This is a genomic window from Streptomyces sp. NPDC001843, assembly GCF_042891955.1.
Classification (GTDB): Bacteria; Actinomycetota; Actinomycetes; order Streptomycetales; family Streptomycetaceae; genus Streptomyces.
The window spans coordinates 1-55,719 of the sequence record NZ_JBIATQ010000001.1; the positions used below are offsets into that span (position 1 = coordinate 1).

52 protein-coding genes (1 of these 52 only partly in view) are annotated in these 55,719 nt (G+C 70.6%); 14 read left to right on the top strand and 38 right to left on the bottom strand.

Translation table 11 applies throughout. The features are described 5' to 3' along the window. Positions 1-92: 92 nt before the first annotated feature. Entirely contained in the window at positions 93-1,247 is a 1,155-nt protein-coding gene (locus tag ACFYZQ_RS00005) for a right-handed parallel beta-helix repeat-containing protein (RefSeq protein WP_389139790.1), read from the bottom strand. A gap of 199 nt (positions 1,248-1,446) precedes the next feature. Between ACFYZQ_RS00005 and ACFYZQ_RS00010 the strand changes: the two genes are divergently transcribed. Continuing rightward, the gene (locus ACFYZQ_RS00010; protein ID WP_389139793.1) at positions 1,447-3,654 is read left to right on the top strand and encodes a family 43 glycosylhydrolase; all 2,208 of its coding nucleotides are present in this window, start codon (positions 1,447-1,449) and stop codon (positions 3,652-3,654) included. Between the two features lie 6 nt (positions 3,655-3,660). Here the strand turns inward: ACFYZQ_RS00010 and ACFYZQ_RS00015 are convergent, their stop codons facing one another. From ACFYZQ_RS00015 to ACFYZQ_RS00090, 16 genes are all read right to left on the bottom strand, one after another. Then, on the bottom strand, positions 3,661-4,458 hold the full coding sequence (locus ACFYZQ_RS00015) for an HAD family acid phosphatase (RefSeq protein ID WP_389139796.1): 798 nt from the start codon (positions 4,456-4,458) through the stop codon (positions 3,661-3,663). 226 nt (positions 4,459-4,684) lie between these two features. Next, positions 4,685-5,704 (bottom strand): pectinesterase family protein, encoded by a 1,020-nt coding sequence (locus tag ACFYZQ_RS00020; protein ID WP_389139799.1) that lies wholly within the window; start codon positions 5,702-5,704, stop codon positions 4,685-4,687. Between the two features lie 4 nt (positions 5,705-5,708). Then, a complete protein-coding gene (locus tag ACFYZQ_RS00025) occupies positions 5,709-6,842 on the bottom strand; it encodes a pectinesterase family protein (protein ID WP_389139802.1) in 1,134 nt (377 codons plus the stop codon). A gap of 76 nt (positions 6,843-6,918) precedes the next feature. Beyond that, the gene (locus ACFYZQ_RS00030; protein ID WP_389139805.1) at positions 6,919-8,232 is read right to left on the bottom strand and encodes a polysaccharide lyase family 1 protein; all 1,314 of its coding nucleotides are present in this window, start codon (positions 8,230-8,232) and stop codon (positions 6,919-6,921) included. A 13-nt stretch (positions 8,233-8,245) separates the two neighbouring features. Further along, positions 8,246-9,037, bottom strand: coding sequence for a rhamnogalacturonan acetylesterase (locus ACFYZQ_RS00035; protein WP_389139808.1), 792 nt, complete (start codon positions 9,035-9,037; stop codon positions 8,246-8,248). Positions 9,038-9,170: 133 nt separating this feature from the next. Continuing rightward, on the bottom strand, positions 9,171-10,508 hold the full coding sequence (locus ACFYZQ_RS00040) for an ABC transporter substrate-binding protein (protein ID WP_389139811.1): 1,338 nt from the start codon (positions 10,506-10,508) through the stop codon (positions 9,171-9,173). Between the two features lie 112 nt (positions 10,509-10,620). Then, positions 10,621-12,129: a family 43 glycosylhydrolase gene (locus ACFYZQ_RS00045; protein WP_389139814.1), complete on the bottom strand. Its 1,509-nt coding sequence runs from the start codon at positions 12,127-12,129 to the stop codon at positions 10,621-10,623. After that, positions 12,126-12,971, bottom strand: a complete 846-nt coding sequence (locus ACFYZQ_RS00050) for a PmoA family protein (RefSeq protein ID WP_389139817.1) — start codon at positions 12,969-12,971, stop codon at positions 12,126-12,128. The genes ACFYZQ_RS00045 and ACFYZQ_RS00050 overlap by 4 nt, the downstream gene beginning before the upstream one ends. Next, positions 12,971-14,116: a Gfo/Idh/MocA family protein gene (locus ACFYZQ_RS00055; protein ID WP_389139820.1), complete on the bottom strand. Its 1,146-nt coding sequence runs from the start codon at positions 14,114-14,116 to the stop codon at positions 12,971-12,973. Before ACFYZQ_RS00055 ends, ACFYZQ_RS00050 begins: the two co-directional genes overlap by 1 nt. Positions 14,117-14,162: 46 nt before the next feature. Then, positions 14,163-15,047 (bottom strand): carbohydrate ABC transporter permease, encoded by an 885-nt coding sequence (locus ACFYZQ_RS00060; protein WP_389139822.1) that lies wholly within the window; start codon positions 15,045-15,047, stop codon positions 14,163-14,165. Further along, on the bottom strand, positions 15,044-15,979 hold the full coding sequence (locus ACFYZQ_RS00065; protein ID WP_389139825.1) for a carbohydrate ABC transporter permease: 936 nt from the start codon (positions 15,977-15,979) through the stop codon (positions 15,044-15,046). Before ACFYZQ_RS00065 ends, ACFYZQ_RS00060 begins: the two co-directional genes overlap by 4 nt. Positions 15,980-16,086: 107 nt before the next feature. Further along, positions 16,087-17,823, bottom strand: a complete 1,737-nt coding sequence (gene araD, locus ACFYZQ_RS00070) for an L-arabinonate dehydratase (RefSeq protein ID WP_389139827.1) — start codon at positions 17,821-17,823, stop codon at positions 16,087-16,089. Further along, the gene (locus ACFYZQ_RS00075) at positions 17,820-18,728 is read right to left on the bottom strand and encodes a dihydrodipicolinate synthase family protein (RefSeq protein ID WP_389139830.1); all 909 of its coding nucleotides are present in this window, start codon (positions 18,726-18,728) and stop codon (positions 17,820-17,822) included. Before ACFYZQ_RS00075 ends, araD begins: the two co-directional genes overlap by 4 nt. Beyond that, positions 18,725-19,381, bottom strand: coding sequence for a GntR family transcriptional regulator (locus ACFYZQ_RS00080; RefSeq protein WP_389139833.1), 657 nt, complete (start codon positions 19,379-19,381; stop codon positions 18,725-18,727). Before ACFYZQ_RS00080 ends, ACFYZQ_RS00075 begins: the two co-directional genes overlap by 4 nt. A 144-nt stretch (positions 19,382-19,525) precedes the next feature. Continuing rightward, positions 19,526-20,278, bottom strand: coding sequence for an MBL fold metallo-hydrolase (locus tag ACFYZQ_RS00085; RefSeq protein WP_389139835.1), 753 nt, complete (start codon positions 20,276-20,278; stop codon positions 19,526-19,528). Positions 20,279-20,426: 148 nt separating this feature from the next. Further along, positions 20,427-21,011, bottom strand: a complete 585-nt coding sequence (locus tag ACFYZQ_RS00090) for a TIGR03086 family metal-binding protein (RefSeq protein ID WP_389139838.1) — start codon at positions 21,009-21,011, stop codon at positions 20,427-20,429. Positions 21,012-21,148: 137 nt separating this feature from the next. Here ACFYZQ_RS00090 and ACFYZQ_RS00095 point away from each other — a divergent pair, with 137 nt between their 5' ends. Beyond that, positions 21,149-22,375: an MFS transporter gene (locus ACFYZQ_RS00095; RefSeq protein ID WP_389139841.1), complete on the top strand. Its 1,227-nt coding sequence runs from the start codon at positions 21,149-21,151 to the stop codon at positions 22,373-22,375. Here the strand turns inward: ACFYZQ_RS00095 and ACFYZQ_RS00100 are convergent. Beyond that, entirely contained in the window at positions 22,318-23,475 is a 1,158-nt protein-coding gene (locus ACFYZQ_RS00100) for a hypothetical protein (protein ID WP_389139844.1), read from the bottom strand. The two genes, ACFYZQ_RS00095 and ACFYZQ_RS00100, sit on opposite strands and share 58 nt — an antisense overlap. Next, positions 23,472-24,413 (bottom strand): 5-dehydro-4-deoxyglucarate dehydratase, encoded by a 942-nt coding sequence (locus ACFYZQ_RS00105; protein ID WP_389139846.1) that lies wholly within the window; start codon positions 24,411-24,413, stop codon positions 23,472-23,474. The genes ACFYZQ_RS00100 and ACFYZQ_RS00105 overlap by 4 nt, the downstream gene beginning before the upstream one ends. A gap of 235 nt (positions 24,414-24,648) precedes the next feature. On the opposite strand from ACFYZQ_RS00105, the gene ACFYZQ_RS00110 reads away from it, so the two are divergent. The 7 genes from ACFYZQ_RS00110 to ACFYZQ_RS00140 all read left to right on the top strand — a co-directional run bounded on the left by ACFYZQ_RS00110 (position 24,649) and on the right by ACFYZQ_RS00140 (position 32,074). After that, entirely contained in the window at positions 24,649-25,458 is an 810-nt protein-coding gene (locus ACFYZQ_RS00110) for an NAD-dependent epimerase/dehydratase family protein (RefSeq protein ID WP_389139849.1), read from the top strand. Positions 25,459-25,719: 261 nt separating this feature from the next. Continuing rightward, positions 25,720-26,490, top strand: a complete 771-nt coding sequence (locus ACFYZQ_RS00115) for a DeoR/GlpR family DNA-binding transcription regulator (RefSeq protein WP_389139852.1) — start codon at positions 25,720-25,722, stop codon at positions 26,488-26,490. Positions 26,491-26,569: 79 nt separating this feature from the next. Further along, positions 26,570-27,943 (top strand): ABC transporter substrate-binding protein, encoded by a 1,374-nt coding sequence (locus ACFYZQ_RS00120; RefSeq protein WP_389139854.1) that lies wholly within the window; start codon positions 26,570-26,572, stop codon positions 27,941-27,943. Next, on the top strand, positions 27,940-28,878 hold the full coding sequence (locus ACFYZQ_RS00125) for a carbohydrate ABC transporter permease (RefSeq protein WP_389139857.1): 939 nt from the start codon (positions 27,940-27,942) through the stop codon (positions 28,876-28,878). Before ACFYZQ_RS00120 ends, ACFYZQ_RS00125 begins: the two co-directional genes overlap by 4 nt. Next, positions 28,875-29,699, top strand: coding sequence for a carbohydrate ABC transporter permease (locus tag ACFYZQ_RS00130; RefSeq protein ID WP_389139859.1), 825 nt, complete (start codon positions 28,875-28,877; stop codon positions 29,697-29,699). Before ACFYZQ_RS00125 ends, ACFYZQ_RS00130 begins: the two co-directional genes overlap by 4 nt. Further along, positions 29,696-30,685, top strand: a complete 990-nt coding sequence (locus ACFYZQ_RS00135; RefSeq protein ID WP_389139862.1) for a zinc-dependent alcohol dehydrogenase family protein — start codon at positions 29,696-29,698, stop codon at positions 30,683-30,685. The genes ACFYZQ_RS00130 and ACFYZQ_RS00135 overlap by 4 nt, the downstream gene beginning before the upstream one ends. Before the next feature lie 207 nt (positions 30,686-30,892). Next, positions 30,893-32,074, top strand: a complete 1,182-nt coding sequence (locus ACFYZQ_RS00140; RefSeq protein WP_389139864.1) for a TerD family protein — start codon at positions 30,893-30,895, stop codon at positions 32,072-32,074. 63 nt (positions 32,075-32,137) lie between these two features. On the opposite strand, the gene ACFYZQ_RS00145 is transcribed toward ACFYZQ_RS00140, so the two are convergent. After that, on the bottom strand, positions 32,138-32,704 hold the full coding sequence (locus ACFYZQ_RS00145; protein ID WP_389139867.1) for a TetR/AcrR family transcriptional regulator: 567 nt from the start codon (positions 32,702-32,704) through the stop codon (positions 32,138-32,140). A gap of 144 nt (positions 32,705-32,848) precedes the next feature. Between ACFYZQ_RS00145 and ACFYZQ_RS00150 the strand changes: the two genes are divergently transcribed. After that, a complete protein-coding gene (locus ACFYZQ_RS00150; protein WP_389139870.1) occupies positions 32,849-34,291 on the top strand; it encodes an MFS transporter in 1,443 nt (480 codons plus the stop codon). A 54-nt stretch (positions 34,292-34,345) separates the two neighbouring features. On the opposite strand, the gene ACFYZQ_RS00155 is transcribed toward ACFYZQ_RS00150, so the two are convergent. The 3 genes from ACFYZQ_RS00155 to ACFYZQ_RS00165 all read right to left on the bottom strand — a co-directional run bounded on the left by ACFYZQ_RS00155 (position 34,346) and on the right by ACFYZQ_RS00165 (position 39,871). Further along, complete coding sequence (locus tag ACFYZQ_RS00155; protein WP_389139873.1) at positions 34,346-35,926, bottom strand: TROVE domain-containing protein; 1,581 nt, start codon at positions 35,924-35,926, stop codon at positions 34,346-34,348. A 517-nt stretch (positions 35,927-36,443) separates the two neighbouring features. After that, positions 36,444-37,886, bottom strand: a complete 1,443-nt coding sequence (locus ACFYZQ_RS00160) for an alkaline phosphatase PhoX (RefSeq protein ID WP_389139876.1) — start codon at positions 37,884-37,886, stop codon at positions 36,444-36,446. A gap of 515 nt (positions 37,887-38,401) precedes the next feature. Beyond that, the gene (locus tag ACFYZQ_RS00165) at positions 38,402-39,871 is read right to left on the bottom strand and encodes a hypothetical protein (RefSeq protein ID WP_389139879.1); all 1,470 of its coding nucleotides are present in this window, start codon (positions 39,869-39,871) and stop codon (positions 38,402-38,404) included. Between the two features lie 259 nt (positions 39,872-40,130). On the opposite strand from ACFYZQ_RS00165, the gene ACFYZQ_RS00170 reads away from it, so the two are divergent. Then, positions 40,131-41,957 carry an endonuclease/exonuclease/phosphatase family protein gene (locus tag ACFYZQ_RS00170; protein ID WP_389139881.1) on the top strand — a complete coding sequence of 609 codons (1,827 nt, stop codon included), beginning with the start codon at positions 40,131-40,133 and terminating at the stop codon, positions 41,955-41,957. A gap of 81 nt (positions 41,958-42,038) precedes the next feature. On the opposite strand, the gene ACFYZQ_RS00175 is transcribed toward ACFYZQ_RS00170, so the two are convergent. From ACFYZQ_RS00175 to ACFYZQ_RS00190, 4 genes are all read right to left on the bottom strand, one after another. Next, on the bottom strand, positions 42,039-42,533 hold the full coding sequence (locus tag ACFYZQ_RS00175; protein ID WP_389139884.1) for a DUF3618 domain-containing protein: 495 nt from the start codon (positions 42,531-42,533) through the stop codon (positions 42,039-42,041). After that, positions 42,530-42,949: a phage holin family protein gene (locus tag ACFYZQ_RS00180; protein ID WP_388789086.1), complete on the bottom strand. Its 420-nt coding sequence runs from the start codon at positions 42,947-42,949 to the stop codon at positions 42,530-42,532. Before ACFYZQ_RS00180 ends, ACFYZQ_RS00175 begins: the two co-directional genes overlap by 4 nt. Before the next feature lie 65 nt (positions 42,950-43,014). After that, on the bottom strand, positions 43,015-43,728 hold the full coding sequence (locus tag ACFYZQ_RS00185) for a hypothetical protein (RefSeq protein WP_389139887.1): 714 nt from the start codon (positions 43,726-43,728) through the stop codon (positions 43,015-43,017). Next, positions 43,725-43,883, bottom strand: a complete 159-nt coding sequence (locus ACFYZQ_RS00190) for a hypothetical protein (RefSeq protein ID WP_389139890.1) — start codon at positions 43,881-43,883, stop codon at positions 43,725-43,727. Before ACFYZQ_RS00190 ends, ACFYZQ_RS00185 begins: the two co-directional genes overlap by 4 nt. A gap of 169 nt (positions 43,884-44,052) precedes the next feature. Between ACFYZQ_RS00190 and dapA the strand changes: the two genes are divergently transcribed. Beyond that, on the top strand, positions 44,053-44,970 hold the full coding sequence (gene dapA, locus ACFYZQ_RS00195; protein ID WP_389139893.1) for a 4-hydroxy-tetrahydrodipicolinate synthase: 918 nt from the start codon (positions 44,053-44,055) through the stop codon (positions 44,968-44,970). Here the strand turns inward: dapA and ACFYZQ_RS00200 are convergent, their stop codons facing one another. Both ACFYZQ_RS00200 and ACFYZQ_RS00205 read right to left on the bottom strand, forming a co-directional pair. Then, complete coding sequence (locus ACFYZQ_RS00200) at positions 44,971-46,209, bottom strand: WD40 repeat domain-containing protein (protein WP_389139896.1); 1,239 nt, start codon at positions 46,207-46,209, stop codon at positions 44,971-44,973. Beyond that, positions 46,206-46,766, bottom strand: a complete 561-nt coding sequence (locus ACFYZQ_RS00205; protein WP_389139898.1) for a SigE family RNA polymerase sigma factor — start codon at positions 46,764-46,766, stop codon at positions 46,206-46,208. Before ACFYZQ_RS00205 ends, ACFYZQ_RS00200 begins: the two co-directional genes overlap by 4 nt. A gap of 141 nt (positions 46,767-46,907) precedes the next feature. On the opposite strand from ACFYZQ_RS00205, the gene ACFYZQ_RS00210 reads away from it, so the two are divergent. Further along, positions 46,908-47,411, top strand: a complete 504-nt coding sequence (locus ACFYZQ_RS00210) for a hypothetical protein (RefSeq protein WP_389139900.1) — start codon at positions 46,908-46,910, stop codon at positions 47,409-47,411. 158 nt (positions 47,412-47,569) lie between these two features. Here the strand turns inward: ACFYZQ_RS00210 and ACFYZQ_RS00215 are convergent, their stop codons facing one another. Next, positions 47,570-48,235 carry a pentapeptide repeat-containing protein gene (locus ACFYZQ_RS00215; protein WP_389139903.1) on the bottom strand — a complete coding sequence of 222 codons (666 nt, stop codon included), beginning with the start codon at positions 48,233-48,235 and terminating at the stop codon, positions 47,570-47,572. 253 nt (positions 48,236-48,488) lie between these two features. Beyond that, a complete protein-coding gene (dapD, locus tag ACFYZQ_RS00220) occupies positions 48,489-49,475 on the bottom strand; it encodes a 2,3,4,5-tetrahydropyridine-2,6-dicarboxylate N-succinyltransferase (RefSeq protein WP_389139906.1) in 987 nt (328 codons plus the stop codon). 629 nt (positions 49,476-50,104) lie between these two features. Between dapD and ACFYZQ_RS00225 the strand changes: the two genes are divergently transcribed. After that, positions 50,105-50,977 carry an AbfB domain-containing protein gene (locus tag ACFYZQ_RS00225; RefSeq protein ID WP_389139910.1) on the top strand — a complete coding sequence of 291 codons (873 nt, stop codon included), beginning with the start codon at positions 50,105-50,107 and terminating at the stop codon, positions 50,975-50,977. 73 nt (positions 50,978-51,050) lie between these two features. On the opposite strand, the gene ACFYZQ_RS00230 is transcribed toward ACFYZQ_RS00225, so the two are convergent. The 7 genes in view from ACFYZQ_RS00230 to sufB are tightly spaced (at most 59 nt apart) and all read right to left on the bottom strand, a layout consistent with a single transcriptional unit that may run on beyond the window. Further along, positions 51,051-51,383 (bottom strand): metal-sulfur cluster assembly factor, encoded by a 333-nt coding sequence (locus tag ACFYZQ_RS00230; RefSeq protein ID WP_389139912.1) that lies wholly within the window; start codon positions 51,381-51,383, stop codon positions 51,051-51,053. After that, the gene (sufU, locus tag ACFYZQ_RS00235) at positions 51,380-51,850 is read right to left on the bottom strand and encodes a Fe-S cluster assembly sulfur transfer protein SufU (protein ID WP_388789067.1); all 471 of its coding nucleotides are present in this window, start codon (positions 51,848-51,850) and stop codon (positions 51,380-51,382) included. The genes ACFYZQ_RS00230 and sufU overlap by 4 nt, the downstream gene beginning before the upstream one ends. Positions 51,851-51,866: 16 nt before the next feature. Then, entirely contained in the window at positions 51,867-53,123 is a 1,257-nt protein-coding gene (locus ACFYZQ_RS00240; RefSeq protein ID WP_389139915.1) for a cysteine desulfurase, read from the bottom strand. Continuing rightward, positions 53,120-53,884, bottom strand: coding sequence for a Fe-S cluster assembly ATPase SufC (gene sufC, locus ACFYZQ_RS00245; protein ID WP_389139918.1), 765 nt, complete (start codon positions 53,882-53,884; stop codon positions 53,120-53,122). The genes ACFYZQ_RS00240 and sufC overlap by 4 nt, the downstream gene beginning before the upstream one ends. 7 nt (positions 53,885-53,891) lie before the next feature. Further along, positions 53,892-54,212, bottom strand: coding sequence for a non-heme iron oxygenase ferredoxin subunit (locus ACFYZQ_RS00250; protein WP_389139921.1), 321 nt, complete (start codon positions 54,210-54,212; stop codon positions 53,892-53,894). After that, the gene (gene sufD / locus ACFYZQ_RS00255; RefSeq protein WP_389139924.1) at positions 54,209-55,393 is read right to left on the bottom strand and encodes a Fe-S cluster assembly protein SufD; all 1,185 of its coding nucleotides are present in this window, start codon (positions 55,391-55,393) and stop codon (positions 54,209-54,211) included. Before sufD ends, ACFYZQ_RS00250 begins: the two co-directional genes overlap by 4 nt. A gap of 59 nt (positions 55,394-55,452) precedes the next feature. Beyond that, on the bottom strand, positions 55,453-55,719 hold the final stretch of the coding sequence (gene sufB, locus ACFYZQ_RS00260; RefSeq protein ID WP_389139927.1) for a Fe-S cluster assembly protein SufB. It continues 1,155 nt past the right edge of the window; only the last 267 of its 1,422 coding nucleotides appear in the window; the start codon falls outside the window, past its right edge — the gene reads right to left on this strand; it ends in the stop codon at positions 55,453-55,455.

A 55,719-nucleotide genomic window follows, 5' to 3' on the forward strand; every position in this document is an offset into this window, starting at 1 on the left:
CCAGCGGTGCACCTCGTCAATCGTGACGTCCCCACCCATGCACAGTCCAACGAGAGTCCGGACCGCCGGTCACGGCAACTGCGGCTGCAGTACTAGTTCATCGGCGAGCCGATGGCGGTCGAGCCCGTGGTGAGGAAGGCCGTCGCGGGCAGTGAGCCGTCCGGCTTCCGGGCGCCGTACGCCGTGGTCGCGTCGGTCGACTTGAAGGCGGGGGTGCTGACACCGCTGTCCCAGTTGTTGGCGGCGGAGACCGTGGCGGGCCCCAGCTTGTCCGGGCCGCCCCTGTTGCTCACGGCGAGGTTGCGGGCGAGATGGGCCTTGCCGGTGGCGAAGTAGAAGCCGGCCTCGGTGTTGGCGTACGCGGTGTTGCGGTTCAGCACGATCGCCCCGGTGTTGGAGTTCTCGGTGAAGCCGTTGAGGGAGTTGTCCCAGGCCGCGTCGTTGTTGACGACGTGCGCGACCGCGACGCCCCCGCCGCCCAGCTTGAAGCCGTTGCCGTTGCCCTCGAAGGCCGAGTCTTTCCAGCGGTTCTTGCCGTTGCCGAAGGCCCAGGAGTGCTCGATGGTGACCGGCGAGGAGAACTGCCAGAGGTCGAGGCCGTCGTCCGAGTTGTTGTACAGGCGTGCGCCGGTGACCTTGTTGCCGGTGCCGGAGCCGAACTTGATGGCGATGCCGTCGGCGTTCTGGCCGTGCCCGGCGGCGTCGTAGTTGCCGTGACTGTCCAGGTTCTGCACGAGGTTGTTCACGGTGTTGTCGCCGCGCAGGGTGAGGCCGGAGTCGCCGTTGTCCGCGGTGACCAGGTTCTTGAAGACACCGCCGGTGGAGGAGGTGACGACGAAGCCCTGTGCCGGGGAGTTCTGGAAGGTGAGGTTCTGGACGGTCCAGTAGCTCCCGTAGATCCCGGCGAGCCAGGAGCCGGCGGGCAGCTTCGAGCCGTCGATCTTCACCTTCTCGCCGCCGTAGGCCTGGAGGATGATCCGCTGGGAACCGGTGCCGCTCGCCGTGGACTTCAGGGTGGCCCTCGGGTAGTACGTGCCCCCGCGCACCTGGATGACGGTACCGGCCGCCGCGTTCTTCACGGCCGACTCCAGCTGCGCGGTGCTGGACACGGTGACCGTGGTGGTGGCGGCCTGGGCGCCGCCGTTCGACAGGCCGAGGCAGACGCCGCCGGCCCCCGCGGCGACAGCCACCGTCGCGGCGATCGAGAGGGTGCGCGTCCTGCGGTGGCGTCCGGTGCTCTGGCGCACTGGGGTGTTCCTTTCCTAGGGGGAGGCTACGGACACCAGTCGCCGCGGTGGGCGGAAGAGGTTGCCGGGCCGAGCGAAAGCGAGCGAAAGTTTCGGCGGTTCTCATCTCCCTCTCATCGATTGACGCGTCGATCCCCACTGGCAACACTCCGAGGGCGCAACAACCAACAGAAACCCCCACGCTCAGACAGGATTGCCCATGCGTCTCAGAGCCGCACTCCTCACCTGTCTCGCCCTCCTCCTCACCCTGTTCGCCGCCCCACCCGGCACCGCGCACTCAGGAGCCCCGCCCGTGAAACACCCCAAGTACGCCGGTTACCTCTTCGCCTACTTCACCGGCGAGGGCACCGCCGACGGCGAGCAGATCCGCTACGCCCTCAGCCGGGGCAACGACCCGCTGCACTGGCGGGAGCTGAACGCGGGCCAGCCGGTCCTGACGTCCACCATCGGCGAGAAGGGCCTGCGCGACCCATTCGTCATCCGCTCCCCGAAGGGCGACAAGTTCTACCTGATCGCCACCGACCTCAGGATGTACAACAACAGCAGCGGCAGCTGGGACTACGTCCAGCGACACGGCAGCAAGTCGATCATGATCTGGGAGTCCACCGACCTGGTGCACTGGACGGACCAGCGCCTGGTGAAGGTCGCCCCCGACAACGCGGGCAACACCTGGGCGCCGGAGGCCTACTGGGACGACTCGCTCGGTGAGTACGTCGTCTTCTGGGCGTCCAAGCTGTACGCCGACGACGACCCCGACCACACCGGATCGACGTACAACAAGATGATGTACGCGACGACGAAGGACTTCCGCACCTTCAGCGCGCCGAAGGTCTGGGACGACCCCGGCTACTCCGTCATCGACTCCACGGTGGTCAAGTACAAGGACTCGTACTACCGCTACACCAAGGACGAGCGGGACCCCTCCTCCAGCTCGCCCTGCTCGAAGTTCATCACCGGGGAGAAGTCGACCAGTCTGACGAGCACCAAGTACGACTTCGTCTCGGACTGCATCGGCAGCGGCTCCATCGAGCGCGGTGAGGGCCCGACGGTCTTCAAGTCGAACACCGAGAAGAAGTGGTACCTGTTCATCGACGAGTACGGGCTGCGCGGCTACGTGCCCTTCGAGACCACCGACCTCGACTCGGGCAAGTGGACGATGTCCAAGGACTACCAGCTCCCGGCGAGCCCCCGGCACGGCACGGTGATGCCGGTGACGCAGGCGGAGTACGATCGGCTGCTGGCCGCCTACCCGAGCACGTCCACCTCCGTGGTGGACGCCACGGCGAAGGACCAGAAGGGGTACGCGATCGTCACCGAGTCGGCGTCGAAGGTCGTGCTCCCGATGGAGCCGGACGCCGATCTGTCCCGCCTGGCACCGAAGTTGTGGGTGGGTGAGGGTGCCGGCATCAGCCCGAAGTCCGGCAGGCATCGCGACTTCCGCAAGCCGCAGACGTACACGGTGACGGCGGCGGACGGCACGACCCGCACCTGGACGGTGGAGGCGGTCCGCACCCGCAGCCCGATCCTGCCCGGCCTGAACGCCGACCCGGACGTCCACTACCTCGACGGCCAGTACTGGATCTACCCGACGACCGACGGCTTCCAGGGCTGGAGCGGCACCAGGTTCAAGGCGTACTCCTCGAAGGATCTGGTCCACTGGAAGGACCACGGCGTGATCCTGGACCTCGGGCCCGACGTCTCCTGGGCCGACAAGAACGCCTGGGCGCCCGCGATCGCCGAGCGGAACGGCAAGTACTACTTCTACTTCTGCGCGGAGCAGCAGATAGGCGTGGCGGTGGCCGACTCCCCCGTCGGCCCGTTCAAGGACGCGCTGGGCAAACCGCTGGTGGCCAAGGGGAAGCTGGCGGGCCAGATGATCGACCCGGCCGTCTTCACGGACGACGACGGGCAGTCGTACCTCTACTGGGGCAACGGGCACGGGTACGTGGTGCCGCTGAACGACGACATGACGTCGTACGACCCCGCGAAGGTGAAGGACATCACCACGGACAACTTCCGTGAGGGTTCCTTCGTGATCAAGCGGAACGGCACGTACTACTTCATGTGGTCCGAGGACGACACGCGCAGCGAGAACTACCACGTGGCCTACGCGACGGGACCGTCCCCGCTCGGCCCGTGGACCAAGCGGGGGACGATCCTGTCGAAGCGTCCCGAGTACGGCATCCTCGCCACCGGCCACCACTCCGTGGTGAACGTGCCCGGCACCGACGACTGGTACATCGTCTACCACCGGTTCGCACTGAACGGCCCCGGCAAGGCGGGCGGTGACGGTATGCACCGCGAGACGACGGTCGACCGTATGCGGTTCGCCGCCGACGGCACGATCGAACCGGTTGTCCCGACCCTGGAGTCCATCAGACCGGTCAAGTCCAGTGAGGACCGGTGAGGACCGCTAGCTGACGAAGTACGTCGGGTTCGGGATCTTGTACGTGCGGTCGGCGTGGCCGCCGTCGAGGTCCGAGTACTGGTCGCCGAAGTTGGCGATGATCTCGTACCCGAGGTCGTCCTCGATGTGCTTGCGTGTACCGGACTTGTACTGGACCGTGGTGCAGTTCCAGGTGCCCGGCGTGGCGCAGGCGCTCAGGTAGGCCGGCGGGTTCGCCTTGTCCTTGAGGAACATGTGGTCGGCGTCGAGGTTCACATCGGCGCCGACCTTCTTCAGGTTCTCGACGGCGGCGGAGCGCTGCGCCTCGCTCAGGCCCGAGTTGTAGAAGACCTCGACGCCCTGGGACTCGGCGTACCGGACCAGCTCGGGGCTGCCGAAGACGGCCGGCCGGTCGGCCTTGTTCACGTAGTCGGCCCACGTGGTGCCGTTGTACGTGTAGTTGTAACGCTTCTCGTAGTCGAGGCTGAGCAGCAGCGTGTCGTCGATGTCGAAGACGACGGCGGGCTTCTCGTGCCGGTGGTGCGCCTTGCGCGCCGCCTTGTCGATGTACTTCCTCGCCGCCGCGTCGAGGCGCGCCAGGTCCTTGGCGTACGGGCTGTCAGGCGACGCCTGGTACACGCCGCCCGCGTCCGCCGTGGTGCCGTAGTAGGTGTCGATGTCCTTCACCAGGAGCCCGATGTTGTAGGGCTCGTGGGTGGAGTTCGCCGTGGACTGACCGGCGGTGGCCGCGCCGGCGCCGTAGAGGGCGCCACCGGCGAGGGCGCAGGCGGCGGTGACCGCCGCGATCCGCAGTGATTTATGCATGACAGGTTTCTACGCGCGTCACCCCACCGGGCGCGACACCCGTTGCCCGATCGATACCTTCTGGGTCGGTGCAACGGGTGCCTGGGCCTGGGTGGGGAGTGCGGCCGGTGCGGCGCCGAACGCCATGGCCGCGCCCAGGGTGAGAGCGGTACGACGAGACATAGGAATGCGGTCCTTTCCTCGTGCTGGGTGGACACTTCCCGGGGTTCGGGCCGGGGTTCGGGGGTCAAGGACGCCAGTCGCCGAGGTAGGCCGCCGGGGTGTGCGACGCGGCCTCGGAGGCGGTGAGCTGGGGGCGGTTGCCGGGGACAGTGATCACCGCACCCGGCCCCGAGTCGCGGTACTCGTGGAAGCGCATGGACTGCCACGGGTAGGCGTCGCGCATGTTGGTGTAGGGGGCGGCCGGGTCGATGCCGGGACCGATCCAGGTGTCCCGGACGACGAGCGACGGCCAGGCGGTGGTCTCGTACGACGGCACCCACGGGCGGGCCAGCTTGTAGGCCCCGTCCTCCGCGGCGGAGGTGATGCGGCAGCGGACCGCGAGGATGCCGTGCGGGTTGGCGCGGGCCGTGGACGGGGCGAACACCATGCCCTTGGGGGTGAAGGAGACGTCCCGCTGGAGCGTGCGGAAGTGGCAGCGGTCGAAGACGGCGGTGGCCCGGCCGAAGACGAAGTCGACGTCGCCCTCGATGTGACAGCGGTGGAAGTACTGCCGGTCGAAGGTGTCGAGCGCGGATGTGTCGGCGAAGAGGGTGTCCTGGTGGGCGAGCAGCCGGACATTGTCGAAGCGGGTGCGGTCGCCGTAGGTGTAGGCGGCCACCGCCTGGGTGCCGGTGATGTCGGGGTGGTCGGCGCGCAGCCAGTCGTTGGCGATCGTCAGGTCGCGGACCGTCAGACCGGGTGCGGCCGAGGTGAAGGTGGCCGAGCCCGCCGTGCCGTAGGTGCCCGAGCCGTCCGGCTTCCGGGTTCCGTTCGCGTTGTCGTAGACGATGACGGCGTCACGGGGGTCGCGCGTGGCGCCCCGTAGGGTCAGGTGTTCCTTGTCCGCGGGGACGTCGACGACCTCGCGGTACGTCCCCGGGTGCACGACGATCGTCCACCCGGGCCCGGCCACCGCGTCCACGGCCGCCTGGACGGAGTCACCGGGGCGGACGTGCAGGGTGCGGTGGCCGCGGGCGAGGGCCGGCGTGGTGCCGGCGGCCACCAGGCCAGCGGTGATGCCGGTGAGCAGGGTGCGTCTGCGCATGCCGTCAGCACTCCTTCCACGGCGTCCAGTCGCCGAGGTAGGTCTCCCGGGTCGCCGACCGGGCCTGCTCGGCCGTGAGTTGGGGGCGGTTGTCCGGGAGGGTGATCTCCGCGCCCGGGCCGGTGTCGCGGTACTCGGCGAAGCGCTGGCTCTGCCAGGGGTAGGCGGCCGACATGTCGGTGTACGGCGCGACCGCGTCGATGCCGGGACCGAGCCGGGTGTCGCGCACGGTCAGCATCGGGCGGGCGGTGGGGTCGGAGCCCGGGACCCAGGGACGGGCCAGCTTGTAGTAGCCGTCGGGGGCCTCGCTGCTGACGCGGCTGCGTGTCACCAGGTAGCCGCGGGGGTTGGCGCGGGCCGTGGAAGGCGCGAAGACGAAGCCGTAGGGGGCGGCGATGAGGTCGGTGCGGTTCAGGGTGCGGAAGTGGCAGTGCTCGTACACGGCCGTCGCCCGGCCGAAGACGAAGTCGACGTCGCCCTCGATGTAGCAGTGGGCGTAGTACTGCCGGGCGAAGGCGGCGAGCGCCGTCGAGTCGGCGTACAGGGTGTCCTGATGGCCGAGGAACCGGCAGTGGATGAAGGCGCTGCGGTCGCCCTGCACCTTGATGGCGACCGCCTGGGTGCCGGTGACGTCGGGGTGGTCGGCGCGCAGCCAGTCGTTGGCGAAGGTGATCCAGCGGGCGGTGAAGCCGTCGGCCTGGACGGTGGTGGTGGCCGAGCCGGTGGTGCCGTAGGTGCCGGAGCCGTCCGGCTTCGGTGTTCCGCCCGCGTTGTCGTAGACGATCACGACGTCGCGGGGGTCCTCCGAGGCACCGATCCAGGTCGCCTCGGTGCGGGTGGTGTCCAGGGCGACGGTCTCCCGGTAGGTGCCCGGGGCGAGGACCAGGGTCCGGCCGGTGCCGGTCGCGGCGGTCACGGCGGCCTGGACGCCTGTGAAGTCGCCGCGGCCGTGCGGGTCGACGTACAGGGTGTTCGGTGTGAGGCGGCGGGCCGGTGATCCGTACCGGCCGAAGGGGCGCCGGCCGCCGGTGGCGTCCGCGTGCGCGGGGACGGCGGTCGCGAGGCCGAGCGCGGCGGCGGCGCTCGCCGCGAGGAAGCCCCTTCTGGACAGGGGTGGTCGGTGATGGGGCGAGGGCATGCGGATGCTCCTTCGCAGGGCTCATGGGGAGGGGTGGGCCGGGGCGAGCGCCCCGGCCCGTGGTGCGCGGGGCGCGTCAGCGCAGTCGGCCGGCGCCGGCGCAGTGGTCGACGATGCCGGGCACCCGCATCGCCGGGTCGACCTTCGTCCGCAGGGTCGGCGTCCAGCCCGCGCCGGACTGCAGGACCTCGCCCGGGACCTCGGCGTTGTGCACGGCGATCAGGTCGGTCAGGGTGCCGTTGACGTAGTTGTCGTCGGCGGTGACCGGTGCCTCCTTCCACTTCTTCAGCACGTGCCCCGCGCCGGTCCCCGCGGGCAGCGTGAACGCGTTGTGTTCGGCGACCAGTTGCGACTCCATGCCGATGCCGTAGCTGTAGGAGTAGCCGTCGCCCGCCACGAAGTGGTTGTTGTACGAGTCGACCTGCCCGAAGCGGACGCGCGGGGCGCGCTCCACCAGGTTCGAGAACAGGTTGTGGTGGAAGGTGACCTTGAGGTGGCCGCGGTCGACGGCGGCCGTCGCGGCGCCGTCGCTGTTGCCGATCAGGATCGTCTTGTCGTGGTCGGCGAAGACGTTCCAGGAGGCGGTGACGTAGTCGGCGCCCTTGACGATGTCGAGTTCGCCGTCGTGCTGCTCGTAGATCCGCCCGAAGTAGTGCGGGAGGGTGCTGTCCGGGTGGTCGCCGTCGGTGAAGGTGTCGTGGTCCATCCACACATGGGTGGCCCCGTAGATCACGGCGCTGTCGTACTCGGAGTTCCAGTTGCCGTCGGCCGTGTCGGTGGGGTCCCACTGCGGGAAGCAGTCGAGGGGGCTCTCGAAGCCCAGGTTGCGGACGATGACGTTGTCCACGCCCTTGATCTGCAGGCTCGCGCCCTTGAAGCCGGCGTTCCTGCCGACGCCGATGATGGTGGTGTTGGCCGGGACGTCCGCCTTGATGTAGGCGTCCTGACGGGCGGCGGAGGCCCGGCGCAGGCCCTCGGGACTGTCGTCGGGCTCGGCGTCCAGGGTCTTGTCGCGGCCCCACACGGCCGGGTCGTACGTCTTCAGGTAGGCGTCGAAGTCGTAGCCGGGGACCGCGAACGACGCGCAGCTCGGGCCGTCGGCGTCGATCGTGCCCTTCACCTTGATGATCTTGGGTGCGGTGCCGCCGTCGGCGAGGGCGGCCTTGAAGGCGTCCCAGGTGGTGACGGTGTAGACGTGCGCGCGGTCGGCGGCGGCGCCGCCCGTGGTGCCGGTGCCGGAGGCGGCCCAGCCGTCGTTCGCCGCGAGGGTCTGGTGGGCGAGGTCCGGGTGCCGGGGCTGGGCGGAGGCGGTGCCGGTGACGGCGAGCGCGAGGGCTGTGCAGCCGACGAGGGTTCCTATGACACGTCCATGACATTTCTGTGTGCGCACTGTGCGGGTCTCCTCAGCTTGCGGGTGGCCAGGTGATCCAGGAGGTCGGGATGTCCTCGTGCAGCCGGACGACGTCGTGCCGGGCCACCACCCGGGTGCGCAGCAGCTCCTGCGCCACGAGCCGGGCCACGGCGATGGCCCCCGGCGGGTTGAAGTGCGTGTTGTCCTGCTCGGTGTCCGTCCAGTTGAAGTACTTCTTGGTCGCCTCGACCCCGAGCGACTGCCACAGCGCGAGCGACAGCGCCTCGATGTCGAGCAGCGCCACGCCCTCCTCCTGGGCGAGCGCGCGCATCGCCGCCGGATAGTCGCCGTGGGTCGGCACCGCGTTGCCGTCGGCGTCGAACTTCCTCCGCTCGACGGGGGTGGCGAGGACGGGCCGGGCGCCCTTGGCTCGCGCCCCGTCGACGTAGAGCCGCAGATAGTCCTGGTACGTGCTCCAGGGCTCGGTGTAGCGGGTGGGATCGGCGGACTTCTCGTCGTTGTGCGCGAACTGGACGATCAGCAGATCGTGCGGCCGGATCTCGGCGAGGATCGCGTCGAGCCGGCCCTCGTCGACGAAGCTCTTCGAACTGCGCCCGTTCACAGCGTGGTTGGCGACCTGCACCTCCTTCCGGAGGAAGAAGGGGATCGCCATTCCCCACCCCGTCTCCGGGGCGGCGTCGGCGTACTTCTGGGCGGCGGTGGAGTCACCGGCGATGTGGACCGTACGACGGTGGGGAGCGGCCTGGGCGGTGCCGTTGGCGGCGAGGCCGAGCGGGAGGGCGGCGAGCGCCGCCAGTGTTGCCTGTCTGCGCGTAAGGGACACGAAGGTGCACCTTTCAACAGGGAGGAGGAGGCTTACCTAGGGGCGCGGGGCTGCATCGATATGCGGCTCCGCCGCGTGGGCGCGACCGACCACAACGGCACTCAGCCGCGCCCACGACCGAAACCACCCCAGCTCAGTGGTGGCTCTTCCAGTCGGCCTGCGCCTTGTTCAGCTGGTCGGCCAACGTGTCCAGAAACTCCTTCGCACTCATCTTCCCGAGCAGCAACTTCTGGAAGTTCGGCTCGTTGTCCGCCTTGGAGATCGTGTTCCAGTCGGGCAGGTAGTAAGGCAACTGCACGATCTTCGTGTCGCCCCCGTTCAGCGCCTCGGCCGCCAGCTTCGTCGGCTCGGCCTGCTGGATCCACGTGTCCTTGGCCGCGTCGGTGTTCGCCGGGACCTGCCCGGCCGACTCGTTGAACTTGGAGTTCTCCGCGGCGGAGACGGCGAACTCGATGAACTTCCAGGCGGCCGCCTTGTTCTTGCTCGACTTGAACAGGCTCAGCCCGTCCACCGGGTTGGACACCTGCACCCGGGTGCCGTCGTCCAGCGTGGGATTCGGGATGCCCCGGAACTTGTCCTTGCCCAGTGCCTTCAGATGGTCCTGGTACGAGCCCAGGTTGTGGCTCAGCATGCCGATCGTGCCGCTGTCCCACTGGGCGACCATCTTCGTGAAGTCGTTGTTCACGTCGGCGGACGGGGTGTCCTTCTTGTAAAGCGCGACGTACTTCGCGAGAGCGGCCACGTTCTTGGGGTCGTTGACGGTGGTCTTGTCACCGTTCCAGAACGACGTGATCCCGGTCTGGCCGTAGACCGCGTCGAGGGCCGGCGCGATGGCGCCCTCACCGCCGCGAATGGTGAAGCCGAACTGGTTCTTGCCCTTGTCGGTGAGCTTGTCGGCGGCCGCGTAGAACTTCGACCAGGTCGTCGGCGCGTCCAGGCCGGCCTTCTTGAACAGGTCGGTCCGGTACCACAGCGTGCCGTTGTTCGCGGAGGTCGGCACCTGGTACAGCGCGTCCCCGCCGCCCGCCGCCTTGCTGACGTCGATCAGGTTCTGGCTCAGCTTTCCGTTCAGCGAGCTCTTCCGCAGCCGGCTGTCCAGCGGCTCCAGCGCGCCCTGCGCCCCGACCTCGGCGAGCATCGCGGTGCCCACGCCGCCGACGTCCGGCAGGCCGCCGCCCTGGATGGCGGTGTCGTACTTGGACTGGGCGCTGGCCGCCGGGATGCCGACGTACTTGACCTTGATGTCCGGGTACTTCTGCTCGAAGTCGGCGATGACCTGCTTCCAGATGTCGGTGCGGACACCGCCGTTGTTGTCCCAGAAGGTGATCGTGCCCTGGCCGGAACCCTCGTCACCCTTGCCACCCGTGCCGCCGCTGCCGTCGTCGCCGCAGGCGGTGGCGCTCAGCGCGAGCACGGAGCCCAGGGCGACGGCCGTTGCGGCGCGCCTGCTTCTGCGGATGCTGCTCTTCATCGGTCGGCTCTTCTCTGTTTCCGGGTTCGACGGTGAGGTGAGATCACGAACGGTTGGAAAGCGCTTGCTACGGAGGTGCGTCATTGCGGCTCCCGACAGGCGTACGGATGGGTTACAAGGGGTCGACCCGGAACCGGGTGAAGGCCGCCGCCCCGGCGTGCCCCGGTCCCTCGGGCGCGACGGCGAACAGGCCGAGCAGAGCACCGACCCACCGCCAGGGCGTGGCGGTGAAGACGGGACCGGAGGGGCGGAAGCCGTCCCCGGTGTCGGCGGCGAAGCGGCAGCGTGCGCCCGGACCGATCTCGATCCGCAGCCGGGCCTGCCCCTCGGTCGCGGGCCGCGGGTGCTCGGCGTCCCGCTCCGTCACCGCCGCGGCCTCGGCGAACCGGTGCACGAGCCGGACCGTCCCGTCCGCCACGCGCTCCAGCCCGATCCAGCCGAAGGCATCGCCGAGCACCGCCAGTCCGGCCCGCGCCCCCGGCACGGTGCCGTCCAATCGCAGCCCGACCTCGGCCAAGCACGGTGTGCCGGGCAGTCGCTGGGTGAGTACGTTCGGCAGTTCGCGCAGGTCGCGGTGGCCGGCCGAGCGTACGCAGGTCAGCCGCAGCCCGTCTGCGGAGTGCTGGGTTGCCCAGCCGCCCTGGGGGTTGGCGGCCCACTGCCACTGACGGCCGTACCGTCCGCCGGGGAAGTCGTCGTCGGTGGCGGGCGCGGCGGGCGGCTGCGGCGGCAGGTCGGGCCTGCGGTGTACGGCGACGGGGGCGCCCTCGTCCCCGATCACCGGCCAGCCGGCCTCGCTCCAGCGCATCGGCTGCAGGTGGACGACCCTGCCGTACGCGCCCCGCTGCTGGAAGTGCAGGAACCAGTCCTCGCCGGCCGGGGTGCGCACCCAGCCGCCCTGGTGCGGCCCGTTGACGTCGGTGTCCTTCTGCTCCAGGACGATCCGCTCCTCGTACGGCCCGAAGAAGCCGCGCGAGCGGAAGGCGCCCTGCCAGCCGGTCTCCACCCCGCCGGCCGGTGCGAGGATCCAGAACCAGCCGTCGTGCCGGTAGAGCTTGGGGCCCTCCAGGGTGAACCAGCCGGGGATGCGGTCACCGTCGACGATCACCTTGCCCTCGTCGAGCAGGGTGGTGCCGTCGGGGTGCATACGGTGGCCGGTGAGGCGGTTGTTGGCGCCGGCCCGGGACCTGGCCCAGGCGTGCACGAGGTAGGCCTCACCGGTCTCGTCGTCCCACAGGGGGCACGGGTCGATCAGGCCCTTGCCCTCCTTGACGAGGTGCGGGGCCGTCCAGGGGCCCCGGATCTCGGGCGCGTTGACCTGGAAGACACCCTGGTCGGGGTCGCCCCAGAAGATCCAGAAACGGTCGTCGTGGTGTCTGATCGACGGTGCCCAGACCCCGCGGTCGTGCCGCGGCGACGCGAACTCGTCCTCCGGCTCCAGGCGTTCGAGGGCGTGGCCGACGAGGGTCCAGTGGACCAGGTCGCGCGAGTGCAGCAGCGGCAGACCGGGGGCACGGCCGAAGCTGGAGGCGGTGAGGTAGAAGTCGTCGCCGACGCGGACGACGTCCGGGTCCGACCAGTCGGCGTTCAGGACCGGGTTGCGGTACGTCCCGTGGGTCACTGGCTCACCGCCTTGCGCACCAGCGCCGCCGCGTCCTGCCGGTCGAGGCGGCCGTCGGCGACGACCGTGACGATCCGCCGTACGACGGTCTCGCCGGGCGGGATCGGCAGCCGCTCCTCGGACGCCAGCGAGGAGCCCACCCCCGGGTACTCGGTGCTGCGGACGAACCAGGGGTCGCGCCGGGTGTCCTCCGTGGCCCCGGCGAAGACCAGCGTCCAGCCCGCGCCCGCGAGGGCGAGCCAGCCGGCGCGGGCGCCGTGCACCGCCGACTCGCCCTCCCGGTCGGCGGTGAAGACCTCCGCGGCGGCGGCCTCCTTGCGGGCCCGCCAGAAGAAACCGCCGTAGGCGGCGCCGGGGCGCCCGTTGGTGGCCGGGCTGCCGATGGACAGTGGGCCGGGGGTGACATTGGTGAGGGAGAAGGTGAAGTCGAGCGCCCAGGCGGAGGGGCCCAGTCCGGTGGCCGCGACGATACGGCGTTCGCGGAATAACTCGGTTCCCGCGGCGATCCAGCGCAGTTCCTCGACGAAGCCGTCGGGGTCGCGGAGCTGGAAGGACACGTGGCGCTGGCTGCCGTGGTCGCCCGGCTCGGTCGGGCCCCGGCCGCGGACGAAGGTGCGCCCGCCCCAGAAGTTGTGCCCCTCGACATCGGGAACGGCGACACCGACGCCGAGGTGGTGGGTGTGGTCGGCGGGGCTGAGTTCGGTGACCGCCGTGCCGGCCAGGGTGGTGACGGGGTGCAGATAGGGGCGCGGGGAGAGCCGGGCCGGCAGCTCGGGACGGGTGACGTAGCGGCCGACCGGGCGGCCCGCGACCCGCAGGACCGGGTTGTCGTTGGTCGTCATCAGGTGCTCACCTCTTTCGGTGGGGCCCAGGAGGCGCCCAGCTCGGAGTAGAGGCCGAGGGTGTCGGCGGCGGCCGCGACCAGAGAGTCGATGCCGGGTACGATCCGGCGGTTCTCCTCCGGGACCAGACGCCAGGCGTCTGCGGGCAGGGCGGCCGGGTCGTCGGCCAGCCGGATCGCCTCGACGACCTTCATGAAGGCGCCGGTCGACTCGGGTTCGACCAGCAGGTCCGCGCCGGTGGTGACGTGGTCGACGAGGTTCTCCAGCAGGTCGGTGCGCTCGTACTCGGTCTCCTCGGGCCCGTGGCCCGCGCGCTGGAGCAGCACGCGGTCCTGCTTGTACCAGTAGGTGATCCGGCCGGCGGAGCCGTGCACCAGGACGTACGGCTCCCCCGGCTGCTCGGCGCACAGGGTCGCGGCGACGGTGACCGGGCCGAGCGCGGTGGCCACCCGGACGCAGGAGGTGTCGTCGGACTCGATGTCGTTGGCGCGCAGCAGTTCGGTCTCGATGCCGGTGACGTCCTCGGCGCGGGTCGTGCCGAGGACGGCGAGGCTGGTGGCGACGGCGTGGGCGAGGGGGTTGGTGAGGACCCCGTCGATCACGTCGTCGCCGTTCAGCCGGCGCTTGCCGGCCCAGGGCGCCCGCCGGTAGTAGGCCTCGTCACGTGCCCAGGCCCCGGCGCCGCCGACCCCCCTCACCACGCCGATCGCGCCCTCGGCGATCATCCGGCGGATCGCGGGCACGGCGTGCGAGCCCAGCGACTGGAACCCGACCTGACAACCGACCGAGGCCCTCGCGACCCCGTCGGCCATGCGCCGGAACTCGGCGTAGGACGGCGTGGGCGGCTTCTCCAGCAGGATGTGCACACCCCGGTCGGCGGCGATCAGCGCCAGGTCCGTGTGGGTGGGGATGGGGGTGCAGATCACGGCGATCCGGGCTCCGGTGGCGTCGAGGAGGGCCCCGAGGTCGGCGGACTGCTCCGGTGTGCCCAGGCCGTCCGGGATCTCCTCGTCCGCCAGCGGGGTCAGTTCGCAGATCCCCGCCAGCCGGACGGCTCCCTTCGCCTGGAGCCGGTGGATGTTGCCGAGGTGCCAGCGGCCGTGGCCGCGCGCGCCGGCCAGAACGATCGGTACGGTTGTGCTCATGGACGCATCCTCCCTGTGTCCGTACCGAGGGTTACCTGCCGGGGTCTCATCCCTTCACCGCTCCCGCACTGAAACCGGTGATCAGCCACTTCTGGATGAAGGCGAACACGATCACCACCGGTACGGCCGCGACGATGCCGCCCGCCGCCAGCGCGCCCAGGTCGACGCTGTCCGCGCTCATCAGGGTGTTGAGCCCGACCGGGATGGTCTGCTTGCTCTGGTCGGACAGGAACATCAGGGCGAACAGGAAGTGGTTCCAGGCGTGCACGAACGCGAAGGAGCCGACGGCGATCAGCCCTGGGCGCAGCAGCGGCAGGACGACGATGCGGAACGCGGTGAAGCGGTCGCAGCCGTCCACCCAGGCGGCCTCCTCCAGGGAGTACGGCACGTTCCGGATGAAGCCGCTGATGAGGATCATCGACAGGGGCAGTTGGAAGACGGTCTCGGCGAGGATGACACTGCCGAGCGAGTTGATCATCTGGAGCTTGGCGAAGATCTGGAACAGCGGCACCAGCAGCAGCGCGCCGGGGACGAACTGGGAGCACAGCAGCGCCAGCATGAACGCGCGTTTGATCCTGAAGTCGAAGCGGGCGAGGGCGTAGCCGCCGGCCAGCGCGACGACCGTGGTCAGGAGCAGGGTGGCGACGCCGACCAGCACGCTGTTCTGGAAGTACGTGCCGAAGCTCCGCTCCGTCCACACCTTCTGGAAGTGGTCGAAGGTGACCGGCCAGGGCACCAGCGAGGTCGAGCCGGCCGGGCGCAGGGCGAAGAGCAGGATCCAGTAGAACGGGATCAGGGTGAAGAGCAGGTAGACCGACAGCGGGACGTAGATCTGCCAGCGGGGGACCTCGTCCCATGCGCGGCGCTTCCCGCGTGACCGGGCCGGTTCGGGTGCCACACGCTCGGGTGCGGGCGCGATCTCGGTGATCACTTCTGGTCACCTCCGAACTTGCTCAGCCGCAGATAGACGATCGAGCAGAAGAGCAGGATCACGAACGCGACCGTGGTCAGGGCGGACGCGTAGCCGAAGTTGTGGGCGTCGACGCTGGTGTTGGCGATGTAGAGCGGGAGTGTCGTGGTCTCGCCCGCGGGACCGCCGCCGGTCAGGGTGTAGAGCAGGTCGACGTTGTTGAACTCCCACACCGCGCGCAGCAGTGTCGACAGGACGATGGCGTCCTTCAGATGGGGCAGCGTGATGTGCCAGAACTGCTTCAGGCGACTCGCGCCGTCGACCTCGGCGGCCTCGTACAGGTCCTTGGAGACGGACTGGAGGTCGGCGAGGATGAGGATCGCGAAGAACGGGACGCCCCGCCACAGGTCGGCGACGACCGCCGCCGGGAAGACGGTCGAGGTGTCCGACAGCCAGCTGGTGCCGTAGGAGCCGATCCCCATGTCGGCGAGGTAACGGGTGATGCCGGTCTGGGAGTTGTAGAGCAGCACCCAGATCGCGGAGGTCAGCACGCCGGAGACCGCCCACGGGGAGAAGACCAGGGCGCGGCCCAGCGCCCGTCCGGCGAAGGTCTGGTTGACGATCAGGGCGAGGGCGAGACCGCAGAGCAGCTGGAGTCCGACCTCGACGACGACCCACTTCGCGCTGAAGGTGAGCGTGTCCCAGAACTGAGGGTCGTGCGCGAAGGCCTGGGTGAAGTTGTCGAAGCCCGCGAATCCGTTCCGCCACGGCTTGGTGGGGTTGTAGTTCTGCAGGCTGTAGTAGAAGACGCTGATGACCGGGTAGGCGATGAAGCCCAGCATGAGCAGGGCCGCCGGGGCGATCAGCAGGTACGGGAGCCTGCGTGGCGTCGCGGAGGCACGGCGCCGCCGGGGTGGCGCGGGCGGTTTCGCCACGGCTGCGGCTTGGGCCATGACTGTTCTCCGTTCTGGTGCGTCGTGCGGTCTCGTGCGGCCTGGTGCGGGGGGGGGAAGCGCTTTCTTCGTGGGCAGGGGCCGGGGCGTCGGCCTCGACGGGTGGGTCAGCCCGCGTACGGGTCCGCGACCTTGCCCGGGCGGGCGAGGAACTCGAAGTCGCAGCCGGTGTCGGCCTGGGTGATCTGGTCGTTGTAGAGCGCGCCGTAACCGCGCTCGTAGCGGGTGGGCGGTGGCGTCCACCGCGCCCTGCGCCGCTGGAGTTCCTCGTCGTCCACGTCGAGCCGCAGGGTGCGCGCCTCGACGTCCAGGGTGATCAGGTCTCCGGTACGGACCAGCGCGAGCGGGCCGCCGATGTAGGACTCGGGCGCCACGTGCAGCACGCAGGCGCCGTAACTCGTCCCGCTCATCCGGGCGTCGGAGATCCGCACCATGTCGCGTACGCCCTGCTTGAGCAGGTGGTCCGGGATCGGGAGCATGCCGTACTCGGGCATGCCCGGGCCGCCCTTGGGCCCGGCGCCCCGCAGGACGAGCACGCTGTCGGCGGTGATGCCGAGGGCGGGGTCGTTGATGGTGCGCTGCATCGTCCGGTAGTCGTCGAAGACGACCGCGGGACCGGTGTGCTTGAGCAGGTGCGGCTCGGCGGCGATGTGCTTGATGACCGCGCCGTCCGGGCAGAGGTTGCCGCGCAGCACCGCGACGCCGCCCTCGTCGGCGACCGGGTTGTCCCGGGGGCGGATGACGTCGTCGTCGTGCACCCGGGCGCCGGCGATCTGCTCGCGCAGCGTGTCGTGGGAGACGGTCGGCCGGTCGAGGTGGAGCAGGTCGGTGATGCGGGAGAGGAACCCGGGCAGGCCGCCGGCGAAGTGGAAGTCCTCCATGAGGTACGTCCGTCCGCCGGGGCGGACGTTGGCCAGCACCGGGACGGTGCGGGCGATGCGGTCGAAGTCGTCGAGGGTGAGGCGGATCCCTGCGCGTCCGGCCATGGCGATCAGGTGGATCACGGCGTTGGTGGAACCGCCGAGGCCGAGGACGGTGGTCACCGCGTCCTCGAAGGCCTCACGGGTCAGGATGTCGGACAGCTTGCGGTCCTGGTGGACCAGTTCGACGATCCTCAGGCCGGACGCGGCGGCCATCCGGTCGTGCCCGGAGTCCACGGCGGGGATGCTGGACGCGCCCGGCACGGTCACGCCGAGTGCTTCCGCGGCGGCGGTCAGCGTGGACGCGGTGCCCATGGTCATGCAGTGGCCGGGCGAGCGGGCGAGGCCGCTCTCCAGCTCGGCCATCTCGCAGTCGCCGATGAGGCCGGCGCGCTTGTCGTCCCAGTACTTCCACATGTCGGTGCCGGAGCCGAGGACCTCACTGCGCCAGTGCCCGGGGAGCATCGGCCCGGCGGGCACGAAGACGGTGGGCAGGTCGACGCTCGCGGCGCCCATGAGGAGGGCGGGCGTGGACTTGTCGCAGCCGCCCATCAGGACGGCGCCGTCGACCGGATAGGACCGCAGCAGCTCCTCGGTCTCCATCGAGAGCATGTTGCGGTAGAGCATGGGGGTCGGCTTCTGGAAGGTCTCGCTGAGGGTGGAGACCGGGAACTCGAGGGGGAAGCCGCCCGCCTGCCACACTCCCCGCTTGACGGCCTGCGCCCGATCCCTTAGATGCACATGACAAGGATTGATGTCGGACCAGGTGTTGAGGATCGCGATGACGGGCTTGCCCAGGTGCTCCTCGGGCAGGTAGCCGAGCTGCCGGGTACGGGCCCGGTGACTGAAGGAGCGCAGTCCGTCGGTGCCGTACCACTGGTGGCTTCGGAGCTCTTCCGGCTTCTTCATGTCCGGCCGCTTCATATGGCCCACCTCGCGGCGATGGCGGCGACCTCGGCGCGTTCGTCCTCGGGCAGCGGTCTGCTCGGCGGGCGGACGTCCCGGCGGCACAGTCCGAGGGAGGCCAGGGCCTCCTTGACGACGGTGACGTTGTTGGCGGAGCCGTTCATGGCGCGCAGCTCCTCGAAGCGGCGGATCTGCTCCCAGACCTTCATCGCGGCCGGGTAGTCACCGGATCGAAGCGCTTCGATCATGTTCAGCGAAACGGCCGGAGCGACGTTCACCAGCCCCGAGGTGAAGCCGGTGGCGCCCGCGGAGAAGTACGAGGGGGCGTACGGCTCGGCCAGGCCCGCCACCCACACGAAGCGGTCCAGGCCCGCGTCCCGGGCGAAGGCGGCGAACCGCGCCGCGTCCGGCACCGCGTACTTCACGCCGATCACGTTCGGGCAGGCGTCGGCGAGCTCGGCCAGTCGGGCGCCGGTGAGCTGGGCGTTGCGGATGTACGGAACCACGCCCAGTTCGGGGACGGCCTCGGCGATGGCGCGGTGGTAGTCGACCCAGCCGGACTGGGAGACGTAGGGGTGCACGGGCTGGTGCACCATCACCATCTGCGCGCCGTGCTCACCCGCGTGCCGGGCGGAGGCGACGGCGGTCGGCACGTCGTGCCCGACGCCCACCAGGACGACGGCGCGTTCCGCGGCCTCCTCCAGGGTCAGCTCCGTGACGAGACGGCGCTCCTCGGGGCTGAGGGCGTAGAACTCGCCGGTGTTGCCGCCCGGCGTGAGCGTGGTGATGCCGCCGTCGAGCAGGCGACGCAGCAGGGCCCGGTGGATGTCCTGGTCGACGCTGCCGTCCGCGGCGAACGGGGTCACCGGGATCGCCACCACGTCGGCCAGAGCGGCCCGCTGGGTCTCGAACGTCGCGCTCATTCCTGACCTTCCTCTGCGTGGGCGTGGGGGAACGCGCGCCGCACGAACGACGCGATGTGCGCGTGCAGGGCGGCCGCCGCGCCGTCCGCGTCGCCGGCCAGGGCGAGCCGCAGGATCTCCCGGTGCTCGTCGGCCTCCCGCTCCCAGGAGGGGTCGGCGGCCCAGGCGACGGCCGACACCAGGGCGGCCTGGTCGCGGACCTCGTCGAGCATCCGACCGAGCAGCGGATTCCCGCACGGCAGGTACAGCGCGCGGTGGAACTCACGGTTGGCCAGGGAGCGTTCGGCGGTGTCGGTGGCCGCGTCGGCCCGGTTCAGGGCGTCGCGGGCGTCGTCGAGGGACGCGCCCCGGCGCACGGCACGCCTGAGGGCCTCCGGTTCGAGCAGCAGCCGCACGTCGTAGACCTCGCTCGCCATGTCCGCGTCCACCATGCGCACCGTGACGCCCTTGTACTGGCTCATCACCACCAGCCCGGTCCCGGCCAGCGTCTTGAGCGCCTCGCGCACCGGGGTCTTGGACACCCCGAACTGCGCGGCGAGCTCGGTCTCGACCAGGGCCTGACCGGGCGTCAACTGCCCGGTGAGGATGCGGTGTTTGATCCCTTCCAGCACGTACTGCGTGCGGGACGGGATCGGCGTGGGCACAGAGGTCATGCGCGCCTCTCGGTGTCGCGTATCCGATGTCGTGTATCGCGTCTCATATATGACGTACGAAGTACGACGCGACGAAGGTAGGAGGGCGCGTGTGTTTCGTCAATGCTTCCGGCAGCGGAAGTTGAGGTTGCCGAGGCGGAAGGGTCAGAGGGTTCGCGTCTCACCCTCGCGGGCGGTGTCGGTGGGCCGCCCGGCGGCCACGGCGGCGCGGGCGGTCGCCGTCTCGCGGGAGAGCGTCGGCCCCACGTGAGTGACCAGCAATTCCTGCACACCCGCCGCCCGCGCGACGCGTCCGGCGTCCTCCGGGGTCAGATGGACCTGTTCGCCATCGCGATGCTCGTCGATGTCCGCCTCGCACAGGAACAGGTCCGCGCGGGCGGCGAGTTCGGTGAGCGCGTCGCAGGGGCCGCTGTCACCCGAGTACGCCAGGACGCTTCCCTGGCTCTCGGCGCGCAACCCGTAGGCCTCGGTGTCGTGGACGACGGCGCGGGCGGTGAGGCGGAGGTTCCAGTGCCGGACGGTGTGCTCGTCGTACAGGGGGCGGAAGTCCAGGACGTGGCTCAGCCACTTCACGTCCGACCGGCCGAGGAAGGCCGCGAGACGGCGGGCGCAGTCCTGGGGCGCGTACACCGGGATCGGCGCGGGCGGGGTGAGTCCGCCGAAGGCGAAGGCGTAGGCGGCGGCGAGCAGGTCGGCACTGTGGTCGGCGTGCAGGTGCGAGATCCAGATCGCCGTGAGCCGTGCCGGGTCCGTGTGCCGCTGCAACTCGGCGAAGGTTCCGGTGCCCGCGTCCACCCACACCTCGGCGCCCCCGCCGCGCAGCAGGTACCCGGAGCAGGGGCGGCCGGGGCCGGGGTGCGGGGAGGCGGTGCCGAGGATCGTGAGACTGAGGGGCATGGTGGGGAGAGTACGGTCGCACGGCCCCGGCCCGCCCGCCGTTTGCGCCGATCTACGGTCGCCTCGTCCTGTTTGCGGCCGGAGCCACGTGGGTGGTCCGGCAACGCCGCGAGCGAGCGTGCCAGGCGTCGCGCGGGTCGGACAGGCCCTACGGGCGCCACTCCGGGGCACGTCCGCTCAGCCCCACCGTCCGGTCCAGCAGCGGTGCGCCGTCCGGGACGGGCACGACCGGACCGAAGATGGCGGGACGGTCCGGAGCTTCGGCGGCGGCGCGGAGGAAGCCGTACGACGCCTCCAGCGCGGCCGGGTCGGGGACGTACTCCTGGCCGGTGGCGCGGGCCAGGTCCCAGCCGTGGACGACCAGCTCGTCGACGGCGACGGCTCCCGCGACCGCGCCGGGCAGGTCCACGCCGCCCGCGCGGGTCATGCCGGTCCAGGCGTCCGGGTCGCGCCATGCCTCGGCGAGTTCGTCGAACACCTTGGGCAGCTCCTCACGCCAGCCGGGGCCGATGTCCGGCACGGCCGTGTTCGGGTTGGTGTCGGTGGTGGCACCGAGGTCCTTGCGGGCGGCGTCCCGGAAGGCGGCGGCGAGGCCCACCAGGTGGCCCAGCAGATGACGCACCGCGTAGTCCGGACAGGGCGTGGCGGCCGAGAGCTGCTCGTCGGTCACGGCCTCGGCGAGCCGCGCCACGACCAGGGTCTGCGGGCCGAGGTCGAGGATCGTGTCGGTCATGGCTTGCTCCTTCGGGGCTGCGGTACCGGTACGGAGGGTGGACCGGGCGGGGCGGGGAAACTCATCGGTGGCCCGGGGAGTTTCCAGGGCGCCTGCCCGATGCCCGCGGGCAGGCCTTAGACCCAAGATGACCAGGCATGACCACCTCCTGGACCGTGACCCGCCTGCTCCGTGACCGCAACGCGGCCCTCTACCTCACCGGCGTCGTGGTGTCCGGTTTCGGCACCTCCGCGCTCTGGCTCGTGTCGGGCGTCTGGGTCAAGGACCTCACCGGATCCAACGGCCTCGCCGCCCTGTGCACCGCCGCCCTCTGGGCCCCCACCCTCGCCGGGCCGGCTCTCGGCACCCTCGCCGACCGGTTCCGCCGCAAGCCCCTCCTGATCCGGGTCAATCTCGGTCTCGCCGGGCTCCTGCTCCCCCTCTGGACCGTCGACTCACCCTCCGCCGTCCCCCTGCTGCTCACCGTCCTCGTCTGCTACGGCGCGGCGGGAGTCGTCGAGGACGCGGCCGACTCGGCCCTCGTCGCCACCGCCGTCGACCCCGCCCTGCTCGGCGATTTCAACGGGCTGCGGATGACCGCCCGCGAGGGGACGAAACTGGTCGCCCCGCTGACCGGCGCCGCTCTCTACGCGGCGTACGGCGGGCCGAGCGTCGCGATGCTGGACGCCGGCACGTTCGTGCTGGCGGCGGGAGTGTGCGCGCTGCTCCGGGTCCGCGAGGAACACCCGGGGCCGGCCGGCGACGACTGGTGGCGGCAGACCGTGGAAGGCGCCCGTCTCCTGTGGGCCCGCACCACGCTCCGTCCGCTCGTCCTGGCCGGCGGGGCGACCATGTGCCTCACCGCGCTCGGCAGCAGCCTGAACTACGCCGTCGTGGACGCCCTCGGCCACTCCCCCGCCTACACGGGCGTGCTGTACGCCGTCCAGGGCGTCGGGTCGGTCGCGGTCGGGCTGGTCTCCGGGCCGGCGCTGCGCCGGCTCGGTGAGCGCCGGTTCGCGGCGTACGGCATCGCGCTGACGGCGGTCGCGGTGGCCGCGCGGGCGCTGCCGTACGACGCGGTGGTGCTGGCGTGCAGCGCGGCGGGCGGGCTGGGGCTGCCCTGTGTGCTGGTCGCCGCCTACACCGCCGTACAGCGGGAGATCCCGGCCGACGCCCTGGGACGGGTGACCGCGACCGCCGACACGCTGATGTTCACGCCCAACGTGATCGGTCTGGCCGTCGGGGCCGCCCTCGTCGGACTCGTGGACCACCGGCTGTTGCTGGTGCTCCTCGGCGGCGCGCTGCTCGCCACCGCCGGGTCACTGGCTCAGCGCAGCGCCTCCCGCACCGCCGAGAGGTCCCCGTCCGACGCCAGCCCGGCGTGATACAGCCGCAGTTCCGTCGCCCCCAGCTCCCGCGCCCGCGCCGCGTCCGCCGCGAGGGTGCGGGGGCTGCCGCCCATGCCGGAGACGATGGTGAAGTTGGCGGCGATCACCGCGCCCTCGCGGCCCTGCTCGGCGAACGGTACGAGCGGTTCCGGGCCGCCCGCGCAGGGGACGACCACGCCGTCCGCGACGGACAGGATGTGCGCGGGGTCCACGCCCGGGTTGGCGCCGCAGTGGTAGGGCACCGGGTCGGCGTGCAGCAGCACCTGGAAGCCGTCGGGTGCGGCGGCGCGGACGGCGGCGACCGCGTCCTCCTGGAGGGTGCGGGCGGTCCGGTCGCGCCACGCGCGCGTGGCGGCCGCCGTCTCCTCGCCGAGGAGCTTCTCCACCCCCGCCCAGGCCCCGTCGTCCGCGACGCCCTGCCACAGGGGCTCCAGCGCGGCCCGTACGGAGGCCGCCAGCTCGTCGGCGTCCAGGCCTTCCGCGGAGTAGCCCTCGCGGCAGGCCGGGCAGAAGCACAGCGCCATCAGGTACTGGCCGGCGTCCCCGAGGCCGACGCCGGCGGTCTTGTCGTGGGCGTGCAGGTGCTGCAGCCCGTACCAGCCGAGGGACTCCAGCTCCGTGCCCCGCGCTCCGGGCCGTACGGCGGCCTCGGCGGCCAGGTCGACCAGGTACGCGCGCGTGGCGGACTGGGCGATGCAGGGCGCCCAGGGGTACCGGTCGCCGTAGGCGTTGACGACCGAGGTGCCGGGGTGTTCTGCGCCGAGGCGGGAGTTGTGGGCGAGGACCACCCAGGTGTGCACCTCGAGGCCGGCCGCCGCGAGGGCGTCGGCGGCCTGCCCGTAGGCGTCGCCGGGGGCCCAGTCGCCCGCGGGGTACGGGCTCGGGGTGCGGCCCGCCCAGTGGTCGCCAGGCGGGTAGAGCACGGCGGCGTGCTCGGCGGTGACGATGCGGTGGCGCGGATGGCGGGGGGTCAGCGCGCGCGTGGAGTGGTAGGCGGCGGCGAGGGTCACCTGCTCGACACCGAGCGCGGCGATCCGTGCGGGCGCCTCCGGGTCCCCGTTGACGTCCCAGGGGTAGACGAACGTCGACGTCTTCACACGTCCTCCTCGAGCAGTGCGTACCCGCGCTCGATCAGCTGAGCGAGCTGCTTGACATGATCCTCGGTCGGCTCGTGCAGCGGGGGCCGCACCTCGCCCACGTCCAGCCCGCGCAGCCGTACGGCCGCCTTGACCAGGGCGACGGCGTAGCCGCGGCCCTGGGCGCGCAGTTCGACGAACGGGCGGTAGAAGCCGTCCAGGAGGCGGTGGGCGGTGGCGTCGTCGCCCGTCTCCAGGGCGCGGTGGAAGGCGAGGGCGATCTCGGGCGCGAAGCAGAACACGGCGGAGGAGTACAGGCCGATGCCGATGCCGCGGTAGGCGAGCTGGGTCTGCTCGGCGGTGGGCAGGCCGTTGAAGTACAGGAAGTCGCCGGGGGTCTCGGTGCGGACGGCGCTGACGATCCGCTGCATCAGGTCCAGGTCGCCGAGGCCGTCCTTGAAGCCGATTATGCCCTCGGTCCGCGCCAGCTCCGCCACGGTCGCGGGGGTGAACACCGCGTTGTCGCGCTGGTAGACGATCACGGGCAGTTCGGTGGCCGCGGCGATCTCCCGGTAGTGGCGCAGCAGCCCCTCCTGGCCGGGGACGACGAGATAGGGCGGCATGGCGAGCAGGCCGTCGGCCCCGGCCGCCCGGGCCAGTGCCGCGTACCGCACGGCGAGCGCGGTGCCGTATCCGGCGCCCGCGATGACCGGTACGCGCCCCTCGGCCGCCTCGACGGCCGCCCGCACGCAGGCCTCGAACTCCTCCGGCAGCAGGGCGTGGAACTCGCCGGTGCCGCAGCAGGCGAACACGGCGGCGGCGCCCGCCTCGACACCCCGGCGCACGTGCGTGCGGTAGACGTCGAGGTCGACGGAGCCGTCCGGGCCGTACGCGGTGACTGGGAAGAACAGCGGCCCCCGGGGGTCACGGAGACGAGCGGCGAGAGGGGCTGGCGTCACGGGCTCTCCCTGTCGGTGCATACTTCTGATCGACGTCTATATTTCTGAACGCGCCCACGCTAAGGGCCCCACTCAAGGCGGGTCAAGCGCGCAAACGAGCAATAAGAGAAGGGATTTGCGCAGTCCACGGGTCCACTTGACCTGGTGCGCCGACCCTCCCTAACGTGTCCACGCATGTGAATGCCGGACAAGCATCCGCACATCGGATGCGCCGCCCGAGCCAAGGAGACCCAGGATGCCCGCACCCCGCACCGTTCTGCTCACCGGCGCCGCAGGCGGGCTCGGCACCCTGATGCGCGACCTGCTCCCGGAGTACGGCTACGAGCTGCGCCTGTTCGACGTGCGCCCCATCGAGGAAGCGCCCGAGGCCATCGTCGCCGACCTCGCCGACAAGGAGGCGCTGCGCGAGGCGGTCCGGGGCGTCGACGCGATCCTCCACCTCGCGGGCATCTCCCTGGAGGCACCGTTCGAGAAAATTCTCAGGGCGAACATCGAGGGCACCTACAACCTCTACGAGGCGGCCCGCCAGGAGGGCGTGCCGCGCATCGTCTTCGCCTCCTCCAACCACGCGGTGGGCTTCACCCCGGCCCCCCGGGACGGCGCCCCGCTGATCCCGATCGACACGCCGCGCCGCCCGGACACCTTCTACGGCCTGTCGAAGTCCTTCGGCGAGGACCTCGCGCAGTTCTACTGGGACAAGCACGGCCTGGAGACCGTCTCCGTGCGCATCGGCTCCTGCTTCGCGGAGCCGACCAACGTGCGCATGCTCTCCGTGTGGATGAGCCCGGCCGACGGCGCCCGTCTCTTCCACGCCGCGCTGACCGCCGAGGACGTCGGCCACACAGTCGTCTACGGCTCCTCCGCCAACACCCGTCTGTGGTGGGACCTGAGCACGGCACGTGCGCTCGGCTACGAGCCGCAGGACGACTCCGAGCCGTTCGCCGAGAAGCTCATCGCCGAGCAGGGTGAACTCGACCCGGAGAACCCGGCCCACACCCACCTCGGCGGACCGTTCGTGAGCGACCCGCCGATCTGGCCGTACTGACCGGGAATCCACCCCGTGCGGCGGCGGGCGGGCACCGAACGGGCCCGCCCGCCGCCGTAAGCGGGCATCCGCGCCGCCCGATCCCACCCCTCCCCCGGCGGCCACGCAGGTCCGAGGCGGTCATCCCACGCCGCGAACGGGCACATTCGGGCAGCATCGGGCCCGCAACAGACCTGGTCACCGCCTCCTCCCCGCTGTACAAATTCCCCCAAGGCCCCACCGGGCCCGAACGGGCAGCCCAGCAGGGAGGCGGGTGACGACATGGGAACCAGGACGGCGGAGGAACGCCAGCGCGAGATCGTACGGGCCGCTCGGGCCACCGGCTCCGTCGACGTCACCGCGCTCGCCGCCGAACTGGGCGTTGCCAAGGAGACCGTCCGGCGCGATCTGCGCGCCCTGGAGGACCACGGTCTGGTGCGTCGCACGCACGGCGGGGCCTATCCGGTGGAGAGCGCCGGGTTCGAGACGACGCTCGCCTTCCGTGCCACCAGCCACGTACCGGAGAAGCGCCGGATCGCGGCCGCCGCGGCCGAGCTGCTCGGAGACGCGGAGACCGTCTTCGTCGACGAGGGCTTCACCCCGCAGCTCATCGCCGAGAACCTGCCCGCGGACCGGCCGCTGACCGTGGTCACCGCGTCCCTGCCGGTCGCCGGCGCGCTCGCCGGGGCCGAGAACGTCTCCGTCCTGCTGCTCGGCGGCCGGGTCCGTCCCGGCACACTGGCGACCGTCGACCACTGGACGACGAAGATGCTCGCCGGCTTCGTCCTCGACCTCGCCTACATCGGCGCCAACGGCATCTCCCGCGAACACGGCCTGACCACGCCCGACCCGGCGGTCAGCGAGGTCAAGGCCCAGGCGATCCGCGCCGCCCGGCGCACCGTCTTCGCGGGCGTGCACACCAAGTTCGGCGCGGTCAGTTTCTGCCGGTTCGCCGAGATCGGCGCGCTGGAGACGATCGTGACGAGCACGCTGCTGCCGACGGCCGAGGCCCACCGGTACTCGCTGCTCGGCCCGCAGGTGATCCGGGTCTGACCTTCCCACCACACGCACCCCCGAGGGGATCACACGCACCCCGATACCCCTTATGTCCCCATACCTCCAGGAGCGATCCATGCGAACCCAGAGCCGACGACGGCCACCGCGAGCCACGCTCGCCCTGGCCGCCGCAGGGACGCTGCTCGCCCCGCTGCTCTCCGGCTGCTGGGTCGGTGCGGGCGGGTCCGGTTCCGGCGGCGACTCCATCAACGTCCTGATGGTCAACAACCCGCAGATGACCGAGTTGCAGAAGCTCACCGCCGCCCACTTCACCGAAGAGACCGGCATCAAGGTCAACTTCACCGTCCTGCCCGAGAACGACGTCCGCGACAAGATCAGCCAGGACTTCGCCAACCAGGCCGGCCAGTACGACGTGGCCACCCTCTCCAACTACGAGATCCCGATCTACGCCCGCAACGGCTGGCTGCGCGAGATGGACTCCTACGTGGCCAAGGACCGGGCGTACGACCAGCAGGACGTCCTGGGGACCATGCGCCAGTCCCTCACCGCCGACGACGGCAAGCTCTACGGCCAGCCCTTCTACGGCGAGTCGTCCTTCCTGATGTACCGCAAGGACGTGTTCAGGGCGAAGGGCCTGACGATGCCCGCGCACCCGACCTGGACCCAGGTCGCGGACCTGGCGGCGAAGGTGGACGGGGCCAGGCCGGGGATGAAGGGCATCTGTCTGCGCGGCCTGCCCGGCTGGGGCGAACTGATGGCACCCCTCACCACGGTCGTGAACACCTTCGGCGGCACCTGGTTCGACAAGGACTGGAAGGCCCGCCTCGACTCCCCCGGGTTCGAGAAGGCGACGAAGTTCTATGTGGACCTGGTCCGCGCGCACGGCGAGTCCGGGGCCGCCCAGTCCGGGTTCGCCGAGTGCCTCAACAACATGACCCAGGGCAAGGTCGCCATGTGGTACGACGCCACCTCGGCGGCCGGTTCCCTGGAGGCGAAGGGCTCCCCGGTCAAGGGCAAGCTGGGCTACGCCCCCGCCCCGGTCGAACGGACCAAGTCCTCCGGCTGGCTCTACACCTGGGCCTGGGGCATCCAGAAGGCCTCCCACAACCCGGACAAGGCCTGGAAGTTCGTCTCCTGGGCCTCCAGCAAGCAGTACGAACAACTGGTCGGCGACAAGATCGGCTGGTCGAACGTCCCGGCGGGCAAGCGCGCGTCGACGTACACCAACGCCGCCTACCGCAAGGAGGCCGCCGCCTTCCAGGACATGACGAAGGACGCCATCGAGAACGCCCGTCCGAACGACCCGGGGGTGCAGCCGCGCCCCGCGCCCGGCATCCAGTTCGTCGACATCCCCGAGTTCACCGACCTCGGCACCAAGGTCTCCCAGGAGATCAGCGCGGCCATCGCCGGACGCCAGTCCGTCGACTCGGCCCTGAGGAAGTCCCAGCAGCTCGCCGAGCGCATCTCCAAGGAGTACGAGGGACGATGACCGCCACCACCACGGCCCCCGTGGCCGCCGCACCCGTACCCGCCGCCCGGCAGCCCTCCGCCCGGCTGCGCGCCTGGGCCACCCGCGCCCCGCTGCTCCCCGCCCTCGTCTTCATGATCGCCGTGACCCAGTTGCCGTTCGTGGCCACGCTGGTGATCTCCTTCTTCGACTGGAACGCCCTCTACCCCAAGGCCCGCCACTTCACCGGCCTCGACAACTACCGCCAGGTGCTGACCGACGCGGACCTGCGCCACTCGGTGTGGACGACCGTCCTGCTCACGGTGGCGGTGGTGCTGGCCAGCCTGGTCCTCGGACTGGCCCTCGCACTGCTGCTGGACCGCAGGTTCCCCGGCCGGGGCGTGGTCCGCACGCTGCTGATCGCCCCGTTCCTGGTGGTCCCGGTGGCGGCGGCGCTGCTGTGGAAGCACGTGCTCTACAACCCCGAGTACGGCCTGCTCAACGGGCTGTTGCACTACGTCGGCGGCCCACAGCCCGACTGGATCTCGAAGACCCCGCTGCTCGCGGTCGAGGCCTCCCTGGTGTGGCAGTGGACGCCGTTCATGATGCTGATCCTGCTCGCCGGGCTGCAGAGCCGCGACCAGCAGCAGATCGAGGCCGCCCGGGTCGACGGCGCGAGCGACTGGCAGATCTTCCGCCACCTCACGCTGCCGCACCTGCGCCGCTACCTGGAGCTGGGAGCCCTGCTCGGCTCGATCTACATCGTCCAGAACTTCGACGCGGTCTTCACCCTCACGTCCGGCGGCCTGGGCACCGCCAACCTGCCCTACACCGTCTACCAGAGCTTCTACCAGGCCCACGAGAACGGCCTCGCCTCGGCGGCCGGAGTCCTGGTGGTCATCGGCTCGATCGTCATCGCCACCTTCGCCCTGCGCGTGGTGTCGTCCCTGTTCCGCGAGGAGGTGTCCCGCGCATGAGGGCCGTACGACGAAACGGCCTGGGCCTGCTGGCCTGGCTGACCGGGATCGTGTTCTTCCTGCCGATCGCGTGGATGGCGCTGACGTCGTTCCACTCGGAGTCCGACGCGGCGACCAACCCGCCGTCCTTCGCGGCGTCGCTGACGCTCGACGGCTACCGCGAGTTCTTCGGCACGGGCGGCGGGGCCAGCCCCTGGCCCGCGCTGGTCAACTCCACGGTGGCGTCGGTGGCGTCGACGGTCCTGGTCCTGCTGCTCGCGCTGCCGGCCGCGTACGCGCTCTCCATCCGGCGGGTGCGCAAGTGGACGGACGTGCTGTTCTTCTTCCTGTCGACGAAGATGCTCCCGGCCGTGGCGGGCCTGCTGCCGATCTACCTGTTCGCCAAGAACACGGGCATGCTCGACAACATCTGGCTGCTGGTCGTCCTCTACACGTCCATGAACCTGCCGATCGCGGTGTGGATGATGCAGTCCTTCCTCGCCGAGGTACCGGTCGCGGTCATCGAGGCGGCACGCGTGGACGGGGCGAGGCTGCCGACGGTCCTGGCCCGGGTGGTGGCCCCCATAGCGCTGCCGGGAATCGCGGCGACGGCGCTGATCTGCTTCATCTTCAGCTGGAACGAGCTGCTGTTCGCCCGGGTCCTCACGGGCGTGGTCGCCGAGACCGCCCCCGTCTTCCTGACCGGCTTCATCACGAGCCAGGGCCTTTTCCTGGCCAAGGTGTGCGCCGCGTCGCTCGTCGTCTCCCTGCCGGTGCTCGCCGCGGGGTTCGCCGCCCAGGACAAGCTGGTCCAGGGCCTGTCGTTGGGAGCCGTGAAATGAAGGCCGCCGTCATCGAGTCCGTGGGCCGCGCCGTCGTCACCGAGGTCCCCGACCCCACGCCCGGCCCCCGCGAGGTCGTCGTCGAGGTCGCGGCGTGCGGGCTGTGCGGCACCGACCTGCACATCCTCCAGGGGGAGTTCGCGCCCAAGCTGCCGATCGTGCCCGGGCACGAGTTCGCGGGCGAGGTGGTCGGGGTCGGCGCCCAGGTCACGGAGGTCTCGGTCGGCGACCGGGTGGCCGTGGACCCGTCCCTCTACTGCCACGAGTGCCGGTACTGCCGCACCGGTCACAACAACCTCTGCGAGCGGTGGGCCGCGATCGGCGTGACCACGGCGGGCGGTGCGGCACGGTACGCGGTGGCCCCGGTGGCCAACTGCGTGAAGCTCCCCGAGCACGTCCGCACCGAGGACGCGGCACTGGTGGAGCCCCTGTCGTGCGCCGTACGGGGCTACGACGTGCTGCGCTCCCGCCTCGGCGCCCATGTGCTGATCTACGGCTCCGGAACCATGGGCCTGATGATGCTGGAACTCGCCAAGCGCACGGGGGCGGCGAGCGTGGACGTGGTGGACGTCAACCCGGCGCGGCTGGAGACGGCGCGGCGGCTGGGAGTGTCGGCGACCGCGGCCGGCGCCGACGAACTGGACCGGCCGCAGGGCTGGGACCTGGTCGTCGACGCGACCGGCAACGCGAACGCGATCCAGGACGGCCTGGGCCGGGTGGCGAAGGCGGGGACGTTTCTGCAGTTCGGGGTGGCCGACTACGCGACGCGGGTGACGATCGATCCGTACCGCATCTACAACCAGGAGATCACCATCACCGGCTCGATGGCGGTGCTGCACAGCTTCGAACGGGCGGCCGAGCTGTTCGCGAACGGGGTGCTGGACCCTGAGCTCTTCATCAGCGACCGGCTGTCTCTGGACCAGTACCCGGAGGCGCTGGAGCAGTTCGCGGCGGGGGTCGGGCGGAAGATCGTGGTGGTGCCGTAGGGCTGTTCTCGCCCCCGCCGCCCCTACCCGTCCCTTCCCGGGGCGCCGCCCCCGGACCCCCGTTCGGCCCTGCACGGGCCTCGTCCTCAAACGCCGGGCGGGCTGAGAAGCAGCCCCTCCGGCGCTTGAGGAGCGCCACCCCTCGGTCCGTCGCCCACGGTAAGGGAACGGTAAAGCGACCTCGGTCGTTCACCCGGCATGACAGCTATGACCCCTGGCTCGAACATCCCTCTGTCCGTCTCCCGCGTCGCGGTGGACGTCGCCGCTCCGGTGCGGCTCGACGTGTCGGGCCTGCTGCTGACCGCCGACGGCAAGGTGCGCTCCGACGACGACTTCATCTTCTACAACCAGCCCGCCGGCCCGGGCGTGACGTACCGCTCGGGCGGGGGCACGGCACCGGACGCGATCACCGTCGACACCGCTGCAGTGCCGCCCGGCATCGAGAAGATCGTCGTCACGGCGAGCCCGGACGCCGCGGGGCAGACCTTCCAGGGCATCGAGCCCACGGCGACCCTCCGCAGCGCGGACGACGGCAGCGTGCTGGCCACGTTCACCCCGCCGCAGCTGGGCACCGAGACGGCGCTGGTGGTCGTGGAGATCTATCTGCGGGGCGGGCAGTGGAAGGCCCGCGCGGTCGGCCAGGGGTACGCCAACGGGCTGGCGGGCATCGCGACGGACTTCGGTGTGACGGTCGAGGAACCGGCCTCGGCGCCCGCCCCGCAGCCGGCCCCCACTCCGGCCGCCCCGGTCACCGCTCCCCCGGCACCCGCCGCGCCCCCGGCCCCGCCCGCGCCGCCCGCCCCCGGCACCGGGAAGATCAACCTCGACAAGGGCCGGGTCAGTCTGCAGAAGAACCAGACCGTCTCCCTCATGAAGGGCGGCCGCCCGCTGCTGTCGCAGGTCCAGATGGGCCTGGGCTGGGAGCCGGCGTTCCGCGGCAAGGACATCGACCTGGACGCTTCGGTCATCGCCTACGGTCCGCAGCGCAACCACATCGACAGCTGCTACTTCGGCAAGCTCACGATCCTCGGCGGCGCGGTGCGGCACTCCGGCGACAACCTCACCGGCGAGGGCGGCGGCGACGACGAGGTGATCACCGTCGACCTCGGGCGTCTGTCGCAGGAGGTCACCGGTCTGGTCTTCACCGTGAACTCCTTCTCCGGACAGAAGTTCACCGAGGTAGCCAAGGCCTACTGCCGCCTCCTGGACGCCGCGACCGGCGAGGAACTGGTCCGCTTCGACCTCACCAACGCCGAACCGCAGACGGGCGTGATGATGGCCAAGCTCGTCCGGCAGTTCTCCGGCGAGTGGGACATGACGGCGATGGGCGACTTCGTGAAGGCCCGTACGGTACGGAACATGGTGAAGCCGGCCGCTCAGGCCCTGTAAGCGGTCCCACAAGGAGTCGTAAAACACCGACGGGCGCCTCGGCCGGAGGCGCCCGCCGTCGGTCTACGGCCGCAGCCCCTCCGTCAGCAGCGACAGATACCGGCGGATGTGCTTGCCCTCGCTGTCCGCCAGTTCGGACGCCGTGGCCACCCCGTGCGCCAGCCGCAGGATGTCGATCGACTCGACGTCCCCGCGCAGCGTTCCCTCCTGCTGCGCCGCCTCGACCAGCCGCCGGGCCGCCGCCTTCAGCGAGTTGCCGCAGGCCGTGACGACGGCCGAGCTGCCGTCCGTGACGACGGTACCCAGCAGCGCCTTCAGGCCCCGGACCTGGATCATCCCCACGCCGAGCTCGTTCAGCCACTCGGCCAGCGCCTCGCCCGGCGGCAGCTCCTGCGCGATCTCGTCCGCCCGTGCCGCCAGCGCCTCGACGGCGTCGACGTACACCGCCTCGAGCAGCGCCTGCCGGGTCGGGAAATGCCGGTAGAGCGTCCCCGAACCGACCCCCGCCCGCTTGGCGATGTCGTCGAGCGACGCGTTCTCCCCATGCTCGGCGAAGGCCTCCGCCGCCACCTTCAGCAACCGCTCATAGTTGCGCCGAGCGTCCGCGCGCATGGGCTTGACCTGCGTCATCCAGTTACTCCTTGCAAACCGGGGACCCTCTCCGTATCTTATCGAACGTCAAACGGAGATAGTCCCCGCTTACTGCCGTGTGCTCCGCGGGCAGTCCGCCCTGCCCTTTCGCGCCTCACCGGGGACGCCACAACGGGAGAACCCATGTCCACCCCGTCCACGCCGTCCGCACCGCCCACGACGACCGACGCCCGCTCCGCACCACCGCGTCCCGCCAGACTCGGCACCGTCCTTCTCGTGATCGTGACCGCCTACTTGATGGTCGGCGTCGACTCGACCGTCGTCAATGTCGCGCTCCCCGACATCCAGCGGGGCCTGCACTTCAGCGGCACCGGCCTGTCCTGGGTCCTCAACGCCTACACGCTCACCTTCGGCGGGCTGCTGCTGCTCGGCGGGCGCGTCGGCGACATCCTGGGACGCCGGCGTACGCTCACCGCCGGCGTCCTGCTCTTCGCCCTGTCCTCCCTGCTCGGCGGACTCGCCACCGAGGGCGGCTGGCTGCTCGCGGCCCGCGCGCTGCAGGGCGTCGGCGCCGCCCTCATCGCGCCGAGCACCCTCGCCCTGCTCACCACCAACTTCCCGGAAGGGCCGCGCCGCCACCACGCCCTGAGCGTCTACGCCTCCATGGGAGGAATCGGCGGCTCCCTCGGCCTGGTCCTCGGCGGCATGCTGACCTCCTGGGCCTCCTGGCGCTGGGCCCTGCTCATCAACGTCCCCATCGGCCTCGGCCTCGCCCTCGCCCTGCCCCGCTTCGTCACCGAGACCCCGCGCCACGCCGGCCGGTTCGACGCGGCCGGCGCGCTGACCGGAACCGCCGGGACGACCTCGCTGGTGTACGCGTTCATCCGGGTCTCGGAAGGGGGCTGGAGCGACGGCCAGGCACTCCTCGGCTTCGGCACGGCGGCCACGCTGCTCGCCGGCTTCCTCATGATCGAGGCCCGCGCCGGACAGCCGATCATGCCGCTGCGTCTGTTCGCCGACCGGGACAGGGCCGGCGGCTACCTCAGCATCATGCTGCTGCCGGCGGGGATGTTCGGCGCGTTCTACTTCCTCACCCTGGTCGGCCAGCAGGCCCTGGGATTCAGCCCGTTGCGCGCGGGGTTCGCGTTCCTGCCGCTGACACTGGTGATGTTCACGACCGTACGCATGGCACCCCGGCTGCTGGCCCGGTTCGGCACCAGGCCCGTACTGCTCACCGGCACGACGCTGATCACCGTGGCGAGCGTATGGCTGTGGCGGCTGCGGCCGGGCGACGGCTACGCGGCCGGTCTGCTCGGCCCGCTGCTGCTGATGGGCCTGGGCGTCGGTCTCAGCTTCATGCCGTTGAACGCGACGATCCTCGCCCGGATCGAGCCCCGGGAAGCGGGCGCCGCCTCCGGTCTGCTGCAGACCCTCCAGTGGCTCGGCGGCACCGTCGGACTCTCCGTCCTGGTCACGGTGTACGGCACGGCGACCCGTCACGCCACCGGGTCCCCGGCCGACATCCTCATCCAGGGTGCGTCCCGCGCTTTCGGTGCCGGTGCCCTGATCACACTGGCCGCGGTGCTGGTGGCGGGGTTCGTGATACAGGGAAGGCGTCGGCACTAGAGGACCGGGAGTGGCCCGCACCCCCCGTAGCAGTGCGGGCCACGCTTCGGCGGCTCAGGCCGCCCAGGGCCAGTCGGCGTTCTGGGCCGCTTCGAGCAGGGGAACCATCCGGAAGGCCGCGTCCGAAAGGCCCCCGAAGGTGTGCCGGTTCGCCTTGCCCGACGGGCCGTGGCCCGCCCGGTAGCCGGCGAGGTTCCAGGTGTAGACCGGCACGTGCGCCGGGACCTGCTCGGTCGGGTCGCCGCGGTGGTTGAAGGCGTACTGCTCGTCGGTGACGATCAGCACCCGGTCCTGCCCCCGGTAGTGGGCGCGGACCGCGCTGGTGGTGTCGGTGCCGCCCAGGTCACCGAAGCGCCCCAGGACCTTCAGGACCGACTCGCCCTTGCCGAACGCCAGGCGCTTGCTCGTGGTGCCGAACTCGACGAGATCCGCGTCGGCCGCCCGCAGCGCGAGCGCCGTGCCGAAGATCGCCGCCGCGTCGGCCCGGTTGAGCTCCGAACGGTCCGACAGCGGCGCCCACATGGAGCCGGACCGGTCGACGAGGACCAGCGTGCGGCCGGGCAGCGCCGGCACGTTGGCCAGCGAGTGGCCGAGCGCCTGCTCCAGCGGGTACGACCAGCGCAGCGACGGCGCGTGCTGGTACGCGGCGAGGTACCGGAAGGGGAACTGCCGCGAGCGCGCGACCTCCGCCGGGTCGCTGATCTTCGCCGCCACCCGGGCCGCGACCTCGTCCGAGACTCCGGCCTGGTCGAAATTGCGCAGGTTGCGGACCAGGGCCATCGCGCCCATGGACGGGATCACGGCCTCCCAGGCCGCCTTGTCCATCGGACCCTGCAGCCAGCCGGCCAGCGCCTCCCAGGTCATCCCGGCCGCCGCGAGCCGCTCGGCACCGCCCTCCGACGTCACGACCGCGCGCCGCCGCTGCAGCGGCAGCGCCATCAGCTCGTGATGTGTGGTCAGGACACGGTTCGACGCGGGCGGCACCGCGGTGTCGGGGTGGTGCCGACGGTCGAGGGCGTACTGGAACAGCTCGCCCTGCCACGGCTTGTCCGGGTCGGGCGCCGCGTGCACCAGGTTGAGGATGTCGCCGAATCGGTAGCCCTTGGACGCGGTGTCGTACTTCAGCAGCGACTTGACGCTGTAGAGACGGCGTACGGCGTCGGCGACGCCGCGCTTGACGGGCTTGGGGACGGCGCGGCCGTAGGTCGCGGTCCAGTAGGCGAGCAGCTCGCCGGGCTCGTCGGGCCGCTGCAGCACGGAGGCGACGACCTGACGGTTCGACGGGCCGTCGGTGGCGCCCGCCGTAAGGCGCGCGTGTACGTACTCCGCGGCGCCCACGATCGAGGCGGTCCGCATGTTGCCCTCACCGCGCAGCCAGCCGAGCAGACTCGCCGTCCACACGGGGTCCTCGACGGCGAGCTGCCGTACGAGCTTCGCGAAGCGGTCGTCACGGTCGCCGCCGCTCTCGTAAAAGGTCTGCTGGGAAACGAAGTTGGCGACGGCGAGCAGGAAGAGCTCCGAGCGGGCGTCACGCTCACGGCCGCGGCCCCCCTCGTACGTGCGCAGCACACGCCCCGTCGAGGTGACCCGTGAAATGGGCTGCGCCCGGGCGGACTTGCGGTTGAATCGCGCCATGTGAATTCCCCCGAATTCATGGTTCATCGAATTTCCGGAGGGAGGCGCTGCAGAAGGAGGGTGCCCGAGATCAGGAGTCGGCGACGGGACTTATCACCTGGCGCGTCTTGCCTTTCCGCCACACCGGCCCTGGGCCGATGACGGGATTCGAACCCGCACCCCTTTTTCCAGGGACCAGATCCCTGAAGTATCCGCTGCCTGCGCACCGGGCACCCACCTTGTGCTGCGCCTCCCGAGATCAGGTCGGCGGCGGCATCGGATTCTCTTTGCAAAAGAAGTAGCCGCAGCCCTCGCACCGGGAGGTGCATGAAGTTGTGGTGTCCAGAGATCGAGGTCGGCGGAACCGACGTAGGTGCTCTAACCCCTGAGCTACACCGGCGAGTTGTACCGGTGGCGGGACTCGAACCCGCGGCCGCCCCATTATGAGTGGAAGTAGGTCCTGCCTTCGCACCTGGACGTACATCACTCTAGGAGGGGGCCGCGGGACGGGCGAGCGAATTAATTCCCGCGAGGGCTGTTACCGCTTCTGACGCTTCCAGGGGCCGGTGATGGCCAGCATGATGCCGGGCTCCTGGATGTTGGCGAACAGGGTGCTGCCGTCGGGCGAGAAGGTGACGCCGGTGAACTCGCTGTACTCCGGCTCCTCGGCGGTGCCGATGTTCAGTTCGTTGCGGGCGATCGGGTACGTGCGGCCGCTGTCGGTCGCGCCGAACAGGTGCTGGACGCCCTCGCCGTCCTCGGCGATGACCAGGCCGCCGTAGGGGGAGACGGTGATGTTGTCCGGGCCGTCGAAGTTGCCGTCCTTCGACGGGTCGGGGTTCACGCCGAGCAGGACCTTCAGGGTCAGCGTGCGGCGCTTGGGGTCGTAGAACCAGACCTGGCCGTCGTGCTGGACGGGGCTCTCCTCACGGGCGTACGAGGAGACGATGTAGGTGCCGCCGTCGCCCCACCACATGCCCTCGAGCTTGCGGGCGCGGGTGACCTGGCCGTCGGTGAACTGCTTGCGGACGGACGTGGTCTTGGCGTCGCGGTCGGGGACGTTCACCCAGTCCACGCCGTAGACCGTGCCGATCTTCGTGGCCCGGGAGAGGTCGTCGACGAACTTGCCGCCGGAGTCGAAGCACTTGAAGGCCTGGAGCACGCCCGCGTCGTCGGCGAGGGTGCGCAGCCTGCCGCGGCCGTGGTGGAAGCCCGTCGGCGGGGTCCAGCGGTACAGCAGGCCGTTGGGGCCGGACGCATCCTCGGTCAGGTACAGGTGGCCGCGCTTCGGGTCGACCACGACGGCCTCGTGGGCGTAGCGGCCGAGCGCCTTGATCGGCTTGGGGTCGCGGTTGGCGCGGCGGTCCTCGGGGTCGACCTCGAAGACGTAACCGTGGTCCTTGGTCATGCCGTTCTGGCCGGCCTTGTCCTCGGTCTCCTCGCAGGTCAGCCAGGTGCCCCAAGGCGTGTTGCCACCCGCGCAGTTGGTGGAGGTGCCGGCGATGCCGACCCACTCGGCGACGTGGTCACGGCGGACCTCGACGACCGTGCAGCCACCGGAGGCGGCGGGGTCGTAAACGAGGCCCTCGGTGAGCGGCACGGGGTACTTCCAGCTGGCGCGGGGGCCCTTCAGCTCGTGGTTGTTGACCAGGAGGGTGGCGCCGCGCGGGCCGCAGAAGGTGGAGGTGCCGTCGTGGTTGGACGGGGTGAACTCGCCGGACTCCAGCTTGGTCCTGCCGCTGTAGGTGATGATCCGGTACTTGAAGCCGGCGGGCAGCGCCAGGATGCCGTCGGGGTCGGGGACCAGCGGCCCGTAGCCGACTCCGCCGTATCCGCCGTGCGCTTCCGCGTCCACGCCGTCGGTCTCCGTGGACGCGAGGGCGTTCGGCGCGGTGGCGAGGGCGCCGACACTGCCCGCCAGCGCGACTCCGGCACCGGTGATCGCGGATTTTCTGGCGAAGTCCCTGCGGGTGAGCGACATGGTGTCTCCTGTGACGGTGAGCGAGCCGTGGAGGGTGGCGGACCTCGGGTCGGCGAAACAGTCCCGCCCGCCGCTGAACGGGGGTTGAACACGGGGCGACTTCATCGGGCCGGCTTCCATGAATCCGTAATGACTCACCCACGTACACCAAAAATCACGCCGACTTCTGACCGGTGCCGAGAAGTTCACCCGACCGCCGCCACCGACGGCACGCCTCCGCCCCAGCGCCCTCGACGGCCAAGCCCCGCAGGGGTCCAGAGGACCCACCCCTTGGCAAGGCCCGGAGGGCACAGCCCCCCGACGGGCCCCAGAGGCAGCCCCGGCAGGGCCGAGGGGGCGCAGACCCCGGCGGGGTTGAAGGGGCGGAGCCCCTGGGGATGGGAAGGGTAGGGCGGCGGGGGCGAGAAACCCCGTCCCAACCCGGTCAGCCCGCAGCCGGGGCAGGGGCGAACCCCGCCCCCAGCCCCGCGCACGACCGGCCACCGCCCCCGGCCCCCGGCCCACGGGCCCGCAGCTCAACCCCCCTGCTGCGACCGCGCCTTGAACGCCGCCTTCCTGGCTTCCTTCGCCACCTTCTTGTCGGGATGGAGGCGCCCCATGGCCTCCAGGACGTCCGCGGTCGCCGGGTGTTCCACACGCCAGGCCGCCGCGAAGAAACCGCCGTGCTGGCGGGCGAGGCCCTCGACCAGCGACTCGAGTTCCTCGGAGTTGCCTTCGGCCTGGAGCTGGGCGGCGACCGTGTCGATGGTCAGCCAGAAGACCATCTCCTCGGACGGCGGCGGCACGTCGGCGGCGCCCTGCTCACTCAGCCACACCCGGGCCAGCCCGCCGAGTTCCGCGTCGTCGAGCACCTCGCGCAGCGCGGGCTCGGCCTGCCCGCCGACCAGGGAGAGCGCCTGCTGGCAGCGCAACCGGCGCAGCGGTGCGCCCGGGTCGCCGCCCCGCGCGGCGGCCAGCAACTCCCGCGCCGCGTCGAGTGGTTCACGGCGAGCGAGCCACTGCTCGGTCTCCGCCCGGGCCGAGGCCGACGGGTAGCCGGACGTCCCGTCGAGCAGCACGTCCGCGCCCTTGTCCGCGAGGTCACCGACGGCAGGGGCCGTAAGCCCGGCCTCCTGCAGCCGCGACCGCAGTCCGTAGAGGCCGAGCGGGGTCAGCCGGACCATGCCGTAGCGGGTGACATCGGTGTCGTCGACCGGCCCGGGCATCTCCTCGGCGGCACCGCCGGTGCCGTCACCGCCTGTGCCGTCCGTGTCGTCGGCGTCCGTCATCAGCGCCTCGTCGACGGGCTGGTACTCCACGAGCCCGACCGGCTCCAGCACCCGAAACTGGTCGTCCAGTCGCATCATCGCGTCGGAGACCTGTTCCAGTATGTCGTTGGTGGGCTCCCCCATGTCGCTGGGCACGATCATGGACGCGGCCAGCGCGGGCAGCGGGACGGCCGCTCCGGCGGGACCCGCCTCGTTGACGGTGAGCAGGTAGAGGTTGCTCAGGACGCCCTCCAGGAACGCGGCGTCCGCCTCCGGGTCCCAGTCGAGTGGCGAGAAATCGATCTCGCCGCCGGTGTCCATCGCCTCGACCAGTCCGTCCAGGTCGGGCACGCTCGCGTCGGCGACCACGGTCTCCAGGGCGGTCAGCCACACCGTGAGCACGTCGTGCGGGGAGCCGCCGGTCAGCAGGGCCAGGTCCTGCCCCGCGGCCACGGTCCCGGCCTCCTCGTCGACGATCTCCACCAGACCGGTGTCCACGGCGATCCGCCAGGCCTCACTGGCGAGCGAGGCGGCGTCGTCCCCGCTCAGCGAGAGCACCTCGGCGGCGGCCGGGAGCTGCTCGTCGACCAGGCCGCCACCGGCGTCCACGCGGGTCTCGGGGCCGGCCCAGCGGGCGAGCCGGGCGGCCCGGGAGAGCAACGGCGTGGACAGCGCGTCACGCGCCAGCTCCGCTTCGGGGTGCAGCCGCACCGGCGGCAGGGGGGAGCTGTCTGGCATCGGCGGGTTCTCCTCGACCTGGATAGGGCTCAGCCGCTCAGCCTAGACGGGTTTCGTCCCATGCGGCCCGGTTCATCTCCCCGCCGTCGGCCGTACATGGCCGAAACCTTGACAACTGGCCTGAGCAGGCAGGAGATTGACGCGCGTAGAAGCGGGGGGACAAGTGTTCACTCACTTCCTGCGCGTGCCGACCACGCTCCACTCACGCACGCTGTCCCACCCTCGTCCCGGCGCTCACGCATGTCCCCGGAGGGATCCCTTGCCGAGCAGGTCTTCCGCGCGCCTCGCCGCGCTCACCGTCGCCGCCGTCTGCAGCGCGGCCTCCACCATCGCGCTCACCTCGCCCGCGCACGCGGACTCCGTGCGCATCCACGACATCCAGGGCACCACCCGGATATCGCCGTACGCCGGCCAGAAGGTGACCGACGTACCCGGCGTCGTCACGGCCACCCGCACCTACGGCTCCTCCAGAGGCTTCTGGATCCAGGACCCGAACCCGGACGACGACCCGGCGACCAGCGAGGGCGTGTTCGTCTTCACCAGCTCCACCCCGAAGGTCGCCGTGGGCGACTCGGTCACCGTCACCGGCACGGTCTCGGAGTACGTGCCCGGCGGTGCCTCGACCGGCAACCAGTCGCTGACCGAGATCACCAAGCCGGTGGTCACCACCCTCTCCAGCGGCAACACCGTCCCGGCCGCCACGGTGATCAGCAGAAAGTCGGTGCCGGCGAAGTACACCCCGGCCGGCGACACCGCGGCGAGCGGTTCGATCAACGGGCCGACCCTGCAGCCCGCCAAGTACGCCCTCGACTACTACGAGTCCCTGGAGGGCATGAACGTCCAGGTCGCCGACGCCCGCGTGGTCACCGCCACCGACCCCTACAGCGAGCTGTGGGTCACGGTGAAGCCGCACGAGCACCGCAGCCTCCGGGGCGGCACGATCTACGGCTCCTACACCTCGCAGAACACCGGCCGCCTGCAGATCCAGTCGCTGGGCTCGACCGCCGACTTCCCGAAGGCGAACGTCGGCGACACCCTCACCGGCACCACCACCGGCCCGCTGGACTACAACCAGTTCGGCGGCTACACCCTCGTCGCCGGGCAGCTCGGCACCCTCAAGAGCGGCGGCCTGCAGCGGGAGACGACCCGCAAGCAGTCCCGCGGCGAGCTTGCGGTGGCCACGTACAACGTCGAGAACCTCGACCCGTCCGACGCCACCTTCGACAAGCACGCCTCCGCGATCGTGCACAACCTCCAGTCGCCGGACATCGTGTCCCTGGAGGAGATCCAGGACGACAACGGCGCGAAGGACGACGGCACGGTCGACGCGAGCGCGACCGTGAACAAGCTGATCGACGGGATCGTGGCGGCGGGCGGCCCGAAGTACGAGTGGCGCTCGATCGACCCGGTCAACGACCAGGACGGCGGCGAGCCCGGCGGCAACATCCGCCAGGTGTTCCTGTTCAACCCGGAGCGGGTGTCCTTCACCGACCGCGCGGGCGGCGACTCCACCACCGCGGTCGGTGTCACCAAGGTGCACGGCAAGGCGCAGCTGACGGTCTCGCCGGGCCGGATCGACCCCACGAACGCGGCGTGGAACTCCAGCCGCAAGCCGCTGGCCGGCGAGTTCGTCTTCCGCGGCAAGACCGTGTTCGTGATCGCCAACCACCTGAACTCCAAGGGCGGCGACCAGGGCCTGACCTCGCAGTACCAGCCGCCGGTGCGCAGCTCGGAGGTCCAGCGGCACGCTCAGGCGACGCTGGTCAACGCTTTCGTCAGGAACATCCTCGATGTCCAGAAGAACGCGGAGGTCATCGCGCTCGGCGACATGAACGACTTCGAGTTCTCCGGCACCGCGAAGATCCTCGAGGGTGACGGCGCGCTGTGGTCGGCTATCAAGTCGCTGCCGACGAAGGAGCGCTACACGTACGACTACCAGGGCAACGAGCAGGTGCTGGACCAGATCCTGGTGAGCCCCTCGATCCGGCGCGGCGGCGACTTCGACTACGACAGCGTGCACATCAACTCGGAGTTCAACGACCAGATCAGCGACCACGACCCGCAGGTGCTGCGGTTCCGACCGTAGCGTTCACGCGCCGGACGACGCGGCGGCCGCGGGATCGGAGAATCCCGCGGCCGCCGCGGCCGTGACGCCCTGAGTGCTCGTTCAGTGGCGGGTGTGGCGGGTGCGCCACCAGAGGCCCGCCACGACGAGGGCGGCGCCCGCGCCGACGAGCAGCGTCGGCACCGGGTGCCGCGCCCCCGTCTGGACGAAGGTGCGCGCCTGGCGCGGCACGCGCCTCTCGACCGCGTGTCCGGCGTGCGACGCCCGGTCCTGGGCGACGTGCCCGGCGTGCCCCGCCCGCTCCTGCACGGTGTGCCCCGCCTTGGCGGCCTGCTCCTGCATGGTGTGGCCGGCCCTGGCCGCCCGCTCCTGCACCGTGTGCCCGGCCTGTGCGGCGGTGCTGCGCAGCTGTACGGTCATCGCGCCCGCCTTGTCCCTGAGGTCGGCGGCGCGGGCCCGGGCACGGCCCTTGACGTCCACCCTGGCGGCCAGCTCCTCGACGGTGCTGCCGAGCTGGCTCCTGGTCTGCTTGATCTGCTGCCGCAGCTCGTCGGGGCCCTTCGCGCCGCCCCCGCCGGGTCCGCTCCTGTTCGTCATCGGTGAGCCCTTTCCCTGATCTCGTCGACGTCTGCCTTGACGCTGCCGAGCGTCTCCTCGGGTGTGGGTGGTGCGGCGCGCCGCAGCTGGGCGCGGCCCGTCGCGGCGAGTACGGCGGCGACGGCGAAGAGCACCGCCGTGACGATGAGCGCCGCGGCCCACACGGGCAGCGTCAGCGAGAGGGCGGCGGCGGCCGCGGCGGCCAGGCCGAGGAATCCGGCGTAGGCGACGGCGCCCGCCGCGCCCAGCAGCCCGCCGCCGCGTCCGGCTCGCCGCCCTTTCTCGGTCAACTCCTCCTTGGCGAGGGCCACTTCCTGCCGCACGAGGCGGGAGAGCTGTTCGGTGGCCCGGCCGACGAGTTCGCCCACCGAAGCTTGGTGGTCGGCTGTCGGCCGCACGTTCGTGGTCCCGGTCACGGTGTTCCGCCTCCTCTCGGTCCGGAGCTTCCGGGTACCCCGGCCGATGACCGTTAAGGGGGCGGTCAGCCCTTCGGGGGAGGGTGCGGGCCCTTCTCCCCTCCTCCTGCCCCGTGGTCGCCGAGCCGGGCGAGCTGGGTCTGGAACCAGTCGAGGCGGGCCTGCAACAGGGCCGCTTCGGCGACGAGTTCGGGTACGCCGAGTCCGTCGGGCCCCGCCGGGCCGCCGCCCGGGTCCGGGTCGCTGCCGCGCGCCACCACCCGCAGCCCGTGCCCGGCCAGCCGGGCGAAGGAGGCGAGCGAGAGGGACGTACGGCCGCGCACGCACAGCGGGCAGTACGCGGCCAGGGCGCGCCATCCGGGTCTGCCCCAGCCCGTGTCGCCGAGCGCCACCGGGGGCGCCGCGCAGGCACAGGGGCCGGCGGTGACGGTGCGCACCCGCTGCCGGGCGTAGCGGAAGCCGCGCTCGAAGCGGATGTAGGCGCCGAGGACGGACACCTCCAGCAGGACCGCCGCCCGGTGCTCGGTGGTGCACAGCAGCGCCTCGGCGTCCCCGCGCTCGTGCACGCAGTGGAAGCCGCAGTCGCACAGCCGCGCGGGCGGGCGGTGCCGGCGCCCGTAGACGCAGGACGCGTCGTCCAGGACCGCGTACGGCAGCGCACCGCCGAGCGATACGCCGGTGAACCCGGCCCGGGTGCCGTCCTGGGACAGCACCGGGTGGGCGATCTTGTATCCGGTCGGCGGCTCCGCCGGGCGTTCCGTGGGGAGCCGCAGTCTCATCGGGCCGCCGGGACCTCTTCGGGGGCGGACGACTGTGGTTCGCGGATCGCGGTGGGCTCCGGTTCGCGGATCTCCTCGGGGACGTCGAGTTCTTCCTCGTGGACGAGCGGCCGCTCCTCAGCGACTCCGGTGGCCAGTGCCTTGCCGAGCTTCATGGCGCCTCCATGACCTGCCGTCGATGTCCTCCTGGCCATAGTGACCCATGAAGGGCCGAGTTGGACATAGGGCATGGCGTGCACCGGGACCATCGCCGTAGCATTGCTTATCAATATATCTCAGAAGAATTAAGTTGAGCTTCACTTTTGTCGCGCCGAGACTACACCCATGACGACCACCCGAGAGTCCTCCCAGCACGCCGTCGCGCGCCCTTTCGGTCGCACACTCTGCGCGATGATCACCCCCTTCACCCGGGCGGGCACGCTCGACCTGGACGGTGCCGGGCGCCTGGCCGAGCGGCTGGTGTCGGAGGGCTGTGACGGCCTGGTGCTGAACGGCACGTCGGGCGAGTCACCCACCACGACCGACGCCGAGAAGGCGGCGCTCGTCACGGCCGTCCGGGAGGCGGTCGGCGACCGGGCGTCGATCGTGGCGGGTGTGGGCACCTCCGACACCCTGCACACCGTGGAGCTGGCCCTGGCGGCCGAGAAGGCCGGCGCGGACGGGGTGCTGGTGGTGACGCCGTACTACAGCAGACCGCCCCAGGACGCGCTGGAGGCGCACTTCCGTCAGGTCGCCGACGCGAGCGGCCTTCCGGTGATGCTGTACGACATCCCGGGCCGGACCGGCACCCGCATCGAGCCGGAGACGATGATCCGGCTCGCGGACCATCCCGGGATCGTGGCCGTCAAGGACTGCTCGTACGACTTCCTCGGCACGCAGAAGGTGCTGGCCCGCACCGACCTCGCGTACTACACCGGCTGCGACGAGCACATCCTCGCCCTGTACGCGGTGGGCGCGGCCGGCTACATCAGCACGGTCGCCAATGTCGTCCCGGCCGGGCTCCGGGCGGTCCTCGACGCGTTCGAGGCGGGCGACACCCCCGTGTCCGCCCGCCTCCAGCAACGCGCCACACCGCTCATCGAGCTGATGATGGCGGCCGGCCTGCCCGGTACGGTCACCGCCAAGGCCCTGCTCAACGCACTGGGCCTGCCCGCGGGCCCGGTCCGCGCACCGTTGCTGCCCGCCGGCCGCGAGACGGTCGACAGGTTGCTGGCGGCGTACGAGGAGCTCATGACCGCCTGATCAGCGGCGGGCGAAGACGGGCTGCCACTCCTCCCGGTCGAAGGTCTTGTTCGGGTCCTCGGCGCCACTCAGCGGTACGACCTTGTCGCTGCCGATCGTGGCCAGCACGAGCTGCGGCCGGTAGCCCTCCTTCAGACTCGTGACCCGCTCCCAGGCGATGAGACGCTTGTCGTCCACCCAGGCGACCAGAAGGCTGCCGCGGACCTTGGTGATCTCCTTCCCCGTACGGGAATCACGGACCGAGGAGTACGACTTTCCGGGGTTGCCGGAGACCTCCTTCGTCAGGCCGAGGGCGGCGAGCCTGCCGTTCGGGGACAGTCGCGCGGGGACGTCCGAGCGCAGGTACTTCTCGTTCGCGGGCGCGGCGACCTTGTTGCCCTTGAGGTCGTAGAACTGCTGAAGACCGTCCTCACCGCCTATACGCTGCGCGTACACCCGGCCACTGGCCCGGCCGAACGAGAAGTCCTGGCGGGAGTTGATGTCGCGTTCGGGCGCGACCGGACTCCACGAGCCCTGTCCGGAGACCACGTCGAGGTCGTAGAAGCCGGACCGGCTCGACTTGCCGTACGTCGCCGCCCACACCCACTTGACCGTGCCGTCGCTGTCGGTCAGCTTCTCCTTGATCCGCAGGTCGGGGTTCTCCTCGTACGTCGTCGCGACGAGTCTGGTGCCGTCGTACGAGAACGCGAGTCCACCGACCCCTCGCTCGGCCGGGATCCACCGCTCCACCTTCCCCGTAGCGAGGTCGAGCAGGCCGATCCGGTGGGCGGGCAGGTTCCGCTCCAGCACGGCGGCCGTCTTCAGGCCCGGGGCGACGGCGACGACGGACCAGCGCGTGTCCTTCTTGTACGTTCCGGTCTTCTGGTCGAGCAGCCAGTAGGTGCGCTCCGACACAGCCTGCTTCCGGGTCAGCTGGTGCGGCTCCGCCGTGTAGTAGGCGGCCAGCACCGTGTCCCCGGCCCCGATCAGGTCGCGCGGCGGCGACTGGTCCGGGTGGGCATGGATGCCGCCCTGGTCCAGGACGTTCGCGGGACGCACGTCGTCTTTGCCGTGGTCCAGCAGCGGCACCCCTATCGAGACGACGACCACGGCCGCGGTGGTCGCGGCGACGGAGACCAGCCTGCGTGTACGGCGGCGCCGACGCACGTCCAGCACCCGGTCGGCGAACCCGGGGCCGGCCGTCGGCTCTTCGGCGGCCAGCTCCCGCAGGGAGTCGCGCACCAGTTCCTCGACGTTCACGGGCGTACCTCCACGGGCGAGTAGTCACGAAGGCGCTGCTGAGGCTCCGTGTCGGCCGGCCCGAGCGCGGCCAGCTCCGGCGCGAGGGCGCGCAGCCGGGCGAGGGAGCGGTGGGTGGTGGACCGTACGGTGCCCACGGAGCAACCCAGCAGACGGGCCACGTCGGCCTCCGGAAGGTCCTCGAAGTAGCGCAGCACCAGCACGGTTCGCTGGCGGGCGGTGAGCCTGGACAGAGCCGCGCGCAGCACGAGCCGCAGCTCGGTGGCGGACGACGCGTCCGGAGCCGTGCCGCTCTCCGGTGGTTCGGCGACGCTGAGCTCCCGCCGTCTCCACTTCAGACGCCAGCGACTGATCTGCTGCCGGTACAGGATCTGCCGCACATAGGCCTCGGGCTCGTCGATCCGCCGCCACCGTCCCGCCGCCTTGATCAGTGCGTTCTGCAACAGGTCCTCGGCGGCGTGCCGGTCTCCGCCGGTCAGCAGGACGGCCGTCTTCAGCAGCGCGGACGACCGGTTCGCCACGAACTCGCGGAAGCGCTCTTGCGCCTCTGCATCCATCGTCACCTTCTCTTTCCCCCGGGCGGACACTGCGCCCGGCCCCTCTGCCCCTTGTGACGCGTCCGGCCGCCTGCCGCTATGCCTGTCTGCCGCGGGAAAAACTCCGCCGCTCCGGGGAGCCCGGTGCCGTACGTTGTCCCCGTGAGCCGACCCCTGCTGTACCTGGACGTCGACGGCCCGCTGAACCCGTACGCGGCCCAGCCCGAGCGGCGGCCCGAGGGTTATACGACGATCCGGGTGGCCCTGCGTCCCGGTCGTGCCCTGCGGGTCTGGCTGAACCCGGCCCACGGGCCCGCGCTCCTGGACCTCGGCTACGACCTGTGCTGGGCGACCACGTGGATGGACGCGGCCAATCGCTGGATCGCCCCCGTCGTCGGCCTGCCCGAGCTGCCGTACGTCGACTTCGGCGCGGGTCTGTTCGCCCTCCGTCCCGACGGGGTGCACTGGAAGACGGAGGCCATTGTCGCCCACGCCGCCGACCGCCCCTTCGCCTGGGTGGACGACGAGCAGACCCCGGCCGACTCGGCCTACGTACGGGCCCACCACACCGGCCCCGCGCTGCTCCACCACGTCAACCCCAGGATCGGACTCCTGGAGCCGGACTTCACGGCACTGGCCGACTTCGCGCAGGCCCTCCGGGCGTGAACGAGCGCCCTCCCGCACGGCCTGATGCGGCACCAGCTGGCGCGGAACATGCGGTTGTTGCCGTCTGAGCAGTCTGGCCGAGAGGCCGGCGGTGCTGCGGCAACTCGAAGCCGACCGGACCTGCGGCAAGCACGCCCTCGATCCTTGGCGTCAGGAAATCAGCAGGGCGAGCCCGTGGCAGCCTGGTGCGTGCCCCCGCCAGAATCCCATTTCACCATCGGCCGGAGACCGCCGCTTCTGACAGCGGTCTGAAAGAATTTCCGCGGCCAGCAGGTCAAGTAGTTCACCTGCGTTTCCTTGTACCGCACATCCTTTAGATCAGTCAGATACATGCGCGTGCTGAGAAGCAGCGCCCCATCAAGCTTCGCATGCCTGAGGCTGGCCTCCGAGAGGTCAGCGCCGATGAAATTGGCCCCTCTCAGGTCGGCGTGGTCGAACACTGCACCGTGCAGCTTGGCATCACGGAACGAATAGTTCTCGAGGTTCATTCCGGCGAAGTCGGCATCGAACAATTCCTTGCCCGTAAAGGAAAGACCCTTGATCGAATGACGATGCGGGTCAAAACCAGGGATGCGTGGAGACAGCTGCACATTGGCACGCCATGTCGCCTCTTCCTGAGTCCTCTCGAAAGAATGCTGTAGGAAAAATACGGAAAGACTGACGGCGAAGCCCGTGATCAGCCCCCCTCCAATACCAGAGAGAACGCCACTTTCGACGGCCGCTTGATGCGTTCCGATCGCCAACTTCCAGGCAATACCGGAGAGAAGCAGCCCAGTGAAGACCAACATAATCACCGATGCCCACTGCAAAGGACTCGCCGCCATAATTCATATGATTACGGCATCCTCGGACGGATCTCCGCCCGACAGCCTGTGCGATGCCGAACAATCACCTGATGAGCGGCACAGCAACCGACTGCCTGCCCACTCCCCCACAAAGCGCACGAGCGCCCTCCCGGGCCGTTCTGGGGCCGTGGAAGGGCGCTTCCGTGGTGACCGACGCCGACAGGTGCCGACAGGCCGGCAGCGGGTCGGTGTCGTGATCATTCAGGCGGCCGCGGGGCACGGCCGCCTGTGATCAGTTGTGGCTGTGCAGCACCTCGTTCAGGCCGCCCCAGACCGCGTTGTTCGGGCGGGCCTCGACCGTGCCGGTGACCGAGTTGCGGCGGAAGAGGATGTTGGAGGCGCCGGAGAGTTCCCGGGCCTTGACGATCTGGCCGTCGGGCATGGTGATCCGGGTGCCCGCGGTGACGTAGAGGCCGGCCTCGACCACGCACTCGTCGCCGAGGGCGATGCCGACGCCCGCCTCGGCGCCGATCAGGCAGCGCTCACCGATGGAGATGATCACGTTGCCGCCGCCGGAGAGGGTGCCCATGGTGGAGGCACCGCCGCCGATGTCCGAGCCGTCGCCGACGACGACGCCAGCGGAGATACGGCCCTCGACCATGGAGGTGCCGAGGGTGCCCGCGTTGAAGTTGACGAAGCCCTCGTGCATGACCGTGGTGCCCTCGGCGAGGTGCGCGCCGAGGCGGACGCGGTCGGCGTCGGCGATACGGACGCCCTTGGGGGCGACGTAGTCGGTCATGCGGGGGAACTTGTCGATCGAGGTCACCTGGAGGTGCAGGCCCTCGGCCCGGGCGTTCAGGCGCACCTTCTCGACGTCGTCCACGGCGACCGGGCCGAGCGAGGTCCAGGCGACGTTGGCGAGGTGGGCGAACATGCCGTCCAGGCTCTGCCCGTGCGGCTTGACCAGGCGGTGGGAGAGCAGGTGCAGGCGGAGGTAGACGTCGTGCGCGTCGATCGGCTTGTCGTCGAGCGAGGCGATGACCGTGCGGACCGCGACCACCTCGACGCCCCGGCGGGTGTCCGGGCCGATCGCCGCGGTCGCGCCGCCGCCGAGCAGCTTCGCGGCCTGCTCGGCGGAGAGCCGCTCGGTGCCGGAGGGGCCGGGCTCCTCCGTCAGCTCCGGCGCGGGGAACCAGGTGTCGAGGACGGTGCCGTCGGCGGCGATCGTGGCGAGGCCGGCTGCGACGGCACCGGTGGTGCGTGCGTTCTTGTCGGTCATACGGGCAACCTAACGTGACCGGGTGGTATTGGGCGAACCGCGTCTCATCTGCCGGGCCACGGGTCGCCGCCCCCGGCTCGCCGACCGACCCCTGACACCGCTCCTGGCCTCCGGCCGATCCGCGGTCCGCCACGCCCGGAGCAGGGCTCCGTGGTCTCTCCGCGGCCCCCGGCCGCCGCGCCGCCGACCCGGGCAGCGCAGGACACCACCCCGATGCTCCGGGCCCCACGGCGCAACCCTCGCCCGGCCGGAACACGTCGACACGGTCGGCGAGGGCCCTCGGTGGCCGGCCGCGTCGCGTTCCGCGCCGCGGTCCCCGGCGTCAGCCGCTGTCGCCGACGCCCGTACCGGGCGGCCGGTGCGGCTCCCGACGGCGGGACGCGTCCGTCACCCGCGCCCGGGCAGCGGCCGAATCGCGCAGTTCCGGCCATCCCGGGCCAGATGTATCGAGAGTGGACTGGGAAGGAAGTGCGAAGAGGCACAGGGAACTTGAGGTTGTTTCATTTTCATGGAAACCGCTCGCCCAAACGTCTCCCGACGAACCGTCGGCTCCACTAGTGTTTCACCCCTCACTTACTTCCCCCTCACACCCCCGGCCGCCGCCCCGCGCGCCGCTGGAGGAACAGCGCATGCAAGAAACCACCCCCCAGCTCCCTCAGAACGAACCATGGGAGAACGGTTGGGCCCCCGACACGTCCCGGGCTCCCGGAACGCGAAGACTCTGGCTGGCCGGCGGGCTGGCCATCGCTACGATCGTCGCCTGCGTGACGGCGATAGCGGTGAACCGCAACGCCACTGAAGAGCCGTCAGCCAAGGCGGAGTCGCCGTCTCCCGTCGACGACGGGCCCGGTCTGCTCTCCTTCGCCTCGCCCTCGGCGAGTACGAAGTCCGCGCCCGGAACGAAGAGCCTTCCGTCGTCCGGCAAGACCACCGCCTCGGCGTCGGCCTCGGCCACGCCCCCTCACGACAAGGCGGGACACAAGGCTTCCGCCAAGCCCTCGAAGTCGAAGGGTTCCTCAGGATCCTCGGGTTCGTCCGGGTCGTCGGGCTCGGACGGCGGTTCGCACGGCTCGAAGACGCCGTCCGCCTGGAAGTCCATGCGGTCGGTCAACTACCCGGACCGCTACTGGCACGTCAACGGCGACTACGTGAAGCTCGACTCGGTCGGCTCCGCCTACGCCCGCCGCGACGCCACCTTCAAGGTGGTCAAGGGCCTGGCCAACGCCTCCTGCTACTCGTTCGCCACGGCCGACGGCACCTATCTGCGGCACCGCAACTTCGTGCTCCGCTCCGAACGCAACGACGGGTCGTCCCTGTTCAAGCAGGACGCCACCTTCTGCGCCCGGGCGTCCATGTACTCCGGCGCGGTGATGCTCGAATCGGTGAACTACCCCGGCCGCTTCCTGCGCCATCAGAACTTCCAGCTCAAGCTGGACGCGTACCAGAACAACTACCAGTACTGGGCGGACTCGGCGTTCAAGCTGGTCGACGGGCTCGCCTGAGCACCTGAGCACCTGAACAACACGGAAGCGGCGGCACCTGGCAGGTGCCGCCGCTTCACGCGTACAGAAGCTCTCAGACGTTGAAGCCGAGCGCCCTCAGCTGGTCCCGGCCGTCGTCCGTGATCTTGTCGGGGCCCCACGGCGGCATCCACACCCAGTTGATGCGCAGCTCGCTGACCAGCCCGTCCGTGGCGGACTTGGCCTGGTCCTCGATGACGTCCGTCAGCGGACAGGCCGCCGAGGTCAGGGTCATGTCGATCGTCGCGATGTTCGCGTCGTCGATGTGGATGCCGTAGATCAGCCCGAGGTTGACGACGTCGATCCCCAGCTCGGGGTCGACGACGTCGTAGAGCGCCTCGCGGAGTTCTTCCTCCGAGGCCGGCTTCATCTCAGCGGTGTCGGTCATGCCGTCTTCCTTTCGGCGTCGGCCGCGCCACCCAGCGCCTGGGCCGTCGCGTCCTTCCACGCCATCCAGCTCAGGAGGGCGCACTTGACCCGGGCGGGGTACTTGGAGACGCCGGCGAACGCGACCGCGTCCTCCAGGACGTCCTCCATGGCGTCGTCGGGCTCGATCCTGCCCTTGGACTGCATCAGCTCCAGGAAGGTCTCCTGGATCTTCTGCGCGTCGGCCAGGTCCTTGCCGACGAGGAGCTCGTTCAGCACGGAGGCCGAGGCCTGGCTGATGGAGCAGCCCTGGCCCTCGTAACTGACGTCCTCGATCGTCGTGCCGTCGTACTTCACGCGGAGGGTGATCTCGTCGCCGCACGTCGGGTTCACGTGGTGAACCTCGGCGTCGCCATCCCGCAAGCCCCGCCCGTGCGGGTTCTTGTAGTGGTCCAGGATGACTTCCTGGTACATCGAGTCCAGCTTCACGGTTTCAGCACGCCCTTCAGCCGAAGAAGTTCCGTACGTGCTCCAGGCCGTCGACCAGCGCGTCGATCTCGGCCGGCGTGGAGTACAGATAGAACGACGCTCGCGTGGTCGCGGGAATTCCGTAGCGGAGGCAGACGGGCCGCGCGCAGTGGTGGCCGACGCGGACCGCGATGCCCTGCTCGTCGAGGACCTGGCCCACGTCGTGCGGGTGGATGTCCCCCAGTGTGAAGGAGATCGCCGCGCCCCGCTCCTCGGCCGTGGTCGGGCCGATGATCCTGAGGTCGGGGACGTCCGCCAGCTTGCGCACCGCGTACTCGGTGAGCGCGTGCTCGTGAGCGAGGATCTTGTCCATGCCGATCGACGACAGGTAGTCGATCGCCGCTCCCAGACCGACCGCCTGGGCGATCGGCGGGGTGCCCGCCTCGAACTTGTGCGGGGCGGGGGCGTACGTCGAGGAGTGCATGGACACCGTCTCGATCATCTCGCCGCCGCCGAGGAACGGAGGCAGGTCCTCCAGCAGCTCCTGGCGGCCCCACAGCACGCCGATGCCGGTCGGGCCGCACATCTTGTGGCCGGTGAAGGCCACGAAGTCGGCCTGCAGGGCCTGGACGTCCAGCGGCATGTGCGGCGCGGCCTGGGAGGCGTCGACGCAGACCAGCGCGCCGACCTCCTGGGCGCGGCGGACTATCGCCTCGACCGGGTTCAGGGTGCCCAGGATGTTCGACACCAGCACGAAGGAGACGATCTTCGTCTTCTCGGTGATGATCTCGTCGATGTTGGACAGGTCCAGCCGGCCGTCGTCGGTGAGACCGAACCACTTCAGCTTCGCGCCGGTGCGCTGCGCGAGCAGCTGCCACGGCACGATGTTGGAGTGGTGCTCCATCTCCGTGATGACGATCTCGGTGTCGGAGTCCACCCGGTAGGGCTCGTCGGCCCAGCCGAGCATGTTCGCCACGAGGTTGAGCGACTCGGAGGCGTTCTTGGTGAAGATCACCTCGTCGCGGCTGGGAGCGTTGATGAACTCGGCGACCTTGTCGCGCGCGCCCTCGTACAGCGCCGTGGCCTCCTCGGCGAGCACATGCACACCGCGGTGGACGTTGGCGTTGTAGCGCTCGTAGTACTCGCTCAGGGCGTCCAGCACCTGGCGCGGCTTCTGCGAGGTCGCCGCGTTGTCCAGGTACACGAGCTTCTTGTCGTCGTGGACCAGACGGTCCAGGACGGGGAAGTCCTTGCGGATCGCCTCCGTGTCGAGAAGGCCCGGCAGCTGGGTCACTCGGATGCGCCACCCTTCGTGTATGCCTCGTAGCCCTCGTTCTCCAGCTTGTCCGCGAGCTCGGGGCCGCCGGACTCGACGATCTTGCCGCCGGCGAACACGTGGACGTGGTCGGGCTTGATGTAGCGCAGGATGCGCGTGTAGTGCGTGATCAGCAGCGTGCCGACCTCGCCGGACTCGCGGACGCGGTTGACGCCCTCGGAGACGACCCGCAGCGCGTCGACGTCGAGGCCGGAGTCGGTCTCGTCGAGGATCGCGACCTTCGGCTTGAGCAGCTCGAGCTGGAGGATCTCGTGGCGCTTCTTCTCACCGCCGGAGAAGCCCTCGTTGACGTTGCGCTCGGCGAAGGACGGGTCCATGTTGAGGCGCTCCATGGCCTCCTTGACCTCCTTCACCCAGGTGCGCAGCTTCGGGGCCTCGCCGCGGATGGCGGTGGCGGACGTGCGCAGGAAGTTGGAGACCGAGACGCCGGGGACCTCGACGGGGTACTGCATCGCCAGGAACAGACCGGCGCGGGCGCGCTCGTCGACGGACATCTCCAGGACGTCCTCGCCGTCGAGGGTGACGGTGCCGCTGGTGATCGTGTACTTCGGGTGACCCGCGAGCGAGTAGGCGAGGGTCGACTTGCCCGAGCCGTTGGGGCCCATGATGGCGTGCGTCTCGCCCTGCTTCACGGTGAGGTCGACGCCCTTGAGGATCTCCTTCGTGGCGTTGTCGGCCTCGACGGTGACGTGCAGGTCTCGGATTTCAAGCGTTGCCATGGGTGCCTCAGGACTCCTTGAGGGAGACGAGCACGTCGTCCCCTTCGATCTTTACGGGGTATACGGGGACGGGACGCGTCGCGGGCAGGCTGTCGGGCTTGCCGGAGCGGAGGTCGAAACGCGAGCCGTGCAGCCAGCACTCGATGTGGCAGTCGTCGACCTCGCCCTCGGCGAGCGAGACGTTCGCGTGGGAGCAGATGTCGTGGATCGCGAACACCTCTCCCTCGGTCCGCACGACCGAGACCGGCGTGCCGTCGATCTCCACCCGCTTCGGGGTGTCCTCCTCCAGCTCGCTCAGCCCGCAGACACGTACGAATGCGTCGCTCATGCGACCGACGCCTCCAGCTCTTCCTCGATCTTGGCGAGCAGGCGCTCCTCGATGTCCGCGACGCCGATCTGCTGGACCAGCTCGGCGAAGAAGCCGCGGACGACGAGACGGCGGGCCTCGTGCTCGGGGATGCCCCGGGCCATCAGGTAGAAGAGCTGCTCGTCGTCGAAGCGGCCGGTGGCACTGGCGTGGCCGGCGCCGACGATCTCGCCGGTCTCGATCTCCAGGTTGGGCACGGAGTCGACCCGGGCGCCGTCGGTGAGGACGAGGTTGCGGTTCATCTCGTAGGTGTCGGTGCCCTCGGCCTTGGCCTCGATGAGCACGTCGCCGATCCACACGGCGTGCGCGTCGTCGCCCTGGAGCGCGCCCTTGTAGGCGACGTTCGACTTGCAGTGCGGGGTGTTGTGGTCGACGAGGAGACGGTGCTCCTGGTGCTGCCCGGCGTCGGTGAAGTACAGGCCGTACAGCTCGGCCTCGCCGCCGGTGCCGGCGTACTCCACGCGCGGGTGCAGGCGGACCACGTCGCCGCCGAAGGTCACGACCACCGACTTGAAGGAGGCGTCCCGGCCGACCAGCGCGTTGTGCTGGGCCACGTGGACGGCCTTGTCGTCCCAGTCCTGGACGGAGACGACGGTCAGCTTGGCGCCGTCGCCCAGGATGTAGTCGACGTTGGCTGCGAGTACGGCGTCACCGGTGTGGTCGATGACGACGACGGCCTCGGCGAAGGCTCCCAGCTCGACGACCTGGTGGCCGTAGGCGGTCCCGCCCTGGCCGTGCACGGCGATACGGATCGGCTCGGTGAGCACCGTCTCCTTGGGAACGGTGACCACGCCGGCCTTCTCGAACGCCGAGTACGCCTGGGCGGCGACACGGTCCACGGGGGTGCCGGCCCTGCCGAGGCGCGCGTCGTCGCGGCCCACGGTCTCGACGGTCACGCCCTCGGGGGCCTGGACGTCCACCTTCACGCCGTCGCCGGTCGCGACCGCCGTGCCGTCGTGCAGCCCGCGCAGCCGCTCCAGCGGCGTGAAGCGCCATTCCTCCTCGCGGCCGTGGGGGACCGGGAAGTCCGCCACGTCGAAGGACGGGGGCGCGCTCATGCGCGTGGCGACGGTCGACTCGGCGGCCACCGCGATCTGGCCCGCGGTGGTGGACCCCACGGGGATGTTCTGAGCCTCAGCCATGGCTGTCGGTCTGCTCGCTTTCTGTGTAAGGGTGCCTGATGGCGACGGCGGTGCGGGGCTTAGCCGACCGCGCCTTCCATCTGCAGCTCGATCAGCCGGTTGAGCTCGAGGGCGTACTCCATGGGCAGCTCCTTGGCGATCGGCTCGACGAAGCCGCGCACGATCATCGCCATCGCCTCGTCCTCGGAGAGGCCGCGGCTCATCAGGTAGAAGAGCTGGTCCTCGGAGACCTTGGACACGGTCGCCTCGTGGCCCATGGACACGTCGTCCTCGCGGACGTCGACGTACGGGTAGGTGTCGGACCGGGAGATCGTGTCGACGAGCAG

Bases quoted from the DNA above. Each gene is read 5' to 3' on its own strand.
- ACFYZQ_RS00120 (WP_389139854.1), top strand. From the start codon at position 26,570: ATGCGAACCCAGAGCCGACGACGGCCACCGCGAGCCACGCTCGCCCTG.
- ACFYZQ_RS00160 (WP_389139876.1), bottom strand. From the start codon at position 37,886: ATGTCGCTCACCCGCAGGGACTTCGCCAGAAAATCCGCGATCACCGGT.
- ACFYZQ_RS00085 (WP_389139835.1), bottom strand. From the start codon at position 20,278: ATGCCCCTCAGTCTCACGATCCTCGGCACCGCCTCCCCGCACCCCGGC.
- sufC (WP_389139918.1), bottom strand. From the start codon at position 53,884: ATGGCAACGCTTGAAATCCGAGACCTGCACGTCACCGTCGAGGCCGAC.
- araD (WP_389139827.1), bottom strand. From the start codon at position 17,823: ATGAAGCGGCCGGACATGAAGAAGCCGGAAGAGCTCCGAAGCCACCAG.
- ACFYZQ_RS00055 (WP_389139820.1), bottom strand. From the start codon at position 14,116: ATGAGCACAACCGTACCGATCGTTCTGGCCGGCGCGCGCGGCCACGGC.
- ACFYZQ_RS00090 (WP_389139838.1), bottom strand. From the start codon at position 21,011: ATGACCGACACGATCCTCGACCTCGGCCCGCAGACCCTGGTCGTGGCG.
- ACFYZQ_RS00135 (WP_389139862.1), top strand. From the start codon at position 29,696: ATGAAGGCCGCCGTCATCGAGTCCGTGGGCCGCGCCGTCGTCACCGAG.
- ACFYZQ_RS00150 (WP_389139870.1), top strand. From the start codon at position 32,849: ATGTCCACCCCGTCCACGCCGTCCGCACCGCCCACGACGACCGACGCC.
- ACFYZQ_RS00010 (WP_389139793.1), top strand. From the start codon at position 1,447: ATGCGTCTCAGAGCCGCACTCCTCACCTGTCTCGCCCTCCTCCTCACC.
- ACFYZQ_RS00225 (WP_389139910.1), top strand. From the start codon at position 50,105: ATGCAAGAAACCACCCCCCAGCTCCCTCAGAACGAACCATGGGAGAAC.
- ACFYZQ_RS00040 (WP_389139811.1), bottom strand. From the start codon at position 10,508: ATGAAGAGCAGCATCCGCAGAAGCAGGCGCGCCGCAACGGCCGTCGCC.
- ACFYZQ_RS00230 (WP_389139912.1), bottom strand. From the start codon at position 51,383: ATGACCGACACCGCTGAGATGAAGCCGGCCTCGGAGGAAGAACTCCGC.
- dapD (WP_389139906.1), bottom strand. From the start codon at position 49,475: ATGACCGACAAGAACGCACGCACCACCGGTGCCGTCGCAGCCGGCCTC.
- ACFYZQ_RS00110 (WP_389139849.1), top strand. From the start codon at position 24,649: ATGCCCGCACCCCGCACCGTTCTGCTCACCGGCGCCGCAGGCGGGCTC.
- ACFYZQ_RS00025 (WP_389139802.1), bottom strand. From the start codon at position 6,842: ATGCCCTCGCCCCATCACCGACCACCCCTGTCCAGAAGGGGCTTCCTC.
- ACFYZQ_RS00065 (WP_389139825.1), bottom strand. From the start codon at position 15,979: ATGGCCCAAGCCGCAGCCGTGGCGAAACCGCCCGCGCCACCCCGGCGG.
- ACFYZQ_RS00095 (WP_389139841.1), top strand. From the start codon at position 21,149: ATGACCACCTCCTGGACCGTGACCCGCCTGCTCCGTGACCGCAACGCG.
- ACFYZQ_RS00175 (WP_389139884.1), bottom strand. From the start codon at position 42,533: ATGACGAACAGGAGCGGACCCGGCGGGGGCGGCGCGAAGGGCCCCGAC.
- ACFYZQ_RS00145 (WP_389139867.1), bottom strand. From the start codon at position 32,704: ATGACGCAGGTCAAGCCCATGCGCGCGGACGCTCGGCGCAACTATGAG.
- ACFYZQ_RS00155 (WP_389139873.1), bottom strand. From the start codon at position 35,926: ATGGCGCGATTCAACCGCAAGTCCGCCCGGGCGCAGCCCATTTCACGG.
- ACFYZQ_RS00050 (WP_389139817.1), bottom strand. From the start codon at position 12,971: ATGACGACCAACGACAACCCGGTCCTGCGGGTCGCGGGCCGCCCGGTC.
- sufD (WP_389139924.1), bottom strand. From the start codon at position 55,393: ATGGCTGAGGCTCAGAACATCCCCGTGGGGTCCACCACCGCGGGCCAG.
- ACFYZQ_RS00190 (WP_389139890.1), bottom strand. From the start codon at position 43,883: ATGAAGCTCGGCAAGGCACTGGCCACCGGAGTCGCTGAGGAGCGGCCG.
- ACFYZQ_RS00125 (WP_389139857.1), top strand. From the start codon at position 27,940: ATGACCGCCACCACCACGGCCCCCGTGGCCGCCGCACCCGTACCCGCC.
- ACFYZQ_RS00075 (WP_389139830.1), bottom strand. From the start codon at position 18,728: ATGAGCGCGACGTTCGAGACCCAGCGGGCCGCTCTGGCCGACGTGGTG.
- ACFYZQ_RS00185 (WP_389139887.1), bottom strand. From the start codon at position 43,728: ATGAGACTGCGGCTCCCCACGGAACGCCCGGCGGAGCCGCCGACCGGA.
- ACFYZQ_RS00250 (WP_389139921.1), bottom strand. From the start codon at position 54,212: ATGAGCGACGCATTCGTACGTGTCTGCGGGCTGAGCGAGCTGGAGGAG.
- ACFYZQ_RS00115 (WP_389139852.1), top strand. From the start codon at position 25,720: ATGGGAACCAGGACGGCGGAGGAACGCCAGCGCGAGATCGTACGGGCC.
- ACFYZQ_RS00215 (WP_389139903.1), bottom strand. From the start codon at position 48,235: ATGGCGGCGAGTCCTTTGCAGTGGGCATCGGTGATTATGTTGGTCTTC.
- ACFYZQ_RS00020 (WP_389139799.1), bottom strand. From the start codon at position 5,704: ATGCGCAGACGCACCCTGCTCACCGGCATCACCGCTGGCCTGGTGGCC.
- dapA (WP_389139893.1), top strand. From the start codon at position 44,053: ATGACGACCACCCGAGAGTCCTCCCAGCACGCCGTCGCGCGCCCTTTC.
- ACFYZQ_RS00205 (WP_389139898.1), bottom strand. From the start codon at position 46,766: ATGGATGCAGAGGCGCAAGAGCGCTTCCGCGAGTTCGTGGCGAACCGG.
- ACFYZQ_RS00130 (WP_389139859.1), top strand. From the start codon at position 28,875: ATGAGGGCCGTACGACGAAACGGCCTGGGCCTGCTGGCCTGGCTGACC.
- ACFYZQ_RS00140 (WP_389139864.1), top strand. From the start codon at position 30,893: ATGACCCCTGGCTCGAACATCCCTCTGTCCGTCTCCCGCGTCGCGGTG.
- ACFYZQ_RS00080 (WP_389139833.1), bottom strand. From the start codon at position 19,381: ATGACCTCTGTGCCCACGCCGATCCCGTCCCGCACGCAGTACGTGCTG.
- ACFYZQ_RS00165 (WP_389139879.1), bottom strand. From the start codon at position 39,871: ATGCCAGACAGCTCCCCCCTGCCGCCGGTGCGGCTGCACCCCGAAGCG.
- ACFYZQ_RS00015 (WP_389139796.1), bottom strand. From the start codon at position 4,458: ATGCATAAATCACTGCGGATCGCGGCGGTCACCGCCGCCTGCGCCCTC.